Source organism: Pseudomonas sp. NPDC008258, from assembly GCF_042956345.1.
Lineage (GTDB): Bacteria > Pseudomonadota > Gammaproteobacteria > Pseudomonadales > Pseudomonadaceae > Aquipseudomonas.
Genome location: NZ_JBIBGE010000025.1, coordinates 1 through 54,642, shown reverse-complemented (window position 1 = coordinate 54,642; position 54,642 = coordinate 1). Strand labels below are relative to the sequence as shown.

The following is a 54,642-nucleotide window of genomic DNA, read 5'->3' as shown; positions in this document are numbered from 1 at the left end:
GTCACCCGCAATCATCAAGGCGCACAAGCGCCCGCTCTGCGATACAGTTGGCGCTTTTTTGTGCCCGGCTGTTTCGTTTTATGGCGGCTGTGCGTGGGGCGCCTCCGTGCGCGCCGGTTTCCTTGATTCCCGGTTGACCAACCCGCGTACAGTCGCCACCCATTCGTTTGGTCACGTTGTGTGGCGGCTCCAGTGAATCAAGGAGCGACACAATGACAAAAGGCTTACCTGATCCTCCCGTTCGCGCCACCACGGCGGCCTCCAGTTTTTCCACCTGTGAATGCAGCCACCCGCCATTGTTTGCCGTACGTTCGGGAGTGGACTACGAAGATGCGCTGGTGCATTTGTCCACGCTGCTGAAAGGCGCATTTGCGACCAACCTCAAGGCGCTGGAGCTGGCCAAAGGGACCTGCCGTGATCTGTTGTTGAGCAATGACCATGGGCTGGATTCGGCCAAGGCGGTGGTGGAGGCGTTGCTGGATGGGGTTGAGAGGCAGCTGCTGGCCGGGCAGAAGGCGGCGTCGAGTGTCTGACGAGACTCGGGTGTTGGTGAGACCGATCGATTGACCTCGAGGGCCTCTTCGCGGGCTCGCCCGCTCCCACAGGTACAGCGCAGACCTCAGGCCTGGTGCGGAGCCTGTGGGAGCGGGCAAGCCCGCGAAGCAGGCGACGCGGTGTATGGCGCCTGCAAGCCAGCCCCCACAGGGTTTGCGCCACCTTCAGGTCACCAGCCCAGCTACACCCCAATCCATCCACTACCAGATGACGCCCAGCCATTTCTCCCGCACACTGCGGGAAAATTCCCAAGCCCGTCTCCCGCCACCTTGCGGGGCACAGCCGGAGTAGAAAATGGCGCGACAACTAATAACAAACGCCCACGACCCGCTGCACGAATCCCGCCAGGCCCGCCTGAAACTGGCGAGTGAAGGCGAGCTGCCGCTGGGCATGCTGCGCGACGAGATCGACGCCTCGTGGCGCCGCAGCCTCGGGCATGGCCTGGACAGCCTGCAAGGCGAGCAAGTTGGCCTCGGCCTGGAACACGGCCATGATTTGCGTACCCTGCTGGAGCGCAACCGCCTGCTGGTCGATGCCGTTACCCCCGAACTCGACTATCTGGTCTCGCGTCAGGGCAAGGCTGGCATCATCATCCTCGGCGACGCCAAGGCCAACGTGCTGGCCATAGAGGGCCAGACCCACGTACTAAGCCGCGAGGGCCTGCGCGACCTGCAACCGGGTAGCTGCTGGAGCGAAACCCTGCGTGGCACCAACGCGATAGGTACAGCGGTGGTGGAAGGCCGCCCTACGCTGATCAACTGCGGCGAACATTACCTCGACCGCCTCAGCCCGTTTTCCTGCACCTCCGTGCCCCTGCGCGACCCGCGTGGCGAGGTGATCGGCGTGCTCGACATCACCCGCGAAGGGGTCATGGCGCAGCCTCAGGACAGCCTGACAACGCTGATGCTGGCCGCCGGCAACATCGAAAGCCGCCTGTTCGGCCTGTGCCACCCCGAGCAACTGGTGCTGGCCTTCCACAGCCGCCCGCAATACCTCAACAGTGCCTGGCACGGCCTGCTGGCGCTGAGCCTGGACGGTGAAGTGCTGGCCGCCAACGACAGTGCCTGCCAGTTGTTGCAGGTGCCACGCCATGAGCTGATCGGCCGGCGCAGCACTGACCTGCTCGGCGAACGCTCACCTGCGTTCATTGCACGCCTGTGGCAGGGCGGGGTGAGCAGCGTGCAGACGGCCAAGGGCGAGTTCTACTTCCGCGCCTTGCAGCTGCCACGGCATGGCCGGGTCAATGGCAGTGCGCCGGCAAGCAAACCGGCGCCTGGCAAGCAGTCGCCCGCACTCGAAGCATTGGCGGGTGGCGACCCACGCCTGGCGCGCAACCTGCGCATGGCCCGCCAAGGGCTGGGCAATGGCCTGCCGGTGCTGCTGCTGGGCGAGACCGGTACCGGCAAGGAAGTGGTCGCCCGGGCGTTGCACCAGGCCAGCCCGCGGGCCGACAAACCGTTTGTGGCCGTCAACTGCGCGGCCATCCCCGAAGGGCTGATCGAGTCCGAGCTGTTTGGCTACCGCGAGGGAGCGTTCACCGGCTCGCGCCGGGGCGGCATGGTCGGGCGCCTGATGCAGGCCCATGGCGGCACGCTGTTCCTGGATGAAATCGGCGACATGCCGCTGGCCCTGCAAGCGCGCCTGCTGCGGGTGTTGCAGGAGCGCCGTGTGGCGCCGCTGGGGGCGGGTGACGAGCAGGACATCGATGTGGCGCTGATCTGCGCCACTCACCGCGACCTCAAACGCCTTGTGCAAGAGCAGCACTTTCGCGAAGACCTTTACTACCGGGTCAACGGCGTGTCGCTGCGCCTGCCGGCGCTGCGCGAGCGGGACGACCTGGGCGCGATCATCCAGGGGCTGCTGGACAAGTCCGAAGCCCGTGGCGTAACCCTCGACCCGGCGCTGGCTGCCTTGCTCGAAGGCTTCGACTGGCCGGGTAACATCCGTCAGCTGGAAATGGTGGTGCGCACGGCGTTGGCCATGCGCGAGGACGGCGAGCAGGTGCTGACACTCGACCACCTGACCGATTGCCTGCTGGACGAGTTGGCCAGCGGCACGGCGCCTTCTGGCAGCCTCAAGGACAACGAGCTTGAGATGATCCGCGGCGCTTTGGCGCGCCACCAGGGCAATGTGTCGGCGGCAGCCGATGCGCTGGGGATCAGCCGGGCAACGCTGTACCGCAAGCTCAAACAGTTGCGCGGCTGAACCATGGGCCCATTGTTCGCGAGGCTGGTGGAGTCCAGCGACCCTGTCCTCATGCGCCAGGCATTGGCCTGGTTGTATGGTTTCGTGCGCCCGCACCGGCGTGCCATCGGCCTGTTGCTGGGCCTGTCGCTGGGTGCCTCGCTGCTGGCGCTGGCGCAGCCCTGGCTGGTCAAGACACTGATCGACGAGGGGCTGTTGGCCAAGGATTACCAGACCCTCTGGCACATGGCGGCGATCATGATTGGCGCGGGCCTGCTGGGTACCGTGCTGGCCGGGGTCAACCGCTACCTGCACACGCGCCTGTCGGGGCGCATCCTGTTTGCCCTACGCGATGACCTTTACCGGCACTTGCAGCAGTTATCGCCAACGTTCTACGGGCGACGGCGCATGGGCGACATCCTTTCGCGGCTGGATGGCGATGTGGCGGAGATCCAGCGCTTTGCCGTGGACTCGTTGTTCTCGGCCGTGTCGGCGGTGGTCGGGCTGGTGGGGGCGGTGGGCTTGATGCTGATGCTGTCGTGGCAGTTGTCGCTGCTGCTGGCGTTACTGGTGCCGATCGAAGTGCTGTGGCTGCGCTGGATGCGGCGCAAGGTGGAGCGCGAGGTGCGCAACTTGCGTGAGCGCTCGGCAGATGTGTCGTCGTTCCTGGTGGAGACCCTGCCGGCCATGAAGTTCATTCAGGCTGCCGGCCAGCAAGGCCGTGAGGCAGGGCGGCTGGACCAGCTGGGCCAGGGCTACATGCGCCAGCTGCTCAAGGTGCAGGTGACCGAATTCTTCACCCAGGCCATCCCCGGCACGCTGACCTCGTGGTGCCGCGCCTGCGCGTTTCTGGTTGGCGGCTGGTGGGTCATCCAGGGCACCTGGCAACTGGGTGCATTGATCGCGTTTTCCACCTACATGGGCATGGCGGTAGGGCCGGTGCAGAGCTTGCTAGGCCTGTATGTGGCGGTGCAGCGCATGGCCGTGAGCCTGGGCCGGGTAATGGAACTGAAGCAGGAGCCGGTGGCGGTGCGCCCGGCTGCCAATCCGCAGCCTATGCCGGAAGGGCCCGGCGAGTTGCAGCTTGAAGGGGTGGGTTTTGCCCATGAAGGCCGCCAGGGCGCGGTGCTGAACAACGTGCAGGTGCGCGTGCCGGGTGGCCTGAAGGTGGCCATCAGCGGTGCATCGGGGGTGGGCAAGTCGACCCTGATCGACCTGCTGCAGCGGTTCTACGACCCGGACGCCGGGCGCATTCTGCTGGATGGCACCGACCTGCGCGAGCTGGACCTGGCCGCGTTGCGCAGGCGCATCGCGGTAGTCAGCCAGGACATCGTGCTGTTCCGTGGCACGCTGGCGCAGAACCTTGCCTATGGTGTGCCCGAGGCCAGTCGTGAAGAACTGGAACGGGTAGTGCGCCTGGCACGCCTGGACAGCCTGGTCGAGAGCCTGCCGCTGGGCCTGGACGGCCTGCTGGGCGAGCGTGGCCAGCAGTTGTCCGGTGGGCAGAAGCAGCGTATCGCCATTGCCCGTGCGGTGCTGCAGGCTCCGGCGATCCTGGTGCTGGACGAGGCCACTTCGGCAGTGGACGAAGCCACCGAGCGTGAAGTGATCGCGGCCATCGACCAGTTGTTTGCCGGTCGCACGCGCATCCTGATCAGCCACCGGGCTGCCACCCTGGCCGATGCCGACCTGCACTTGCGGCTGCATGACGGCCAGTTGCAGGTGCTGGCGCAGGAGGTGATCAGGCATGGCCTCTGACGTGCGCGTTGGCATCATCGACAGTGGCTGCTCGCTGGAGCAGGCCAACGGTTTGCTTGGCGCCCGGCGCTTCTGGCTGGAAGACGGCCAACTGCGTGAAGGCGAAATGCTGCCCGACCGGCTCGGGCATGGCAGTGCGGTACTTGCCGGCGTGGAACGCGAAGCCGGTGCGGTACCGTTGCTGGTGGCCCAGGTGTTCAGTGACCAGGCCAGCACCAGTGCCTTGCAGGTGGCGGCCGCGCTGCTGTGGCTGGTGGAGGCCGGGGTCACGCTGGTCAACCTCAGCCTGGGGTTGCAGCAGGACCGCCCCGTGCTGCACCAGGCCTGTGCCGAAGCGCTGGCGGCTGGCGTGCTGTTGTGTGCATCCAGCCCGGCGCAGGGTGGGCCGGTGTACCCGGCTAGCTACCCTGGGGTGCTTCGACTGACCGGTGATGCGCGTTGCGCGCCTGGCGAGTGGTCCTGGCTTGGTACCCGGCAGGCGGACTTTGGCGGTTATGTAGGCGCGGGCGGCAGAGCAGGTGCCAGCCTGGGCTGTGCCGCGTTGAGCGGGAGGATTGCCGCTTTGCTGCGTGACGAGCCGGGTATGGATCGCCAGCAGATCCATGACTGGTTGCGCGCTCACGCAAGGTTCATCGGCCCTGAGCGGCGGGGGGCCAGCCATGGCTGAGCCGCGCATCGTGGTGCTGGGCGCCGGCCCTGCGGGTGCTGCCACGGCCATCGGCCTGCGGCGGCTGGGCTATACGGTGACGGTGGTGTCCGAGTGGCGCCGTTTCGCGGCGGTTGAGGGGGTTTCGCAGCGGGTGCTGGAGGGCTTGCGGCATGCGGGCCTTGGCGGGGCCTTGAGCCAGGCGGCCATGCCGGCTACCCGGCAGGTGCACTGGAATGGCCAGCACCTGCACATGAACCAGGAGTTTCTGCTCGACCGACAACGGTTTGACCGGGCGCTGCGTGACGACCTTCAGCGTGCAGGCGTGCACATGGTCGAGGGGCGCGTGCGTGAGGTGGTTCACGAGGGCTGTCATCGTGTTCGTCTGGACGATGGGCAGGTACTGGTCGCTGATTTCCTTGTCGAGGCCCGCGGCCGCCAGGCACCGCTGGCCGCAGACCGCCTGCGCGGGCCGGAGACAGTCAGCCTGCTGAATGTCTGGCAGGGGAGCCCCGGGGCGCCGGCCTCGGCAGTGGAGAGCCTGGAGGATGGTTGGGCGTGGATGGCGCGGCTTGAGGATGGCCGCTGTTACTGGCAGGTCACGCTGGACGCCGTTGGGCTACCGGGCAAGGCCGGGCTCGCAGACTACTGCGCGGCGCGGCGTGGCCTTAGCACGCTGGTGGCCGAACTGTTCGATGCCCAGGCGCTGATGCCGGCAGAGGTGCATGCACGCAGCAGTACTGCGATTCTGGCCGGGGAATGCGTTGGGCAGGACTGGATCCGGGTGGGTGATGCCGCGATGGCGGTTGACCCACTGTCGGGCAACGGCATTTTCCAGTCGCTGTCTTCGGCGTTGCAGGCGCCGGTGGTGATCAATACGTTGCTGCGCAGGCCTGATCGGGCTGCATTGGCGCGTCAGTTTCACCAGCAACGGGTCGAGCAGCTGTTTTTGCGTTTTGCCCGGATCGGGCGGGATTTCTACGCGCAGGAGCAGGGGCGCGCAGGGCAGCCGTTCTGGGGGCGACGGCAAGGCTGGCCGGATGCGCAGCCGTTGCATATGGCTGCGGATTGGAACGTGGTGCGGGTCGAGCGGCGGCCGGTATTGCGTGATGGGCTGGTGGACGAAGCCGAGGTGGTGGTGACGGCGGACCAGCCGTTGGGGGTGTGGCATTTGCAGGGGGTGGAGTTGGCGCCTGTGGTGCGGGAAATTCGCAGTGGCCGGCCGGTTGAGGCCGTGTTGTCTGGCTTGGCGGGTGAGCAGCAGATGATGGTGCGGCGCTGGTTGTTGGAGCAGGGGTTGGTTTGAGATTGCCGGGGCCGCGTTGCGGCCCATCGCGACGCAAGGCCGCTCCCACAGGTTCCGTGCAGGTCTGAAGGGTAGCGCTGTACTTGTGGGAGCGGCCTTGTGTCGCGATGGGCTGCAAAGCAGCCCCAAAATCTCGAATCAGAAGAAAGTCCCAACCACCAGTTGCAGATAGGTCCCGGCGTCCGTCCCACCCAATTGCGTCCCACCATTGGCCGCACTGCGCTCCGGCTTGTAGAACCCCACCACCGGGCTGATCAGCAGGTGGTCGTTGACCATCCATTCCACATACAGGTCCAGCTCACGCCCGCCGAGGTTGCCCTGGTCGGTGTCCAGGGTGTCGAAGTCGAAGTACAGCGCGCCAACGGTCAGGTTGTCCCGGGGCTTGCCCTTCAGGGCCACATGGTGCACCTGGCTGTTCTTGTTGAACGGCCCGGCATAGTTGGCGGCCACTTCACCCTGGAACCAGGTGCCGTAACCTCGGCTCAGGCCATAGAACAGGGGGTCGAAGCCTTCGGAGAATCGGCTGTAGCGGTAGGTGGCGGTGGGCGTCCAGGGCAGTTCGGAGAACGTCCAGTTGCCCTCCAGGTACCAGGCGTTCTCGCGCCCGCCGGTCTTGTCCTGGGTGACGTACTCGGCGGCCAGCTCCAGGTCTTTCACGCCGAGGTTGCCACGGCCGCGCAGGCTGGTGGTGTCCATGCCGTCGCGGTGCTCCAGGCCCATGATCTGCGCGTAGCGCTGGTCCACATCGAGACCGCGGATCCAGCTGAGGCCGACGGTGCCGTTGTCGCCGACATGCTCCAGGTTAGCCACCGCCATTGAGGTGTCGGCCTGGTAATGGTTGTCGGACTTCAGCCACATCAGGTCGCCGCGCCAGCCTTGCTTGCCGCCCAGGCGCAGCACGGCGGTGCGGTCGAAGGCCTTGCGGGCGGCCAGGTAGTAGGCGCCGCCGCGGTCGAAGTTGGCGCCCAGGTCGACCTTGCCCAGGTTGACCGGGTCGCCCTGGATCAGGAAACCGTCACCCAGTGTGACCACCTGGCGCCCGCCGGAAATGTCCACGCCGTCTTCGCCCAAGGCCGGGAACAGGTTGCTTGAGCGCCAGCCCAGGTACAGGTCTTCGATGGCGGTGCGGCGCTCGTCGCCCAGGGTCAGGCCAGCGGCATCGCCATCGCCCCAGGTGGCGGAGCTGAGCAGGTTGAAGGCGCCGTAGAGTGCACCGGCATCGGGTAGGGCCTGGCTGCCGCTCAGGCCGTACTTGATATAGCCCTCCTGCCAGGCGGTGCTGCCGGGTTGGCGGTTGCCGGCCTGGTTGTAGCTTTCGTCGCTGTGGAAGACGCCGAACAGGGCTTCTAGGTCGGCGTTCAGGGTGGTGCCGTTCTGGTTGTACAGCTCGTAGGCTTGGGTGGCGGGTGCGGTCAGCAACAGGGCCAATGTGCAGGCGAGTGTGTGCCTCATGGGTTTGCTCCATGGTTTTTATTGTTGTTTTTGTATTGCCTGACCTGGCCTCTTCGCGGGCTCGCCCGCTCCCACAGGGACACCACAGCATTCAGGTTTGTGGTGATCCTGTGGGAGCGGGCGAGCCCGCGAAGAGGCCAGATCAGGAGAATGATCAGAGCTTGATCAACACCGACTTGAGCTCGGTGTAATGCTCGATGGCCGCGGCCCCCATCTCACGCCCGACGCCAGACATCTTGTAGCCACCAAACGGCAGCGCCGGGTCCAGCGCGCTGTGGCAGTTGACCCACACCGAGCCCGACTTGATGCGTGGGATCATGCGGTGCACGGCGGCCAGGTCGTTGGACCAGATGCTTGCACCCAACCCATAGGGGTTGTCGTTGGCCATGCCGATCACCTCGTCCAGGTCGTCGAAGGGCATCGCCACCAGCACCGGGCCGAAGATTTCTTCCTGCACCAGGCGGTGGCGCTGGTCGACATCGACGATCACCGTCGGCTTGACGAAGTAACCTGGGCCAAAGCCTTCGCCACCGCAGGCGATGGTCGCCCCCAGTTCGCGGCCAAGCTCGATATAGCCGGTAACACGGTCCTGTTGCTTGGCCGAGATCAACGGCCCCATCTGCACGGCCGGGTCCAGCCCGCTACCCAGCTTCATGCCGTTGGCGATGCCGGCGATGTCGGCCACCACGTTGTCGAAGTGCTTGCGGTGCACATACAGGCGGGAGCCGGCGCAGCACACCTGGCCCTGGTTGAAGAAGATTGCCGTGGCCGCACCGGCAGCGGCTTCCTGCAGGTTGGCGTCCGGCATGACGATGGTCGGCGACTTGCCGCCCAGCTCCAGGGTGACGCGGGTCATGTTGTCCATGGCCGCCTTGCCGATCAGCTTGCCGACCTCGGTGGAGCCGGTGAAGGTCAGCTTGTCTACGCCGGGGTGACGGCTGAGCGCGGCGCCGGCATTCAGGCCGGTACCGGTGACCACGTTGAACACGCCGGCCGGGTAGCCGGCCTCATCAACCAGTTCAGCCAGCTTGAGCACGCTCAGCGGGGTTTCGTCAGCCGGCTTGAGCACCACGGTGCAGCCGGTGGCCAGCGCCGGGCCGAGCTTCCAGCAGGCCAGCAGCAGCGGGAAGTTCCAGGCGACGATGGCCCCGACCACGCCGACAGCTTCACGGCGCACGAAACCGTGGAACTGGTCGTTGGGCATCAACGGCATGGAGGCTTCGACGGTGCTACCCTCGATCTTGGTGGCCCAGCCAGCCATGTAGCGCAAGAAGTCGATGGCCAGTTGCACGTCCATCACCTGGGCCACGGCGGCGCTCTTGCCGTTGTTCAGGCATTCCAGCTCGGCCAGCTGGCGGGCGTCACGCTCCATCAGGTCGGCCAGGCGCCACAAAAGGTTCTGGCGTTCACGCGGGCGCAGGCGGCTCCACGGCGAATCGTCGAAGGCCTGGCGTGCTGCGCGCACCGCGCGGTCGACATCCTCGGCCTCGGCGGCAGGCACTTCACCCAGCACTTCGCCGGTGGCCGGGTTGCGGAATGACAGGGTGCGACCGCTGGCGGCGTCCTGCCAGTCGGCGCCGATGCGCATCTTCAGCTTGCGTTCGAGAAAGGCGCGGGTGGCGGGCAGGATGGGCAGGTCGGAAAGCATGGGGCTGTGCCTCTTGTCATTGGATGTGACGGGCATAAGCGCAATGGGCGTGCCAAGGTAGGAAAATGGCCGCAAAGTGTTGAAGGCGTTGGGTTTTGCCTGGGTGCAAGGTTGTGATTGCAGGCGTGCGCTGTTGCACATTGAGACGGTGTGAGACGGTGGTGGAACAGTGGCTGTTCCGGCCTCTTCGCGGGCGCGCCCGCTCCCACAGGTAATGCACAGATTTGAAGCCGGTGAGTTTCCTGTGGGAGCGGGCATGCCCGCGAAGGCCTGCGCAGCAGGCCCTGTCTCAACATGAAACACCCTGTCGCGAAATAGCACGGTGCAATTGGCCATCTTTGCTTCCAGCGAAGTCCGGGAAACCACCTAAAAGCCTGAAAGGCAACACTTTTACAACACCTGGCACAGTTCCTGTATCACAACCGTCACATGCACACCTGCTGTACCAAAGCGTGCGAAAAACGATAAGAACAACAACCGTGGAGGTCTGACCTTGAAGACGACTCGACTCCGGCGGCATGCGGGCAAACTGGCGCTGGTCGCCGCCGCGCTGCTGAGCACCCAGGCCATGGCGGCCGAGCAGGGCCCGAGCCTGTTGCAGAACAAGTGCATGGGGTGCCATATCCCCGAAGGCAACGATACCTACAGCCGTATCAGCCACCAGCGCAAAACGCCGGAAGGCTGGCTGATGAGCATCGCCCGCATGCAGGTGATGCACGGCCTGCAGATCAGCGACGACGACCGTCGCACGCTGGTCAAGTACCTGGCCGACAAGCAAGGCCTGGCGCCCAGCGAAACCGAGGGTGTGCGCTACGCCATGGAACGCCGCCTCAATACTGTCGAGCATTTCGACACCCAGCTCAGCGAAACCTGTGGCCGTTGCCACTCCGGCGCCCGCGTCGCCTTGCAGCGCCGCCCGGCCAAGGAATGGGAGCACCTGGTCAACTTCCACCTCGGCCAATGGCCGTCCCTCGAATACCAGGCCCAGGCGCGGGACCGCGACTGGCTGCCGATTGCCTTGCAGCAAGTGGTGCCGGAACTGGCCAAGCGCTACCCGCTGGAAAACGCGGCGTGGGCCGAATGGCAGAAAGCCAAACCCAAGGCCGACGCATTGCCTGGGCAATGGGCGTTCAGCGGCCACATGCTGGCCAAGGGCGATGTGCGCGGGGTGATGAGCGTCACAGCAGCGGAGGGCGACACCTTCAAGGTTGAGGTCAAGGGCGCCTATGCCGACGGCACGCCGTTCAACGGCAGCGGTACGGCGATCCTGTATAACGGCTACGAATGGCGCGGCAACGTCAAGGTGGGCGATGCCAACCTGCGCCAGGTGTTCGCGGCGCTCGATGGCGAAATGAAAGGCCGCATGTTCGAGGCTGAGCACGATGAGCGTGGCCTGGACTTCACTGCCGTCAAGGAAGGCAAGGCACGCCTGCTGGCGGTGCAACCGGCGTTCATCAAGGCGGGCGGCGAAAGCGAAATCACCCTGGTGGGCAGCAGCCTGGACGGCAAGCCCGACCTGGGCGCTGGCGTGGAAGTGACCGAGGTGCTGGAGCAAACCCCAACCCTGGTGCGGGTCAAGGCTCGCGCAGCTGCAGACGCCAAGCCTGGCCAGCGCGAAGTTGCGGTTGGCGCGCTCAAGGGCGTTAACCTGGCGGTATACGACAAGGTTGATGAAGTGAAGGTAGTGCCGGCGTTCTCCATTGCCCGCATTGGCGAGAACGGCGCTTCGGTACCGAAAGTGCAGGGCCGCTTCGAGGCTGAAGCCTGGGGTAAGGATGCCAGTGGCCAGCCCCTGCGCATCGGCTACCTGCCGGCTACCTGGAAGGTTGAGCCGTTCAACGAGCGTGCGGTCGAGGACGAAGACGTCAAGTTCGCCGGCAAGATGCAGGCCGATGGCGTGTTCGTGCCAGGCGGCGCCGGCCCCAACCCTGAGCGCAAGATGATGACCAACAACGCTGGCAACCTGAAGGTCATCGCCACGCTGGCCGACGGTGGCCAGACCGGCGAAGGGCACATGATCGTCACCGTTCAGCGCTGGAACAACCCGCCACTGCCGTAACGGCCGGGCGCAACGGTTTTCCAACGGATCGATTATCGGGAGGTCGCCATGGGCGCACTACTTAATCTTGTCGAGCGCAACCTGCACGAAGTGCAGGTCGACGCCGACCGCATGCTGTTTCATATCCCCAGCAGTTCGCTGTTCACCGCCGATGCGGTAACCGGCGGCATCATCGACACCCTGCGCCAGCAAGGTTGCTCGGCCGAGGAGCTGGTGCAGCGCCTTGGCCAGCAGTTTGCCGGCAACGATATCCAGGACACCCTGCACGAGCTGATCGCGCTGGAGCTGGTCAGCGACGGCTCGCCGCTGACCCCGGAAATCGCCCTCAAGCGGGTCGAGCGCACTGCCCTGAATACGGTGGTGCTCAACGTCAACACCGGTTGCAACCTCAGCTGCACCTATTGCTACAAGGAAGACCTGGACAAGCCGTCAGCCGGCAAGAAGATGAGCGCCGCCACTGCCGAAGCCTCGGTGGAAATGCTGCTCAAGGAATCGCCCGACGAAGAGCGCTACAGCGTGGTGTTCTTCGGTGGCGAGCCATTGTCCAACCGGCCGCTGATCGAGCACATGGTGGCCTACTGCGAGCGGCGGTTCGCCGAGGCGGGCAAGCAGGTGGAGTTCATCATGACCACCAATGCCACGCTGCTGACTGAAGAGATCATCGACTGGCTCAATGCCCACCGCTTTGGCCTGTCGATCAGCATCGACGGCCCCAAGACCGTGCACGACCGCAACCGCATCACCGTGGGCGGGCAGGGCACCTATGACGTGGTGCGGCGCAAGGCCGACATGCTGCTGTCGCGGTACAACAGCCGCCCGGTGGGCGCGCGGGTGACCTTGACCCGTGGCATTACCGATATCGAGACCATCTGGAACCACCTGTTCAACGAAATGGGCTTTGCCGAAGTGGGCTTTGCCCCGGTCACCTCCGGCGACATGGCCGACTTCAACCTCACCGGCGAAGAACTGGTCGAGGTCTTCGCCAACATGAAGGCGCTGGGCCGTCGTTACCTGGAAGCTGCGCTGGAACACCGCAACATCGGCTTCTCCAACCTGCACCAGCTGATCACCGACATTCACGAGGGCCACAAGAAGGCCCTGCCATGCGGTGCCGGGCTGAAAATGCTGGCGGTGGACCACAAGGGCGAGTTGAACCTGTGCCACCGTTTCACCGGCTCCAACCTGCCGACCTTCGGCAATGTGCACCAGGGCGTGAAGCAGGTAGAGCTCAACGACTTCCTGTCGCAGCGCCTGGACCGCAGCAACACCGGCTGCGAGAGCTGCCGCATCCGCAACCTGTGCTCTGGCGGCTGCTACCACGAAAGCTACGCCCGCTACGGCGACCCGCAGCACCCGACCTATCACTATTGCGAACTGATGCGCGACTGGGTCGACTTCGGCATCGAGGTCTACAGCCGCATCATGGCCGCCAACCCGGCCTTCATCGACCGCTACATCACCCCGCGGAAGGCGCACTGACATGAAGCACTTGAAGCCCCTGAACAACAAGGCGCGCATCCTCGAACAAGCCGCCGCCGAAGACCGCGTGGAGGAAGTCATGGCCATGAGTGCGGTGGCCGGTTGTACGGCCACCACAGACCCGGGCTGGGAAGTGGATGCCTTTGGCGGTGTGAGTTCGCTGTGCCAGCCGATGGAAGCCGACCTGTATGGCTGCTCCGACCCTTGCTGGTGGCCGGCCCAGGTGCCGGACATGATGAGCACCTATCAGGACTGGAACGCCCAGGCGACCAACTCGGCGGACGACTGGCGCAACCTCGGCACTGTGTTCCCGAAAGACAAGTGACCGGCCCAACAAGAATGACAAGGGGAAACCGCATGAAAGCTGGACGCTGCGCGCAACTCGCGCTCACCATCGCCGCCACGGCTTGCGCCGGGCTGGCGCAGGCCGACGACACCGGGCCGGCATTGAAGGCTGGGCACGAATACATGATCGTGACCAACTACCCGAACAACCTGCATGTGGTCGACGTGGCCAGTGACACGGTCTACAAAAGCTGCAAGATGCCCGACAGGTTCGGCCCCGGCACCGCGATGATGGCGCCGGACAACCGCACGGCCTACGTGCTGAACAACCATTACGGCGATATCTACGGCATCGACCTGGACACCTGCAAGAATACCTTCCGGGCCAACCTGTCGAGCGTGGCAGGTGAAGTGGGCCGGTCGATGTACTCGTTCGCCATCAGCCCGGACGGCAAGGAAGTGTACGCCACGGTCAACCCGACCCAGATGCTGAACGACCACTACGTGGTCAAGCCGCCGCGGCTGGAAGTGTTCAGCACCACCGATGGCCTGCAGGCCAAGCCAGTGCGTACGTTCCCGATGCCGCGCCAGGTGTACCTGATGCGCACTGCCGACGATGGCACGCTGTATTTCGCCGGGCCGGACATCTACAAAATGGACGTGAAAACCGGCAAATACACAGTAGCCTTGCCGCTGCGCAACTGGAACCGCAAGGGCTACAGCGCCCCGGATGTGCTGTATTTCTGGCCGCACCAGAACCCGCGCCACGAGTTCTCGATGTTGTACACCATCGCCAAATTCAAGGATGAGAAGCAGGACCCGAACGAGGCCGAGCTGCTGTACGGCTACCTGAGCGTCGACCTGAAAACTGGCAAGACCCACACCCAGGAATTTGCCGACCTGACCGAGCTGTACTTCACCGGCCTGCGCTCGCCCAAGGACCCGAACCAGATCTACGGCGTGCTCAACCGCCTGGCCAAGTACGACATCAAGCAGCGCAAGCTGATCAAGGCGGCTAACCTTGAGCACACTTACTACTGCGTCACCTTCGACAAGAAAGGCGACAAGCTGTACCTGGGCGGCACTTTCAATGACCTGGCGGTGTTCAACCCGGATACGCTGGAGAAGGTGAAGAACATCAAGCTGCCGGGTGGTGACATGTCTACCACTACGCCGCAGGTGTTTATCCGTTAAACCGGTGTTGCCTTCTTCGCGGGCTTGCCCGCTCCCACAGGGATTTGCGCGCTATTCAAGTCCTGTGAAGTTTCTTGTGGGAGCGGGCAAGCCCGCGAAGAGGCCGGCCCAGACAACACAAAAACAACAAGAGAACGCCCATGCCCCAGCCAAGCTACTCCAAGGGCGACCAGGCCAAAGCCCTGCTCAGCCAATGCATCGGCGATGCCTTCGACACCACCGTCGCCCGCTTCCCCGACCGCGAAGCCCTGGTGGTCCGCCACCAGGCCCTGCGCTACACCTGGCAGCAGTTGGCCGAGGCCGTCGACCAGCACGCCCGCGCGCTGATGGCCCTGGGCGTGCAACCCGGCGACCGGCTGGGTATCTGGGCGCCCAACTGCGCCGAATGGTGCATTACCCAGTTTGCCAGTGCCAAGGTCGGCGCGATCCTGGTCAACATCAACCCGGCCTACCGCTCCAGCGAACTGGACTACGCCCTCGGCCAGTCCGGCTGCCGTTGGGTGATCTGCGCCGACGCGTTCAAAACCTCCGATTACCACGCCATGCTGCTGGGCCTGATCCCGGGCCTTGCCAGCGGCCAACCGGGCGCGCTGACCTGCGAGCGGTTCCCCGAACTGCGCGGCGTGGTCAGCCTGGCTGCTGCGCCACCGCCGGGCTTTCTGGCCTGGCACGCGTTGCAGGCCCGCGCCCAGGCTGTCAGCCGTGAGGCCCTGGCCGAGCGCCAGGCACAACTGCGCTGCGACGACCCGATCAACATCCAGTACACCTCGGGCACAACCGGTTTCCCCAAGGGCGCTACCCTCAGCCACAGCAACATCCTCAACAACGGTTACATGGTCGGCGAAAGCCTGGGCCTGACCGAGCATGACCGGCTGGTGGTACCGGTGCCGCTGTACCACTGCTTCGGCATGGTCATGGCCAACCTTGGCTGCATGACCCACGGCAGCACGCTGATCTACCCCAACGATGCCTTCGACCCGCTGGCCACGTTGCGTGCTGTGGCGGAAGAAAAGGCCACGGCGCTGTACGGTGTGCCGACCATGTTCATCGCCGAACTGGACCACCCGCAGCGGGGCGAATTCGACCTGTCCAGCCTGCGCACCGGGATCATGGCCGGTGCCACGTGCCCGATCGAAGTGATGCGCCGGGTGATTGGTGAGATGCACATGGCCGAGGTGCAGATTGCCTATGGCATGACCGAAACCAGCCCGGTGTCGCTGCAAACCGGGCCTGACGATGACCTGGAGCGCCGGGTGACCAGCGTCGGCCGCACCCAGCCACGTCTGGAAAACAAGGTGGTCGACGCCGACGGCAACACCGTGCCGCGTGGCGAGATAGGTGAGCTGTGCACCCGCGGCTACAGCGTGATGCTCGGCTACTGGAACAACCCCAAGGCTACGGCCGAAAGCATCGATGGCGAAGGCTGGATGCACACCGGCGACCTTGCCGTGATGGACGAGCAGGGGTACGTACGCATCGTCGGGCGTAGTAAAGACATGATCATTCGCGGCGGCGAGAACATCTACCCGCGTGAACTGGAAGAGTTTTTCTTCACCCACCCGGCAGTAGCGGATGTGCAGGTGATTGGCGTGCCGTGCAGCAAGTACGGCGAAGAGATCGTGGCCTGGGTGCGGCTGCATCCCGGGCATACTGCCAGTGAGGATGAGTTGCGCGAGTGGGCGAGGGCGCGGATTGCGCACTTCAAGGTGCCCCGGTACTTCCGCTTTGTCGACGAGTTCCCGATGACGGTGACGGGCAAGGTGCAGAAGTTCAGGATGCGTGAAATCAGTGTCGAGGAGTTGTCTGTTGGGTAAAGCATGGACGCTCCATTCCGACCTCCGGGGCGGAGTTAAACAGTTAAATACTAGCAATTTTGCTAGTTTGTGTGGGGTGCAGGTCGGAATAGACTAACAGCTCATTTCAGAGTCGATCGTAGGACGGACAGTGTGAAAAAATTAACCTATGCGCCGTACGGTTATACCGGTTCACACGCGACGATGCTCGGCTTTAATGGCCAATGGGGGGACCCCCTGGCACACCTGTACCCCCTGGGCAGCGGGTATCGCATGTACAGCCCGTCAATTCAGCGCTTCCTTAGCGCGGATTCGCATAGCCCGTTCGGCCACGGGGGATTAAACGCCTATGCTTACTGTGAGGGTGATCCGGTTAACTACACCGACCCAACTGGCGCGATGCGAAGGTTCCCAAGGCAGCCGGCCTCGGTTCGCCCTACAAGACGCTCGCCGTCGCCAACGCGGGTACAACCGCTTGAAGGGGGCTCACAGGCGCAGGCGGCAGGAGTTACAGCGAACAGGGTGCCACCCTCTTCAGCGGAGCTGTCACCTGAGGCAAGATCCATTTATACAAGTGCGTCAACGCCGTATTTAGAAACTCCTTACGAAAGGCTCGCTCAACGCAATCCTGCCGCCTACTCTGAGGCGGTAGGTCATGCGAAAGCTGTACACAACCACTCTAGGGCGCAGTTAGAGTCCAAGATAAAAGCGACTGCAGCGGAGCTTAACAATCCTGGCATGGACAGTGGGGTAGTCGATACCCTTGTTCGGGAAACTGGTGAACTTGTCGATGCTGAGAGAACGGCTCTCAAAGTATTTTCATACCTTCTTGTTTATGAACCCAGGGACGCTGCCAGGAATGTTCGGAGTACTTAGCGCCACGGTTGCAAACGCTCATGAATTTAGTAGTTATCGTGCGTAGTCATCACGGATGAATAATTCTGGCTTGCCACAATGTTGAAAACAAAACTTTATGAAAATTGGCCAGGCGGCGATGACGCAGAGTAAAAGCGACGAGGTAGGGGATTGACCTCAAAGCTGCAGAAGGTCCGGACTGTTGAAGTTTTCCAACCGTCGATCGCCCTCGTCACATCTCAGCGCTTGCACTTGGTCGCACAGCAAGGCCTTCTGCAAACTCCGCTCACCCGCCGCCCAGGCCTGCTCCAGCCCCGGCAGCACCCGCCGCGGCAGCACACTGAACATCGGCTGCCAATACCCACCCTGGCGCACCATGGCCGCACTGTCATTGGCCACCGCCAACCGCAGCAAATCTTCGATCAACACCCGGTCAACCAGCGGTGCATCGCAAGCCAGCACCACCACCCAGTCATGCCGTGCCACCTTGAGCCCGGCAATCACGCCCGCCAATGGCCCGGGGAAGTCCGCTTGCGCATCGCCCACCAGCTGGTCTGCATACGCCCGGTATGCCTCCTGATTGCGGTTGCAGGAAATGACCAGGTCATCGCTGAGCGCCCGCACCACCCGCTGTACATGTGCCACCAGCGGCTCGCCCTGCCAGTCGATCAAGCCCTTGTCGCGGCCGCCCATGCGCTGGCCTCGGCCACCGGCAAGGATGAGGATGGAGCAGGGGAGTAATGGTTCAGGCATGAAAAAGGGCTCCGGGCAGTCATTGCCGGGAACCCTCCCATTTCACGCCGGGGTTGTCCAGTCAGCTTTCGCTGATCGCACCGTGTGCGCTGGCGTTACGCGCCTGGCGTCGTCCAGACAGCCGCATCACCACCACGAAGAATACGGGTACGAACACCACTGCCAACGTGGCGCTGAGCATGCCGCCGATCACCCCGGTGCCGATGGCCTGCTGGCTGGCCGAGCTGGCGCCGCTGGCGATGGCCAGGGGGACCACGCCAAGGATGAACGCCAGCGAGGTCATAACGATGGGCCGCAGGCGCAGGCGGGCGGCCTGCACGGCGGCGTCGGCGGCGTCCACGCCCTGGTCAACCAGATGCTTGGCGAACTCGATGATCAGGATGGCGTTTTTCGCCGACAGGCCGATCAGGGTAATAAGCCCCACCTTGAAGAACACGTCGTTGGGCATGCCGCGCAGGGTCACGGCCAGCACCGCACCCAGCACGCCAAGTGGTACTACTAATAGCACGGCGGTGGGGATCGACCAGCTTTCGTACAGCGCCGCCAGGCACAGGAACACCACCAGCAGCGACAGTGCCATCAGCAGGGGGGCCTGGCTGCCGGACAAGCGCTCCTGCAGCGACAGGCCGGTCCATTCCAGGCCGGTGCCGGGCGGTAGCTGGGCCACCAGTCGCTCGACCTCGGCCATGGCTTCGCCCGAGCTGTGGCCGGCGGCCGGCTCACCGGAAATCGATACCGCCGGGTAGCCGTTGTAGCGGGTCAACTGGACCGGGCCGCTCACCCACTTGGCCTGGACGAATGCGCCCAGTGGCACCATCTTGCCGCTGTTGTTGCGTACGTGGATTTTCAGCAGGTCTTCGACCTGGCTGCGCTGGTCGCCTTCGGCTTGCACCACCACGCGCTGCATGCGGCCCTGGTTGGGGAAGTCGTTGACGTAGCTGGAGCCTACTGCAACATCGAGTACCGAGCCGATATCGGCGAACGACACACCCAAGGCATTGGCCTGGCGGCGGTCGATCTCCAGTTGCACTTGCGGGCTTTCGGCCAGCGATGCTTCGCGCACGTTGGTCAGTACCTTGCTTTTGCCAGCGTTGGCCAGCAGCGTGTCACGGGCGGCCATCAGCTCGGCGTGGCCCATGCCGCCGCGGTCCTGCAGGCGGAACTCGAAGCCGGTCGACTCGCCCAGGCCATCGATAGGCGGTGGCAACACCGAAAACGCTACTGCGTCCTTTAGCTGCGAGAAGGCCGCGCTGGCGCGGTCGGCAATCGACTGGGCGCTGTCGTCGGCACCACGCTCGGACCAGTCCTTGAGGGTGGTGAAGGTCAATGCCGCGTTTTGCCCGCTGCCGGAGAAGCTGAAGCCGAGGATCACGGTCGTGTTGCCTACGCCGGGTTCTTCGGCGTTGTGCGCCTCGATTTGCGCAGCCACCTGTTCCGTGCGCATGCGGCTGGCGCCTGGCGGCAGCTGGATGTCGGTGATGGTGTAACCCTGGTCTTCGGTGGGCAAGAATGCCGTGGGCAACTGGCTGAAGCCATAGCCCAGCACCGCCAGCAGTACCGCGTACACCAGCAGGTAACGGCCGCTGCGCTTGAGCGCCTGCACCACCCAGCGCTGGTAGCCGTTGCTCATGCTTTCGAAGCGGCGGTTGAACCAGCCGAAGAAGCCTTTGCGTGCATGGTGCTCGCCCTTGGCCACCGGCTTGAGCAGGGTGGCGCACAGCGCCGGGGTAAGGCTGAGGGCCAGGAACGCCGAGAACAGGATCGACACCGCCATCGACAGCGAGAACTGCTGGTAGATCACCCCCACCGAGCCTTGCATGAACGCCATGGGCAGGAACACTGCCACCAGCACCAGGGTGATGCCGATGATCGCACCGCTGATCTGGCCCATGGCCTTACGCGTTGCTTCTTTGGGCGGCAGGCCCTCTTCGGCCATGATGCGCTCGACGTTTTCCACCACCACGATGGCGTCGTCGACCAGAATACCGATGGCCAGCACCATGCCGAACAGGGTCAGCACGTTGACCGAGAAACCCATGGCCAGCATCACCGCGAAGGTGCCCATCAGCGCCACCGGTACTACCAGGGTGGGGATCAGGGTGTAGCGCAGGTTCTGCAGGAACAGGAACATCACCGCAAACACCAGCAGCATGGCTTCGAACAGGGTGGTAATAACCTGCTCGATCGACACCTTGACGAACGGCGAAGTGTCATAGGGGATGTCGTACTTGACCCCTTCCGGGAAGTAACGCGCCAGCTCCTGCATTTTTGCCCGCACCAGGGTGGCGGTTTCCATGGCATTGGCACCCGGCGAGAGCTGCACGCTGAACGCAGTGGCCGGCTTGCCGTTCAGGCGCGTGCCGTACTGGTATTCCTGGGCGCCGATTTCGACCCGGGCGACATCCCCGACGGTTACCGTGGAGCCGTCCAGATTGGCACGCAGGACAATGGCGGCGAACTCCTCGGGGGTGCTCAGCTGGCCCTTGACCACCACGTTGGCGGTGATTTCCTGGGTGCTGCGGCTGGGCAGGTCGCCGATGCTGCCAGGCGCGACCTGGGCGTTCTGCGCGGCGATGGCCTCGGCCACGTCGTTGGGCGTGAGGTTGAAGCCGATCAGCCTGGCCGGGTCGATCCAGATGCGCATGGCGCGCTCCGAACCGTACAGCTGGGCCTTGCCGACGCCCTTGATACGGCGGATTTCGTCCATCACGTTGCGCGCAAGAATGTCCGACAGTGCGGTTTCGTCGAGCTTGCCGTCTTCGGAGGTGAGGGTGCCCAGCAGCAGGAAACCGGTGGACACCTTTTCTACCTGCAAGCCCTGCTGGGTGACCGGGCGCGGCAGGCGCGACTCAACCACCTTCAGGCGGTTCTGCACGTCGACCTGGGCCAGGTCCGGGTTGGTACCCGGGGCGAAGGTGGCGGTGATGGTGGCGCTGCCCAGGCTGCTCTGCGACTCGAAGTACAGCAGGTTGTCGGCGCCGTTGAGTTCCTGCTCGATCAGGCTCACCACGCTTTCGTCCATGGTCGCCGCCGAGGCGCCCGGGTACACGGCGTAGATTTCCACCTGCGGCGGGGCCACGTTGGGGTACTGGGCCACCGGCAACTGCGGGATGGCCAGTGCCCCGGCCAGCAGGATGAACAGTGCGACCACCCAGGCGAACACCGGGCGGTCGATGAAGAATTGCGGCATGAATCAGGCCCTCACTGGCCGTTGTGCTGTGCGATGGGTGCTGTGCCTGATGCGTTGTCGACCTTCACCTGGTCACCGGCCTTGACATGTTGCAGGCCCTCGACCACCACCTGTTCGCCTGGGGCCAGGCCTTCGCTGACGACCCAGCGGTCGCCCTGGGCGCTGCCCAGTACCACCTGGCGGTCGCTGACGCGGGCTTGCTGGTCGACCACCAACACCTTCGGCACACCGGCACTGTCGCGCAGGATGGCCCGCTGCGGCACGCTCAGGCCCTTGGGCTGCACGGCCTGTTCCAGGCGTACGCGCACGTAGCTGCCGGGCAGCAGGTCGAGGTCCGGGTTGGGGAACTCGCTGCGCAGGGTGATCTGGTTGGTGCTGGGGTCGACGCTGATGTCGGAGAACAGCAGCTTGCCCGGCAGCGGGTAGGCGCTGCCATCGTCCTGGATCAGCGTGGCGCGGGCCTGGCCGTCGCCCACCTGCTGCAACTCGCCAGCGCGCAAGGCGCGGCGCAGGGTGTTGAGCTCGCGGGTGGACTGGGTAACGTCGGCGTGGATCGGGTCCAGTTGCTGGATGGTCGCCAGCGGGGTGCTTTCGTTTTGCCCGACCAGTGCGCCTTCGGTGACCAGGGCGCGGCCGATGCGGCCGGAAATCGGCGCGGTGACGGTGGCGTAGCCGAGGTTCAGGCGGGTGCGCTCCAGGGCAGCCTTGGCGGCGGCCACTTCGGCGTCGGCTTGCAGGAAGCTGGCTTTGGCGTTGTCGTATTCCTGGCGGCTGACGGCTTTGTCGTCGACCAGTTCACGGTAGCGTTGCTCTTGCAGGCGCGCCTGGTACAGGGTGGCCTCGGCTTTGGACAGGGTGGCGCGGGCGCTGTCGTGGTCGGCCTTGAACGGCGCCGGGTCGATCAGGAACAGCACATCACCTTGCCTGACGTCGCTGCCCTCGCGGTAGACGCGCTTGAGCACCACGCCTGCGACACGCGCACGGACTTCGGCGGTACGCGGGGCCAGGATGCGGCCACTGAGTTCGCTGCTGATGGCCAGGGGCTGCAATTGCAGGGTTTCTACCCGCACTTGCGGGGTGGGGGCCTGTTCGTCTTGTTTGGCGCTGTCGCCGCAGCCTGCAAGGGACAGGCTCAAGAACGCCAGAAGCGCCACTGGGCGCAGACGAGGGGGGAGGAGAGTAGGCATGCGGATCTTCCGATGATGACCGTGCATATGGTACGGCAGGTGTTGGTCGAGCGGCTGTTAACACCTGTAGGACGAGTGTGAAAAAGTGTGAAGAATGATCCTGTCGAGTGGCTGGGTTCTATATTCTGCGTAGGCCTGTGCCGGCCCTTTCGCGGGCAAGCCCGCTCCCACAGGGACCGCACGGCATCTGAAACCTGTGCTGTACCTGTGGGAGCGGGCTTGCCCGCGAAAGGGTCGGTACAGGTTCACTCCAACCCAGACTCCCAAGCGCCTATGCCGAATATTTTCCTGGTCGAAGACGACAGTGCCCTGTCCGAGCTGATCGCCAGCTACCTGCAACGCAACGACTTTCATGTCCAGGTGATCGCCCGGGGCGACCATGTGCTGGACGAATACCGTCGGCAAAAGCCCGACCTGGTCATCCTTGACCTGATGCTGCCGGGTATCGATGGCCTGCAACTGTGCCGGCTGTTGCGCCAGGAGTCACAAACCCTGCCCATCCTCATGCTGACTGCCCGCGACGACAGCCATGACCAGGTATTGGGCCTGGAAATGGGCGCTGATGACTACGTGACCAAACCTTGCGAACCCCGTGTGTTGCTGGCCCGCGTGCGTACCTTGCTGCGCCGCAGCAGTGTCAACGAGCCGCGCCTGGACAACGACCTGATCCTGATCGGCGGCCTGCGCATCGACCTGGCCGAGCGCACGGTAAGCTGGCGCGGTGAAGAGGTGGAGCTGTCCAGTGGCGAGTACAACTTGCTGGTGGTGCTGGCACGCAATGCCGGCGAGGTGATGAACCGTGACCGTATCCTGCAACAACTGCGCGGCATCGAGTTCAATGGCACCGATCGCTCCGTGGATGTGGCCATCTCCAAGCTGCGGCGCAAGTTCGACGATAACGCTGGCGAAGCGCGCAAGATCAAGACCGTGTGGGGCAAGGGTTACCTGTTCAGCCGCGTAGAGTGGGAGTGCTGACCGGCCATGCTCAAGATCCTGGTGCGGCTGTACCTGGTCATCATCGTTGCCTATGCCGGTGCGTTGCTGTTCATCCCTGACACCATCGTCGGGCTGTTCCGCGACCGCTTCATGGCCTACAACCTGGACCAGGCCAAGGGTGTACAGGCGCTGATCGTGCGCCAGTTCCGCCAGGCCCCGCCCGAGCAGTGGCCAGCGGTGGCGCAGGAACTGGCCAGTGATTTCGCGCCGCTGGAGCTGCAACTGCTGCGCATGGACCAGGCCGAGCTGGGCGCCGAAGAGCAGGCGCGGCTGGAGCACGGCCTGTACGCGGTGCGCATTGCCGAGTGGGGCTACTACGAAACAGTGCTGGCACCGTTGGACAAGCAATGGCTGGTGCGCCTGCACTCACCGCCAGACCCGCTGGACATCAACGTGCTGTCGTGGGGGGTAACCGTGCTGATCGGCGCGGCCATGCTGGGCTGCCTGCTGCTGTGGGTATGGCCGCACTGGCGCGACCTGGAACGGCTGAAGGAAACCGCCCGGCGCCTGGGCCTGGGGCAGATGGCCGAGCGCACGCACATTTCGCCGCATTCCAACATCGGTGAGCTGGCGGGGGTGTTCGACACCATGGCCAGCGACCTGGAGCGACACGTCAACCAGCAACGCGAGTTGCTGAATGCGGTGTCGCACGAGTTGCGCACGCCACTGACGCGGCTGGATTTTGGCCTGGTGCTGCTGTTCGACGAGGTGCCGCCTGCCAGCCGCAAGCGCCTGCTGGAACTGGTGGGGCACGTGCGTGAGCTGGATGAACTGGTGCTGGAACTGTTGTCCTATAGCCGCCTGTACAACGCCGACCAGGCCCGCGAGCGGGTCGAGGTGTCGTTGCTGGAGTTGGTCGACAGCGTGCTCGGCGGTTTCGCCGAAGAGCTCGATGGCCGCGGCATCCGTTGGGAAGTGCAGGCCGAAGGCAACCTGCCCCGGTTTGTGCTGGACCCTCGGCTGACGGCGCGGGCGGTGCAGAACCTGGTGCGCAATGCCATGCGCTATTGCGATGAAAGCCTGTTGCTGCGCTTGCGTCTGGAGGGCGATGGCGCCTGCCTGCTGACGGTGGAGGATGACGGCATTGGCATACCCGTGGAGGAGCGGGAGCGGATTTTCCAGCCGTTCTATCGGCTGGATCGCAGCCGCGACCGCAACACGGGTGGGTTTGGCCTGGGGCTGGCCATCAGCCGGCGAGCGATCGAGGGGCAGGGTGGGACCTTGACCGTGGCGCAGTCGGCATTGGGTGGGGCGCAGTTCCGCATTCGTTTGCCGGCGGGGTGATGGGCTGCCTGCTAACCCTGTTCCGCCAACTGTGACGTCCACAGCACAAACCGGTCCTTGCCGGTGTGCTTGGCTTCATACAGCGCCTGGTCGGCCTTGACCAACGCCATGGTCAAGGTGTCGCCCGCGCTCACCTGTGCCAGGCCGATGCTGATGGTGACCGGGTGTGCGCCGGCATCATCACGCACTCTGCGTACCAACGCCTCCACCAATTGTTCGGCACCTTGCTGGTCCTGCCCTTCAAGAAAAATGGCGAACTCCTCGCCGCCCAGCCGGGCAAATTCGGAATCGACCATGGCTGCCTTGATATGCAGTGCCACGCGCTTGAGCACTTCGTCACCAATGTCGTGGCCGAAACGGTCGTTGACCTTCTTGAAGTTGTCTATGTCGACCATCGCCAGGTACTGCCCCGGGGTTGCCAGTTTCAGTTGTTGCTCCGCCTTGGCCATGAACGAGCGGCGGTTAGGGATTTCGGTCAGCGCGTCGACATAAGCCTGCTCCAGTAGCACTTTGGACAGGTAGAAATTGTGCAGCTTGGCTTTGCGGATCTGCAGGTAGCTGTAGCTGACCAGGCCGCTGAGGAACACGGCATAGCTGATCAGCATGGCGCCTTCGAGTGCATCGGGTTCGATGCGGGTGTGGTAGAAGGGGTTGAGTACTACCCAGGTGATGACCATGGCGCAGAAGAACGACCAGCGCCGCGTCGGCAGCACCGACAAGGCATACAGCACGGTAGAGACGCCGAGCACCAGCCACACCGGGCGCAGGGCCACCGGTATGCCTTCGATCACCAGGCGCATGCTTAAGGTGATGACGGCAATGAACAACAGGTTGAGCACGTCGAAGTGATGGCTGCGCCGGGTGAAGCGCAGCACCACGGTCAGGCAACCGAGCAGGGCGATGAACACGTAGGACCGCCAGGTGAACCCCTGGTCGCCGAGGAAACTGACGATCAGGTCGAAGACCAGCCAGATCAGGATGCTGACGCAGAACACCAGCTGGCAGAACGGGCGCATGGACTCGAATTCGTGCTGCCGGAACTCGGCGCGCAAGGCGGCGGGGGCGACCTGCTTGCGGATGTGTGCTTCGATGGTCTTGAGCATCGGTGGGCTCCTGAGACTACTGCTTGTCCAGGCCCGGCCTCTTCGCGGGCACGCCCGCTCCCACAGGGACCGCGCAGTATTCGAATGCTGTGGGGAACCTGTGGGAGCGGGCGTGCCCGCGAAGAGGCCAGGCCTGGTGACTCAATTCTGTGGCAAAACACCCTTGGCCCAGGGCCGGTAGCGCAAGGCAAAGACGGCCTCGGCATGGCACCCGCCACCCACTTTCGGCTCGGCAGGCTCTGCCCGGAATGCCTGCCCCGGTGCGCTCACCTGGCGGAACGCCTCACGCACCACACCCACCCGGCACGGCAAGGCCTGCTCATAGCCCTGACGCACCAACGCAGGCAAGCGCCCGGTCCCGGCGCCATCCTGCCACCACACCTTCAAGCCCAGACCCGCCAGTTGATCCAGCCAGGCAGCATTGACCCGCGGCGACAGCTTGCCTGCGCTAAACGCACTGATGTGCAAAGGCTTGTCCAACTGGCGGTTGAAGGCCTGCAACTGGCGGTACAGCGCATCGCGGCGCTCGCTTTCACGAAAGTGCTGGTCGTCCAGTTCCATGGGCAGGTACCAACCGTCCACCGGCAACTGCCAGGTCTGGCGCAGGTGCTGGTACTGGCTTAGCGAACGCCCCAGTTGGGCTTTCCAGTAGCTGCTCAGGCCTTCGCCGTCCAGTTCGTCGAGGCGCTGGTAATAGGCCGGGTCCATGTATAACCCCACGACCAATTGCAGCCCTTGGGCACGTGCGGCCCGCAGGCTGTTGGCCAACCAGCCCTGGGCACCGCCAAAGTCACTGTCGCCATAGGCACTCCATTGCACGATCAAGGTCTTGCCACCCTGCGCCACGGTGGCGTGCCACAGCTGTTGCCACTGGGCCGGGGTAACACCGGCGTCGCGGTTGAGCGGTTGGTAGAACAGGCGCTGGTCGGCCGTGGCGGGCAGGCACAGGGCAAGCAGGCAGAGGGCGAGGATCGTACGCATCAGAAGGTCATCTCCGCACCGACCAGCACGCCATTGGCGCGCTGGTAAAGGTTGCCACCCAGCGACTGCTGGTACTCGGCACGCACTTTCAGCGAGCCGCGGTAGGCGTTGTAGCGGTCGCCATCGAACCACCATTGCCAGCGCACACCCACCCCGGCGCGGGCGTCCTGGCGCCAGTCGTTACTCGGGTCCTGGCTGGAAAACTCGACAAAGCCGTAGGGCATCAGGGTTTGCGGTGAGCTGCCCGGCAGTTTCCAGGCATGCCCTTGCTGGTAGCGCGACAGCCAGGCGTGGTCGCCGGCGCGGGTCCACCAGGCCGCGTCAAGGTAGAGGAAGCGCTCGTTCCAGTCGTCTTCATCCACCCGCCAGTCGTTGCGCCAGTCGCCTTGGTCGAGGAACGAGGCGGTGGCGCGTAGCAGCAGGTCATTGCTCGACTCGGCGTGGTGGCGCAGGTCGCCCCAGTTGCCGCCAACCTTGGCCGGGCTGAGCAACTGGCCCAGGCTCAGGCCACGGTAGTGTTCTTCGTCGATCTGCCGCTGGTGGTAAAGCTCTGCGTACAAGTTGAGGTTGGCCTGGCCGAGCGGCTTGTAGCGCAGGCCAACGCCAGTACCCATGCTTTGCGCATAGTCGGTGCGGCTCTGGCCACCGAACAGCACCCGCCCATAGACCGACAGGGTGCTGCCGTTGCGGCTCGGCTCTTCGCCCAGGGCGTGGTCCCACATGGCCAGTTGCACGTTCTGCGATTGGGCGCGGCGCGAGCTGCCGCTGCGCTCGCCGTTGTCGAGGAACTTGTCGTTGGTTGAGGTGCCGGCGGGTGACCAGGTGCTGGCCAGGGTGATGGTGTCACGCCGTGACAGGGCTTCGTGAGCCCTGCGCTGGCGGTATTTGCGGGCTTCCAGGCTGCCGTACTCATCGTCACCGTCAACCAGGTTATGTTCCACATCGAGAATACGCCGCAGTTCGCGGCGTGCCGCGGCGCTGTCCTCGGCTTCGTCGTAACGCAAGGCCAGGGTTTCGCCAAGGCGGTAGTCCTCGGGGAAGTCGTGGGTCGCCCGCTCCAGGTAAGGGATCGACTGGCGTCGCTGGGCCTTGTCCGTGGAGCCGGCCAGGCGCATGCCGTAATCAGCGCGGTAGCGTGGCTGATCGGGGGCCAGGCGCACCGCTTCGGCAAGCCAGGCCATGCTCTGCGCGCTGTCGCCGGCCAGTTGCGCGGTGCTGGCGGCCGCGTAGTAGTGGTCGGCGCGTGGGGTGCTGGCCAAGGCCTGGCGTTGGAAGCCTAAGGCGGTCGGGTAATCGCCCTGGCGCTGGGCGATGGCGGCGCCCAGCGCCCAGTCATCGGCGCTGTGGTGCGCGGCGGCGTCCCAGTAGCGTCGAGCGGCTTCTGCATCGCCGGCATTCAGCGCGCCACGGGCGGCAGTGAGGCGGGCGTTGTCGGTCCAGGCGCTGTCCGGCACGCTGCGCCAGATGGGCAGGGCAGCCTCGGAGTCGCCCGCCGCTTCAAGGGCATAGGCCAATGGCAGGCGATCTGCGCTGCCGCCCAAGCGCTCGGCGGCCTGGTAGTAGACCACCGCTTCGCCGGGCTGGTCAGGCATGGCGCAGCGGCCCAGTGCGCGGTACTGGCCGGGTTCGCTCGGGGTGGCTGGTATTGCCTGGCGCACGGCATCGCACTGGCCGGCTTCGGCCAGGCGGCCGAGCAGCTGGGCGCGGGTGTTGGCATCCACTCGCGGTATCAGGCCAAGCATGCGGCGGCTGTCCAGCGGCCCGTCAGTACGCGCATACAGATTGCCCAGGCGTTGCAGCAGCGATGGGCTGAGGCGGCCCTGTCGGCGGTCGTAGGCTTGCTCCAGCAGTTGCCGGGCCTGCCCGGTCTGGCCTTGTTCCACCAGCAGGAATGTGGCTTGCTCCAGCGCTGCCAGGTCGCCAGTTTGCCGGTAGAGCTTTTCCAATTCGCTGGCCGTGCGCGGTTGTGGCGGTTGCGGTGGGGCGCCATACAGCCGTTGCCTGAGCACGGCGTAGGCACGAGGATTGGTGCTGGAGGTACAGCCTTTGAACTGCTCGCGGGCCTGGTCCGGGTCTTGACGTGACAGCCAGTCTACGGTTTCCAGGCAGGGGCGCTGCAAATCGTTGCTCAAGCGGCGCACCAGCGCTGCATCGTCACCTTCGCGGGCCAGCTCCCACAGTTGCTGGCGCTGGTCGGGTTGATTCAGTTGCTCGGGCGGCAGCGACTGCAACCAGCGCTGGGCTGCCTGGTTATGGCCCACGGCAATGGCGCGGTTGGCCATGGCCAGGCGCGCCTGGTTCGCCGCTTGAGGGGAGGGCGCGCTGGGCAGCAGCTTGCTCAGACCCTTTTCATCCACCTGCTGGACATAGGCATTGGCCAGGCGTTGCCAGTCCTGGGCGGGCAACTGGCCCTTTTCGGCAAGCGGTTGCAGTTGCTCGATGGTTTCCTTCCAGTTGCGCAACTGTTCGGCGAAGTTGGCCCGGGCCAGGCGCAGCACCTGGCCATCATCGCGGGGCGGCAGCTGGTTGAGCCACGCCAGTGCTTTGCCGGCCCCCCCGAACTTGGCCAGGCTCAGGCTGTAGGCCTGCCACAGGCGCACCCGGTGCATGGCATCACTGGTAGCCAGCCATTGCTCCACCTGGCTGGCTGGCGGTGGGTCCTGCTCGATCCAGGTCAGGCGAAGCTCAAGCAGCGCGTCGGCGTATTCGGGGCTGCCGCCCAGCTGTTCGGCCAGCGCTTGGGCGTCCTTGTAGCGACGTTGGTGGGCCAGGGCCTCTACCAGCAGCGCACGGGCTTCGTCGTTGTTCGGCACCCTGCCCAGTACGTGGCGGGTAAGGCGCTCGACCTCGGCCCAGTTGTCCTTCTTCGCTTCACGGTAGCTGCGGTCCATGAACGGGAAGCTGGTAAACCGCTGGAAGTCGGTCATCGGCGCCGAGGCTGTGGCGGGCAGGGCGGTGGCGCACAGCAACAGGCCAGTGAAGGTGAGGGAAACGCGCGGCTTCATGCCACCTCCCGGGTCAGGTCTAGGGCGGCCTGCTGTTCGCTGGCCTGTTCATCGAGGGCCTGCTGTAGCACCTGCTCGGTGATGATGCCGCGGGCGATCAGGTGCTCGCCCAGGCTTTGGCGTTCGGGGTCGAAGTCGATCAGGGCCTGGTTGAACAAGGTGACCGGAACCATGCCGCGTACCTGCAGCAGGGCACCGAGCATCACCTGGTGGTGGCTGACTTGCTCCAGCAGCGCTTCGTCATCCTGATGGCGTTCGAGGATGGCCAGCATGTCGCGGGTTTCCGGCTTCTGCCAGGGGCTGGGGTAGTGCAAGCGCAGGCCCAGGGTTACCCTGCCTTGTGGTGCCAGACGGACGCTGACCGGGCGTTTCAGGTGGCGGCTGATCACCCCCAGCGACACTTGGCTGACCGGGCTTTCGCTGGCCAGGATCAGCGTGTCGCCGTCTTCGGCTACCGGCAGCACGCCATAGTGCGTCGCCAGTTTGCGTGGCAGTCTGGCGATCAGTTGCGGGTCAAGCTTGAACGGGTTCAGCGGTGCCCAGGGCATGTCCAGTTGCTCGGCCAGGGTCGCCACCAGTTGTTCGCTGTTCAGCCAGCCACGCAGTAGCAGCTCGCGGCCCAGGCGCCGGCGTACCGGGCTGGTGATTGCCTGTTGCAGCTGCTCGTCGGTGATCAACCCTTTGGCCACCAGGCGCTGGCCCAACGGCGTGCGGGCCGGGGTGGCGATGGCGGGGAACTCGTGGGTGGTCTTGTCCCAGGCCACGCGCCGCGAGTCGCCCATTTCCATGACCTGGCGCAGGGCACGCAGGTTGGCGAAGAAGTTGACGAAGTTGCTCCACATCATGCGCGGCGCCGACAGCAGGCCTTCGCCAATGCCGTAGAAGCGGGTAACGAACCAGCCGCGCTGGAACAGGCGGTTGAACAGCATCAGGCCGTTGAGCCACAGCAGGGTGGACAGCAGCCAGCTGTCGCTGAGGATCGACATGAAGCGCCAGGCGTCTGGTGCAATCACCGTGACCAGCCACATGGCCAGCAACACCAGCAGCAACAGGTTGACCAGAAAACTCAGCAGGTAGGCGAACAGCCCACGGCGGTCGCGCCAGAGGAAGTAGTTGAGCGCACCCTTGCGGCTCCAGCCGAGGTTGCTGGTGCCCTGGAACACAATGCCCACGATCCACCGCGACTTTTGCCGGATGGCATGCTGCCAGTCCCGCGGGAAGTGCTCGCGCACGCAGATCACCTGGGAGAACTCCCGGCTCATGCCCGGGCGCCACGCCTGCTGCAGGGTCAGCGCCGGGTCGGTGATGGAATAGCGGGCAAAAATGCACTTCATGCCCTTTTGCTTCAGGCGAAAGCCGATGTCGTAGTCTTCGGTGAGGCTCTGCACGTCGAAGGCAATGCCGTCACCGTCCTCCAGCAGTGCGCTGATGGCGCGGCGGCTGAAACAGGTGCCCACGCCGGCGCTGGGCACCTGGCCGGTAAGCGCTTCGCGAACGATCACGTCCTTGCCGTGGTTTTCGGCGAACTCGTCGACATAGTGGCCGGCGGTAAAGCCCTTCCATTCCGGTGCGTAGGGGTACACCGGGATCTGGATCATGTCCTTGTTCGGCAGCAGGTAGTTGAACAGGCGCAGCTCCATGGGCGAGATGACGTCTTCGGCGTCGTGCAGAATGAAACCGGCGAACTCGATACCGGCGTCTTGCTGGAAGCGCAGCAGCGCGTCGATGATGTTGTTCAGGCAATCGGCTTTGCTGGTAGGGCCGGGGCGGGCGCACACCACCTTGTGCACGTTGGGGTAGTGCAGGCACACCGCGTCGACGTCGGCCTGGGTTTGCGGGTCGTTGGGGTAGGTGCCGACGAAAATCTGGTAGTTCTCGTAGTCGATGGTGGAGGCCGCCAGGCGCGCCATTTCACCGACCACGCCCACTTCGTTCCAGGCCGGGACCATGATGGCCAGGGGTTTTTCCGGGACTTCGTACAGGCGTTTCTCGTCGGCCTTTTCAAACTTGTCGTAGATGCGAAAACGCCGGATCAGCTTGCGGCCCCAGTAGCACAGGTCGATGAACAGGTCGTCCAGGCCCAGCAGGAACATCAGCGAGGCGAGGGTGATGGCCAGGATCTTCAGGCCGAACAGCACATAGGTGAGAAAATCGATGAATGCCAGGCTCATACGGCAGTCACCGTGGGGGCGGTGTGGGCCATCGTCTTTATCCTCGCTCGGTTCCCTCGACGAAGTTGTACGAGATGTCGCCGTTTGTACGGGATAGATACAAGCAGCCGAACGTGCTGTTGTCCAAATTTCGGGCTTTTTCTTGTGGGCCACATCTTGTAGTTTTACAGGTCGTTTACCCAGGGAGCTGAACATGCAAGGCAAGGCCCGCAAGATCGTCCAGGCCATTCTTTACGAGGCCATCGCCGTCGCCTGCGTGGCGCCGGTGCTAGAGCTGGCGTTCGGCGCTGGCATGGCACAGTCGGCCGCGTTGTCGGTCATGATGTCGGGCATCGCAATGAGCTGGAACATGGGTTACAACTGGGTGTTCGAGCGCTGGGAAGCGCGCCAGCAGCAGCGTGAGCGCACCTTCTTGCGGCGCCTGCTGCATGCCCTGGGCTTCGAGGGTGGGCTGGTGGTGATCTTGCTGCCACTGGTGGCGTACTGGCTGGATGTGAGCCTGTGGGCGGCACTGCTGACCAACCTGGCGTTGTTCGTATTCTTCTTCGTGTACGCCTTTGTCTTCCAGTGGGGGTTCGACAAAGTGTTCGATGTACCGCTTTCGGCGCAGCAGGCCAAGTGTTGACTTTGTGCCGCACTAACGGCTAAGTTCCTACCCCATGAAAACATTCCCGCATGTGAACGCCATTATTATTACCGCCATTATCAGCTTGGCGGGCTAGCGCGTACGTGCACCGAACCCGCCCTGGAGGCGGGTTTTTACTCTCTGACTCCTGGGCAACGTGAAAACAGCCAAGGAGTCATCGATGACCAGCTTCAGCGTCCCTCGTGCCAGCGTTACCCCCCAGCAACTGCTGTCGGAGCAGGTGCGGCGCATTCTTGCCGCGCCGGTGTACGACCTGGCCATCGAAACACCGCTGCAAGCTGCGCCGGCACTGTCTGCCAGCCTGGGTAACCAGGTGCTGCTCAAGCGTGAAGACCTGCAGCCCACTTTCTCGTTCAAGATCCGCGGCGCCTACACCCGGCTGTCACGGCTGAGCACCGCGCAACGCGAGCGTGGGGTGATCACTGCCTCGGCAGGCAACCATGCCCAGGGCGTGGCCCTGGCGGCGTCCCACCTGGGCCTGAAGGCCACTATCGTCATGCCGACTACCACGCCATCGCTGAAGGTGGAGGGGGTGCGCTCGCGGGGCGGGCATGTGGTGTTGCACGGCGAGAGCTTCCCGCATGCTCTGGCCCATGCGCTGAAGCTGGCCGACAGCGAAGGGGCCACCTTCGTGCCGCCATTCGATGACCCGGACGTGATCGCCGGGCAGGGCACGGTGGCGATGGAGATCCTGCGCCAGCACCCAGGTGCACTGGATGCCATCTTCGTGCCGGTCGGTGGTGGCGGGCTGATCGCCGGCATCGCCGCTTATGTGAAGTACCTGCGCCCTGAGGTGAAGGTGATCGGCGTGGAACCGGAGGATTCCAACTGCCTGCAGGCTGCCATGGCCGCTGGCGAGCGGGTGATCCTGCCGCAGGTCGGCACCTTTGCCGATGGCGTGGCGGTGGCGCAGATCGGCGCACATTGCTTCGAGTTGTGCCGGCATTTCGTTGACGAAGTGGTGACGGTGAGCAGCGATGAACTGTGTGCGGCGATCAAGGACATCTATGATGATACCCGTTCGATCACCGAGCCTTCCGGTGCACTGGCGGTGGCCGGTATCAAGAAGTACGTGGCACGGGATGGCGTGCAGGGGCAAACCCTGGTGGCCATCGATTCCGGGGCGAACGTCAATTTTGACCGGCTGCGCCATGTGGCCGAGCGGGCCGAGCTGGGCGAGCAGCGTGAGGCAATCATTGCCGTGACCATCCCGGAGCAGCCGGGCAGCTTCCGTGCGTTTTGCCAGGCGCTGGGCAAGCGGCAGATCACCGAGTTCAACTACCGCTATTACCCAGGCAAGGAAGCGCGTTTGTTCGTGGGCGTTCAGACGCACCCGCTGCACGACCCGCGAGACCAGCTGCTGGCCAACCTGCGCGAGCAGGGTTACAGCGTGCTTGACCTGACCGAAAACGAACTGGCCAAGCTGCATGTGCGCCATACCGTGGGTGGCCATGCCGCGCCGGGTGCGGATGAGCGGGTCATGCGCTTCGAGTTCCCCGAGCGGCCCGGGGCGTTATTGGGCTTTCTGGAGCGGCTGGGCAAGCGCTGGAACATCAGCCTGTTCCATTACCGCAACCATGGCGCGGCAGAGGCCCGGGTGTTCGCGGCGCTGGAGGTGCCGGGGGACGAGCTGGCGGGGTTGCCGCTGGCGCTGGACGAGATGGGGTATCGATATTGGGATGAGACTGATAACCCGGCTTACAAGCTGTTTCTGGGTTGACCTGAAAGTCTGGGGTGGCCTGTACTGGCCTCATCGCCGGCAAGCCAGCTCCCACAAGTGACCGCATGATCTCAGTCTTTGTGCAATACCTGTGGGAGCTGGCTTGCCGGCGATGGGCCGCATAGCGGCCCCGGTTTCAGCGCTCACGCATGAAAAAGCCGGCAACGAACTTGCGGAAGGTTTCCAGGCTCTTGAAGTCGGCATAGCGCTTGAAATTCTCGGCATCCGGCTCGGGCCCGATCGGCTGTTCAAGCAGCGACACCGACAGCACCCGGTCCTGGTCCGAGGTCAGCACCAGTTCATCCATGACTTGCCCGCCGATTACCGGCCGGCGCATCTGTACCTTCACGCCTTTGCTGGCCATCCAGTCGATCAACGATACCAGCGCCTTGAGCGGTTCGCGCTCTTCATCGCGATACACCGGGAACAGGTGTGCGCGGGACAGCACGGGTACGCTGGCCACATGGATCAGCTCGTAGTAATGGCTGCCGGCGCTGGTTGGCGAGTAGATCATCAGCGCCAGCAATGGCCCGGTGGTGCGGTTGCCGCCCCAGTACAGGTGGTGCCCCTGGAAGTCGAAGCCGTCTTCACTGCGGTTGTTGAACAGCTTGCGCCCTTTGATCTGGTCGACGCAGTCCAGCATCAGCCCATGGCGGCGATGGTTGCCGAACACCGTGGCCTCGCGCAGGCGGGACTTGAGCATCATCATGTGCTTCATGTCCAGGCGGGTTTCCAGGTAGTTGCTGGCGGGTACCCGTTCCAGCAGCGGGTAGCGGTTGGCCACGCTGCGCAGTTCGGCAAACTGGGTGGTCAGGTCCTTTTTCAGGTGAGTGGCGTAAAGGTTCAGGCCGCTGGTTTCGATCCAGGTCAACAGCAGGGACAGCAGGCGTTGTTGTTCGCGCCGGTCATTGCCATCGCCGCCGGTACCGCTGGCGGCACTGCGGAAGTCGCTGATCAGGCGTAGCGGTGTATCTGGCGGCAGCCAGGCAGCGGGCGGTGCCGGGTCGTTTTCGCGTTCGGCCGCTTCCCGCTCGTCTCTGGTAAACGGGCAACCGGGTGCGTGCTCGGCCGTGCCCGGGTTGTTCTTGATAAACAGCGTGCCGGTATTGCCGTTGAGCGTGACGTTGAGCACTGGCAAGGCATCGCTACGGCAGTCGCAGGCCAGCCACTGGTTGGCGTTGCGCACCTTCATCAGCAGCTGGTTGGCCTGTAACAGGCGTGGGCCGGCGAGGCTGCCGGTGGCAAAGCCGACCAGCAGCTCTTCCTCGGCGGGGGTCAGGCTGCGCACCTGGGCGGCGGTTTTGTCGATGATTCGCATGAAGCAGCTCCAAGCTACAAGCCCCAAGCTTCAAGCAAACTCGCGCCGCTTTCAACATGCCGCTCAGTTACCGGCGAACATCTTCGCGGCACGGGCGCGAATTTCGTCGGGGGTGAGGTCTTCCTTGTGGGTCGAGACGAACCAGATATTGCCGAACGGGTCTTTCAGGGTACCGCTGCGGTCGCCGTAGAACTGGTCGGTCAACGGGTGCAACTGGGTGCCGCCAGCCGCCAGGGCCTGGGCATAAACCTTGTCGCAGTCCTCGACATACAAGTGCAGGCCCACGCCTGCGCCGCTGAGCTTCTGGCTGGCGGTGAGCCCGCCCTCCATGTCGCAGGGGTCGCCCAGCATCAACGATGAATCACCGATTTTCAGCTCGGCATGGCCAACGCGGCCCCCTGGGGCATCGAGGCGGAACATTTCGACCGCACCAAAGGCCTGCTTGTAGAACTCGATGGCCTTGGCGGCATCGTTGATGGCCAGGTAGGGGGTAATGCTGTGCTGGCCTTCGGGGATGGGTTTGACTGCCATGTTCGACGCTCCTTTGCAGTGGGCGCCGGAGGGCGCCCTGTTGCTTAGAGTCGTTTGCGCGGATGGAAAATCGACAATGGCGCTAGAACGATTGTCTATAAACGCGGCCGTCAGAAGATGTAGTCAGTGGTAAGGAAGCTCGACTGGCGGTTGCGGATGATTTCGCTGATCAGTTCCTTGTTGGCCTCCTGGAAGCGGGTGGCGACCAGCGTGCGGATGGAAAACACACGCAAGGCGTCATGTACCGACAGGGTGCCTTCGGCGCTGTTCTTGCGGCCGTTGAACGGGTAGGTATCGGGGCCGCGCTGGCATTGCGCGTTGATGTTGATGCGCCCGACCTGGTTGGCGAAGGTGTCGACCAGGCTGCCGATGGTCGCCGGGTCGTTGCCGAACAGGCTCAGTTGCTGGCCGTAATCGGAGCCCAGCACGTAGTCGATGACGGTTTGCAGGTCGCGGTAGGGCACTACCGGTACCAGCGGGCCGAACTGCTCCTCGTGGTAGACGCGCATTTCGTGGCTGACCGGGTACAGCAAAGCCGGGTAGAAGAACGAGCCGCGGCTTTGCCCGCCGCCTTCGTTGAGCACGCGGGCACCCTTGGCGGTGGCATCGGCGACCAGGCCGTCGAGGTAGTCGACCTTGCCGGGCTCTGGCAGCGGTGTCAGCGCTACGCCGGGCTCCCACGGCATGCCGGGCTTGAGCGCGGCCAGTTTGCGCTGGAACTTGTCGAGGAAACTATCGACCACGTCTTCGTGCACGAACAGGATCTTCAGCGCCGTGCAGCGCTGGCCGTTGAACGACAGCGCACCGGTAACCGCCTCTTCAACGGCGTTGTCGAGGTCGACCTGTGGCAGCACGATACCCGGGTTCTTGGCATCCAGCCCCAGTGCGGCGCGCAGCCGGTGCGGGCGCGGGTGCAGCTTTTTCAGGTCGCTGGCTGCCTTGTGGGTGCCGATGAAGGCGAATATATCGATGTTGCCGCTGGCCATCAGCGCGCTCACCGTTTCCCGGCCGCGGCCGTAGATGACGTTGATTACCCCTGGCGGGAAGCTGTCACGGAACGCTTCCAGCAATGGGCGGATCAGCAGCACGCCGAACTTGGCCGGCTTGAACACCACCGTGTTGCCCATGATCAGTGCGGGGATCAGGGTGGTGAAGGTTTCGTTAAGGGGGTAGTTGTAGGGGCCCATGCACAGGGCCACGCCCAGCGGTGCACGGCGAATCTGGCCCAGCGTGCCTTGTTCGAGCTCGAAGCGGCTGGAGCGCCGGTCGAGGTCCTTGAGGGCGTTGATGGTGTCGACGATGTAGTCGCAGGTGCGGTCGAATTCCTTTTCAGAATCCTTGAGGTTCTTGCCGATTTCCCACATCAGCAGTTTGACCACGGCCTGGCGCTGTTCGCGCATGCGTGCCAGGAAGGTTTCGACGTGCTGGATACGTTCGGCGACGCGCATGTTCGGCCAGGCGCCACGGCCCTTGTCGTAGGCCTGCACGGCAGCGTCCAGCGCGGTAAGGGCGGTGTCTGCATCGAGCAGCGGGGCGCTGCCCAGTATCACCTGGTGTTCTTCGTTGCCTTCCTTGAGCCACACAGGGCTGCGTACCGTTGCCAGAGGCCCGTCCCAGCGCCTGAGTTCGCCATTCACCAGGTAGTCGCGTTGTTCCAGGGGGGCTCCCAGGCGCCAGGTTTCAGGGATGTTTTCGGCGCTGGGGAAGAGTGAATCGAGCAGACGGTCCATGGGTACTGCACCTCACATGACAGGGCGGGTTTCAAGCAGGGTGAATCGCTTCAGCTGCGAGCATGCACCGGCTGCCGGAAAAACACCAGTCTGGCCCAACCTGCCACCCAATGCCCGTCGACGTGCAAGCATTTCCCACTCTGCACTTATGCAATGAAGGCATGAAAACAAATTGAGTGATAGCGAATGGGTAGTCACGGAAGTGCTGGTTGGGCACGGTTATAGCAAAGTGCTTGTTGAATATGCATTTCATGCAGGAAATTTGACGCCATGAAACTTGATCTAAAGTTAGCTGGAAGCCGCTTGCCAAAGCCTTTGCAGGCATCTTAAATTGTTACTGAATGTGATAAGAAAGTTTCAGGGCGCACTATAAAAATCAAAGCGTTAAGTGGTTTTGCTGAATTTTTCTCTTTTCCGATTGACCATAGAGCACTTCAAAAGGACGTCGAAGAAGAAATGAAAGAGACCCTGACGGCTACAGCGCGTAAATTCCTGTCGCCCTCCCTGCGCTATGAAATGAGGCTGCTGGCCAGCAAGGTGCGTGAAGTGCTGGCGCGCGCCTGTTTCTGGCGTTGGGAAGTTGCCCGGTTCAGGCTGCAGCAGGAGAGCCCTTACGAAATCCTCTACATCGGCCGCAAGCAGCAACGGGAAATGGCCAAGCTGCTGATCGGCGGCAAGGGGCAGGGCAGTGCTGCCATCGTGGAAGGCGCAAGTGCCACAACGGCGGCCAACCACGTAGTGGTCATTAGCGAAATGCCAACGTCGGGGGCGCTCTCGGTGCCGCATTACCTGAGCGCCGTGGTACCGCTAGGGCGCCCGCTGGAAGACATCACGGCCCGCTACGACAGCGAATTGCGGCGCAGTATTCGCAAGAATCGCCCGCTTTACCAGATGCGTCAGACCCTCTCGGACGACGAGATCGCCATGGCTGATCGTGAGCTGCTGCGCCCCTATGCCACGGCACGGCAGGGTATTCATGCTGCGCAGTTTCCCACGGATGAAGTGTTCCGCATTGCCAAGAGTGTTGGCCGGCTCGACCTGATTACCTTGGGCGATGAAGTGATCGGCTGCCACTTGGGATGTGAAGTGGTACGCGGCGGCAAGCGTTACTGGAGTACCTTGCGTTTTGGCTATTGCGAAGCGGTGTTTTCCGATGCCAAGAAGTTGCGCGAGGTGAACTCCATCACGACGTTCATGGCCCTTGAGTGGGCGCTGGAACATGGCTTCGATTATTACGACATTGGTTTGTGCCTGGCGCGCCCGGATGACGGGCTGCTGAAATGGAAGCGTCGGCGCGGTGGTGACATCGATTCGCTGGGTAATCATGCCTACTTGTTTGTGCGCTTGCCCAAGGCCGGTACCGCGAAGTTCTTGTGGGACACGCCCATGTTCGCAGTTGAAGGCGACAAGCTTACGCTGCACCTGGGCTTGCCCGAGGGGCCGAGTGAAGAGGAGTTTGCCAGCCGCTACCACGAAATGGTGTTTGGCGGCCTGCACAAGATTTACCTCTATGGTGGCAACGGGGCGGGCGAACCGTTCGTGGAGGCGTTGCGCAGCAGGTATGCCAACTTGCAATCCCCCCCCGCCATGGAGCGGGTAATGTCCAGCTGAGTGTTTGCCAGGGATGCGTTGAGAGGGCGCCTGGCGCCTGGTTCATGACTTTGTTACCCAAGGGAGGACGCTTCATGGGAAGCGACATCTCGCAGTTCAGTGCATCGCCCGCCGCCAAGCAGCACACCTGGACGCTGGCCGCTTACCGCTACATGGCACGCAAGCGGTTGGGCAAGAACACGGCCATCGACCTCAAGAGCATTGCCAGCAAGAGCTGGGACATTGCCCCAGGCGAAACCACAGTGTCGCCACCCGCCATTTACCTGCCCGGCCAACTGGAACGGGTGACGGGCTGGGAGGGCAAGCGTTTCTACCCCTACGTGCACCCCGCCCGTACCATGGAGGGCGGCATCAGCACGCTGCAAGGGCCGACCCGTGGGTACCTGATCAAGAATGTATGGCTGGTCGATGGTGCGCTGTACAAAGGCAAGGCCAGCCATTGGCTGTCGCTCAAGCCCAGTACCTTTCCTGCCATCATCGTGGACAACGAAATCGATCGCGCGGCCATTTATTGCACGCAAAACGGCAATTCCTGGTTCGGCACCTGGCTGATGGAAGATTGCCCCACCTACGCGCTGGCCTGTAACGAAGGCATACCGGTGACCACTGCGCCGTCGGCCAGGTACCCGTTGTTTACCCAGGCGCCCGCCTATGAAGACTGGCTGGACATGAAGCCGCTGCGCCTGCGCAGTGCGTTTTTCCGGGAACTGGTACTGTTCGACGACCAAAGCAACAACCGCAGCCGGCACGCCCGCTATCGGGCCATGGGCGACAAGCTGCTGTCGCATGTACCGCATGCCCCGCACCCTGGGGTGTTCCTGCTGCGTGGCGGTGATGGCGACTTGCGCTTGCTGCGTAACGAGCTTGAGCTTGCCGAGCATCTGCGGGTTACCCGTGGCTTTCGCGTGGTCAACCCGCTCAAGTCGGATGTGCCGAGTATTGTTGCAGCCTGCGCGGGGGCGAACGTGGTGATTGGCGTGGAGGGTAGCCAGCTGGTGCATGGGGTGAATGTGCTGCAGCCTGGCGGTAGCCTGCTGACCTTGCAGCCGCCTAACCGGTTTGTCAGCTACTACAAATACCTGACGGATCGCGACCACCAGCAGTTCGGCTTTGTGGTCGGGATACCGGAGGGCGATGGTTTCCGGATCGATATCGATGAAGTGGAGCGCACGCTCGATCTGTTTGCGCGATAAGTGTGTAGTATCGGGGCATGTCAGCAACGAGTGGACTAGGGGATGACCGAGGTTTCGCGGTTCTGGCGTGACCCGGCATTGCCCTTTGTCGAGGCCAGGCGCGTAGGGGACGGGCGACAGGTGTGTTATGCCGCACATTCCCACGAGAGCTTTTCGATTGGTGTGATCACGGGTGGGCGCAGCACCTACCTGACCGGTGACACGCGCATCGAAGCAAGGGCCGGCACCACGGTGCTGATGAACCCGGGGGTGGTGCATACCTGCAACCCCATTGACGGTGAACCTTGGTCGTACCTGATGCTGTTCGTCGACCTGCCTTGGTTACAGGCGCAAGGTTTTCACCTGCCGACGCACACCTGGAGTACATCGCCTGCGTTGTACCAACGGCTGCTACGAACCTTTGCTGACGTGTTCGATGCGAGCGTGCCAGACCGGGAAGGCCGCCTGGCAGCCCTGTTCCGTTCATTGCCGGGCTTTCTTGGTGCCGACGCTTGTGTGAATGACCAGGGCAACCCGCGGCTGGAGGCTGCAGCAGCGTTCATGCGCGCCCATCGCAGCGACCCGCTGAGCCTTGAAGACATCTGCGCGGCTTGTGGCCTGTCACGTTCCTATCTGATTCGTGCGTTTCGCCAACGCTTCGGCCTGACGCCGCATGGCTACCTGCTCGACCAGCGCGTGCAACTGGCCAGGGCGCAGTTGCGCCAGGGGCGCGCAATTGCCGAGGTGGCGCAGGAGGCCGGGTTTGCCGACCAGGCGCACCTGCAGCGGGCCTTCAAACAGCACCTGGCGGCGACCCCGGGGCATTACCGCAATGCCGATGTGGTCAGATAACCAGGTAAACCGCACTGCCCACCAGTAGTAGCGCCAGCCCCCGATTGAGCAGGCGCATGTGCCGGGGGTTGCCCAGATACTGGCGAATCACGCTTCCGGCCCAGGCCCAACTGGCAACCGACAGGAAACAGATCGGTCCGTAGATCCAGGTGAACAACCACAGCAAGTGCTGCTCACTGCCGGTGTAGGCGCCAACCCCGGCCACGGCGGCCAGCCAGGCCTTCGGGTTGAGCCATTGCATGGCGGCGCCGTGCCAGGCTGTAGGGGCGTGATCAGGATGTGCACTGCCCAGGTGGCCGTTGTCACTGGCCAGCTTCCACGCCATGTACAGCAGAAATGCCACGCCACCCCAGTGCAGCAGCAGGCCCAGCAACGGCCAGCGCAGCAGCAGTTGATGCAGGCCCAGGCCGACCAGTACCAGCAACAGGCAGAAGCCCAGCGTGGCGCCGGCCACGTGGGCCAGGCTGGCGCGTAGACCATGGGTGGCACCGCTGCTCAGGGCAACGATGTTGACCGGGCCGGGTGAGATCGAGGCCGCCAGTGCGAAGGCGGCCATGGACAGGGACAGGCTCATGAGAGGATCCATTGGGCTGAAGATGGCCTGATCTTCTTGTATTGGTTGGCCAGGGTATTGAAGAAAAATACCCATGTTGGAACCCATGCCCTGATGGGAGCCTGCTCGTTACAGGTTTTGTAATAGTTTTGCGCTATCAGGGAAACCTGCTGTGCTTGTAGCATCATCTTCCCAATTTGTTGACAAGGTCTATATGAGCGCCTTCGCGGAGCCCCCCAGTCTTCGGCCCTTTCGGCCATCCTTCCCCCGTCCTTGTGACGCTTTCCTCGTGAGTACCCGCTAATGGAATGGCTAGCTGATCCCACGGCCTGGCTAGGCCTGTTGACGCTTATCGTCCTCGAGCTGGTGCTGGGTATCGACAACCTGGTGTTCATCGCCATCCTTGCCGACAAGTTGCCGCCGCATCAGCGCGACCGTGCGCGGGTGATTGGCCTGAGCCTGGCATTGATCATGCGCCTGGGCCTGTTGGCCAGTATCTCGTGGATGGTCACCCTGACCGCGCCGCTGTTCGAGGTGTTCGACAAGAGCTTCTCCGGCCGTGACCTGATCATGCTGTTTGGTGGTGTGTTCCTGCTGTTCAAGGCCACCATGGAGCTGCATGAGCGCCTTGAGGGCCACGTAACCCAGGCCAGCGGAGCCGTGCGCCATGCGGCGTTCTGGCCGATCGTTGCGCAGATCGTGGTACTCGACGCGGTGTTTTCGCTGGACGCGGTCATTACCGCAGTAGGCATGGTCGAGCACCTGTCGGTAATGATGATCGCCGTGATCTTCTCGATCGGTATCATGATCGTTGCCAGCAAACCGCTGACCCGCTTCGTCAACGCCCATCCCACGGTGATCATGCTGTGCCTGGGCTTCCTGATGATGATCGGTTTCAGCCTGACCGCCGAAGGCCTGGGCTTCCATATCCCGAAAGGCTACCTGTACGCGGCTATCGGCTTCTCGATTCTGATCGAGCTGTTCAACCAGTTGGCCCGTGCCCGGCGCAAACGCAGTTTGCAGCAGCACCGGCCGTTGCGTGAGCGCACCGCCCATGCCGTGCTGCGCCTGCTGGGTGGTCGCCGTGTCGAGGCTGACGAGGTGGGCGAGGAAATCGCCGACCTGGTCGAAGGTGGTGAGGAACAGGTGCTGTTCGACCGCCGTGAGCGGGTAATGATCAGTGGCGTGCTGAACCTGGCCGAGCGGCCTATCCGCACGGTGATGACCGCCCGTGCCGAGGTGGACATGATCGACCTGGCGCAGCCGGCCGAGGCCATTACCCAGGCGCTGGCCAACTCGCCGTACTCGCGCCTGCCGTTGATTCGCGCCGGCCGTGTGGATGAGCCATTGGGCTTCGTGCACAAGAAGGAGTTGCTCAAGGAACTGCTGTCGGGCAGCCAGCCGGACCTGGAAGGCATGGCCCGGGTGCCGTTGAACCTGTTGGAGAGCTTCAGCATCCTGAACGCCCTGGAGCAGATGCGTGGTCAGTCGACCCACATCGCGTTCGTGGTCAACGAGTTCGGTGACTTCACCGGCCTGCTGACCATGACCGACATCCTTGAGTCGATTGCCGGTGAATTGCCCGATGCCAGCGAGGTTGAAGGCCCCGGTATTGTCCAGGAGGGCGAAGGCTTTGTGGTGAGCGGTGCCCTGAACCTGAGCCAGGTCCAGGCACGTACAGGCTTCAGTGCCCGTGCCACCGAGGATTACCAGACCCTCGCAGGTTTGGTGATGAGCCTGCTCGACCGCCTGCCGATGGTGGGCGACCGCCTGGCCTGGAATGGCTGGACGCTCACCGTGGAGGCGGTTGAAGAGCGGCGGGTGCGCCAGGTAAGGCTTACACCGAGCGGCGACGCTGACGCAGCAGGTGCTTGAAACCCTCGAGCACCAGTACCAGCACCGCGGCCCAGATCGGCAGGTAGGTAAGCCACTGATCCGGGCCGATGGTTTCGCCCAGCAGCAGCGCCACGCCCACCAGCAGCACGGGCTCGACGTAGCTGAGCAGGCCAAACAGGCTGAACGGCAGCAGGCGGCTGGCGAGCACGTAGGCGATCAGGGCCGAGGCGCTGATCGCGCCAAGGATCGGGATCAGTGCGTAAAGTGCGGGATGTGCTTGCAGGTCGGCGCTGGACAGCGGGCCCTGGGTGACGAAGTACAGCGCCCAAGGGAGTAGCAGGCACATGTCGCACCACAAGCCGCCCAGGTGGTCGGTGCGGCAGCGCCGGCGCAGCACGAAGTAGATCGGGTAACCGATCGTCACCAGCAGGGTTTCCCAGGCAAAGCTGCCGTTTTGATACAGCTCGTGGCCAACGCCCAGCGCGGCACAGGCCACGGCTACCTTTTGCAGGCGCGACAGGCGCTCGCCATACACCAGCCGCCCGGTCAGGACCATGGCCAGCGGCAGCAGGAAGTAACCCATCGACACTTCCAGGCTGCGCCCGTGCAGTGGCGCCCAGAGGAACAGCCACAATTGCACGCCCATCAGCCACGATGTACCGACCATGCCCAGCAACAGCACTGGCGTGCGTTTTACCCGGCCCAACAGTTCGCCTACCCGTTTCCAGTCCTTCGACACCAGCATGAACAAGGTGAGGCAGGGCAGCGTCAGCAGGGTGCGCCAGCCAAAGATTTCTTCGCCATCGAGTGGTGTGAGCAGCGAGGTATAGAAGTACATCACAGCGAACAAGCAGGACGCCATGACCGATGAAACAATGCCTTTTGACACGAGTGCCTCGAATAAGGGGGAGTTGTGCGGGGGATCAGCCGCGCATGATCTCAGGGGCTGCGCCTTGCGGCAACTGCGCCGCGCCCGGGCGCCTGGCCAGTGCCTCGATGAACTGGGCGGCCGGCATGGGCCTGGCGAACAGGTAGCCCTGCTGGAAGTCCACGCCATGGAGGGCCAGGTAGTCGCGCTGAGTGTCGGTTTCCACGCCCTCGGCAACGATACCCAGGCCCAGTTTGCCTGACAGCTCGATGATGCTTTCCAGAATATGTACCGACAGCGCATCGGCGCCGATCATGGCGACGAAGCTTTGGTCGATCTTCAGGTAGTCGACATTGAACTGGCGCAGGTAGTTGAGGCTCGACTGGCCGGTGCCGAAGTCGTCCAGGGCGATCATCACGCCCATGGCATGCAGTTTTTCGAACAGTTCCAGGGTGACAGGCGTGGGCTCGATCAGCTTGCGCTCGGTCAGCTCCAGGGTCAGTACCACCCGGCCGGGCGGGAAATGCTGCAGGAAGGTACGGCAGTCGTCCAGCAGGCGCAGGTCGCGACAGTGGTCGGCAGTGATGTTGATGCCGATATGGAAGCCGTCTTCCATCAGCCCGGCATAGGGCGCCAGGCTCTGCGCGGTGTGCATCATCAGCGCCCGGGTCATGGCGACGATCTGCCCGCTGTGTTCGGCATAGGGGATGAACAGGTCGGGGCGGACCAGGCCTTCGCGTGGGTGGTTCCAGCGCATCAGCACTTCGGCACCGGCCCAGCGATAATCGCCCTGGCGTACCACTGGCTGGAAGTACGGCAGGAACTCGTCGGCCTCCAGGGCCCTGCGCAGCTCGGCGCGGGGCGAGTTGGCGCGACGAAGCTGCCAGCGGCACACCAGTGCAGCCACGGCACCCAGCACCAGCAGCAGGCTGAGCAGGGCAGGGTAATGACTGCGCAGCAGCTGGCCTTGCTTGTCGGCGCCGTAGCCGCCCTGCACGCTGAACGGGTAACGCGTCGAGCCCAGCAACACGTTGGCGCTGGCGGCGGCAGGTGGCGCACCCTTGTGAACGACACCGTCCTTGCCCATCCAGGCGTCGCCAACACGTATCTGCAAGTCTTCGTCCGGGCCGATCAGGCGCAGTGCCGTGAGCAGGTGGTCGCCATCGACCGTGGTGATTGCGCCGCGGTTGCCGTCGCTGGCGCGGTACACCAGTAGCGGGTGCCCCGGGGTGACCGAGTTACCGTTCATCAGCCACAGCTTGCCGTCGGTATAGTCGCTGGCGTTGACCGGTTCGTCGAATGCGCCGAACAGCGACGTGCAATACAGCGTGTTGTGCGTGAACAGGTTGGTGGAGCGTACGAAGGCATTGCGGGTAACCTGGGCACGCAGCATAAGCTGGGCCTGGTCGCAAGGGCTGCCAGCCAGCGGCAGGAGTGCAGTGGCGGCATTGGACAGGCTGTCGAGGATGCGTTCGATGTGATCCACCGTCTGACGGGTGGTGGCCTGGCTGCTGGCCTGCATTTCGCGCTCGACCTGCCAGCTCATCACGGCCAGGCCGCACACCACCGGCAGCACGCCGACGACCCAGGGCAGCAGGTTGCGCCAGCCCAGGCTGGCGCGGCGTTTCACGGAAAGGGGCATGCTGACCTGATGTGTGTGGAGGGTAACGAGAGGATAGCCGCTTGTCGGAACGCACGGCCAACTAAAACGCGACAAACGAATTTACGCAATGTAGAATCCGTTTACGAATACAACAATAAGATCCTTCAATACCGAAGGATCAAGCCCGCCGAGAATGGGTCCATATGACATACCATGGGTTCAAGCTGATCATAGGTGACTTCCTCGCCCGCAGCGTGCGGGGCATCCCGTGCTCACCGCCGTTTCTGTTCCACATCCCACGCAATCAATAATTTTTCGCTGCAGATGAGGACACGAACATGGCTGATATCTTCGACAATCCAATGGGCCTGATGGGCTTCGAGTTCATCGAACTGGCTTCGCCCACCCCTGGCGTACTTGAGCCGGTATTCCAGATACTGGGTTTCACCAAGGTGGCTACCCACCGCTCCAAGGACGTGCACCTGTATCGCCAAGGTGGCATCAACCTGATCCTGAACAACGAACCCAAAAGCATCGCTTCTTACTTTGCTGCCGAACACGGCCCGTCGGTATGCGGCATGGCGTTCCGCGTGCGCAATGCCCATGAGGCCTATGCCCGTGCCCTGGAACTGGGCGCCCAGCCGGTGGAGATCGAAACCGGCCCGATGGAACTGCGCCTGCCGGCAATCAAAGGCATCGGTGGTGCGCCGCTGTACCTGATCGACCGTTTTGAAGAAGGCAGCTCGATCTACGATATCGACTTCAATTTCATCGAAGGCGTGGACCGCAACCCGGTGGGTGCCGGCCTGAAGATCATCGACCACCTCACCCACAACGTGTACCGCGGGCGCATGGCCTATTGGGCCGGCTTCTACGAGAAGCTGTTCAACTTCCGTGAAATCCGCTACTTCGACATCAAGGGCGAATACACCGGCCTGACGTCCAAGGCCATGACCGCTCCTGATGGCATGATCCGTATCCCGCTCAACGAAGAGTCGTCCAAGGGCGCCGGGCAGATCGAAGAGTTCCTGATGCAGTTCAACGGCGAAGGTATCCAGCACGTGGCCTTCCTCACCGACGACCTGCTCAAGACCTGGGACGCCCTGAAGGGCTTCGGCATGCGCTTCATGACTGCGCCGCCGCAAACCTATTACGAAATGCTCGAAGAGCGTCTGCCTGGTCATGGCGAACCGGTCGACCAACTGCAAGCACGCGGCATCCTGCTGGACGGTGCCTCGCAGCCCGAAGACAAGCGCCTGCTGCTGCAGATTTTCTCGGAGACCCTGCTCGGCCCGGTGTTCTTCGAGTTCATCCAGCGCAAGGGTGACGATGGCTTTGGCGAAGGCAACTTCAAGGCGCTGTTCGAATCGATCGAACGTGACCAGGTGCGCCGTGGTGTGCTGAGCACCGACTGATCCGGCTTGAGGTGCGCCGCCATCACGCATGCCTGGCGGCCGCCTCACGCCTGTGGGTTCGCGACCTGTACAAGCCCAGATACACGATTGAGCCGGTCACGATCCCAACCAGCATCAGTGAGGGAAAGATCTGCATCATTGACTGGTATATTTCCTGGGCGGTGAAACCTTCGGCGTAACCGCCTTTTACCCTGTATCCATACCTGGTCGACAGCGCGCTTGCAGGAAACTCGGACTGTGAAGGGCGCTGTGCGTCACGGCTGTCGCCTTTGCTCCAGATGTAGCGCTCGTCGAACTCCAGCAGCAGTGTCAGCCCATCCTGAAAAGCATCCAGCTCGCTGCGTAGCTGGACGGCATAGGCCGTTACGATCACCCCGCCATTATTACCCTGCAAGTAATAGTTGACCAGCAGCTTGCGGCGTTTGTCGGGTTGCCCGTAGGACAGTTCGACTTGCTGGCCGGACGCGGCAAAGGACGATAAGTGTTCCAGAGAATCTGAAGTACTGCTGCAGTAGGCTTCATTGCCTTCTACCAAGGTCAGCGACCTGATCATGGAGCGGCTTACCACCTGCTCCTGTAACTGGCTTTTGACGCTGGCGCAGTGCTTGCCGGCAAGCGGCATGGCTCGCTGGGCGGCTTCATGCAGGCGGTTCAGCGCCTGGTCAATGCTGAATACCGCTTCCTGAACGGAGATAGCGGCGTTTTCCGCAAGTTTCGTTTCCAGCTGAACAATCATCACCAGCAAACCGGAAATTACAGGCACCAGACCCACTGTGGCGAGCAACAGCAGCTCCCGCAGGCGGCGCCCGGCGTGCATGATCTTCAACATAGGGCAATCGCTCTCCGGGCCGAAGCTGTTCGTGGTGAACAACCGAGCCCTGAGCCTATGCATTCAATGGCCGGCCGGCTGTAGTCCACGTACAGCCTGCGCGAGAGGAAAACCAAAAAGCGTGTGTAAGCCTTTACCTGTTGTTGAGTTTTTCCAGTACTTTTTCTGCAAGTTGGGCAGTGGAGGCAGGATTCTGCCCGGTGATCAGCCGGTCATCCTCGACCACGTAAGCTGCCCAGGGATCATCGTGCTTGGTGTACTCACCACCCCGGCCAACAAGCTCATTCTCTGTCAGGAAAGGCACCACGTTGTCCAGATCGACCAGTTTTTCCTCGATATTGGAAAAGCCGGTTACCTTGCGGCCTTTCAATAGCAGGCTGTTGTCGCTGAGCTTGATGTTCAGCAGGCCAACCACCCCATGGCAGACAGCCGCGACAATGCCGCCTTTTTCGTAGACCCTGCGTGCCAGCTCCTGCAGCGCCTGGTTATCGGGAAAGTCGTACATCACCCCATGCCCACCGGTGTAATAGATGACGCTGTAATCGTCGGCGTTCACCTGGCCAGGGCTCAAGGTGGTGCCCAGGCGGGTCATGAAGCGCTTGTCGTCATACCATTGCCAGTCAAGGTCGGGCGCCATCTGCAGGCTGTGTGGGTCGATGGGCACATAGCCGCCCTCCGGGCTGGCATAGTCCACCGTGTAGCCGGCCTTTTCGACTTTATCGACAAAATGTACCGCTTCGCCCAGCCACAGCCCTGTGGCCCGTTTCAGGGTTGGATACTTGGCTGTATTGGTCAGCACCACCAGCATGTTCTTGCTCATGACCACGCTCCCGTCGGCAACCTGAGTGGGCCATTGCTCCCTGGCCCGGGGAAAACCTACTCAGCATAGCTGGCACCTGCAAGTACGCCATCGTGTGCTGTGCGTGCTGTGCTAAGTTGAACAAAGCCCAAGGAGCAACCCTGCCACCTTGGTTAACCTTGAGCCTTGCTGGAGTTACGAGATTGGTCGCAAATGGTAAGCCGCACGAGCCTGTGCCCAAGGCCGAACTGCAGCCGCACGTTTTGACGCCGCAAGACTTGATGGGCGAACGGATTGCCCGGTTCGACTGGGGGCGTACGTCGCTTGGGCCGCTGCCACGCTGGTCGGCACCGTTACGCATTGCCGTCGACCTGATGCATTTGTCACCGTTCCCCTGTGCGGTGGTGTGGGGGCCGGACCTTAGTGTGGTGCACAACGATCGTTACCGGGCGCTGCGGGCCGTGGTACCGGATGCGCTGGGCCAGGCGTTCGATGGGCTATGGCATGATATCTGGCCAGCGGTGGGGCCCTGGGCATTCAAGGCACTCGAAGGGCACTCGAATTTTGTCGAGGATCCGCCCCTGCGTATCGCCTGCGGCGAAGGCACCGAGCCGCTGTGGTGCGCTTTCGGTTATGCCCCCCTGCACGATGAGCTTGGCAATGTAGCGGGGTTCCTGCACACGGTAATCGAGACCACGGCCAGCGTTGAGGCGCACCATCATTGGCGCGAGCAGGCACAAGGCTTTGAACGGCAGATAGAGCAGCAGGTAAACGAGCGCGAGCAGTTCTGGGAGTTGTCGCGTGACGCGATGATGACCGTTACTCCAGAACTCAAGATGCATGCCGCCAATCCCGCCTGGTACCGCATTCTGGGCTGGACTGAAGCGCAAGTGCGCAATGTGCCGGTACTGGAACTGGTGCATCCTGCAGACCGGGCCGAAGTGCAGGTAGCTGTCTCCGGCTTCTTGCAATACAAGAACACCGAGCAGATCGAGACCCGCTTGCGTCACGCTGACGGCCATTACCACTGGTTTCGCTGGAGTGCCCGCTTCAATGGCAGCTTGCTGACCGCAGTTGGTCGGGATATCACGGGGCTCCGTGAAGAGGCTGCGCGTCAGTCTGAGGCGATGATGCGCAACAGTGAGCGCATGGAGGTGGTTGGTCAGCTGGCCGGTGGCGTGGGCCATGAGATGAACAACCTGCTGTCGGGCATCGGTGGCAGCCTCGAACTACTGCAGCGGCGGCTTCGGGAAGGGCGCCTGGAGCGGGTTGACGCCTATGTCGAGGTGGCACGGGATTCGGTGCTGCGTGCCATGGAGCTGACACATCGCTTGCTGGCGTTCTCTCGCAATCAACCCCTGGCACCCAAACCGCTGGAATTCAATCGGCACCTGCGGCAAACCGAGCCTCTGCTGCTGAGGACGCTGGGCGCAGAGATGCGTTTGCACTGGCAGCTGGATGTGGCTCCGTGGGCGGTCAGTCTTGACGCTCACCAGCTTGAAAATGCCTTGATCAACCTGTTCACCAATGCCCGGGAAGCCTGCCTGGAACGCGGCAATGTCACCGTCCGCAGCGTCAATGAGCGGTTGACGGCCAGGTTTGCAGATGAGTGCGGCCTGCCGCCTGGCGACTACGTTGCCTTGCATGTCGAGGATGATGGCCATGGTATGTCTACCGAAGTGATTGCCAGGGCTTTTGAGCCGTTTTTCACCACCAAACCCATCGGGCGTGGTTCCGGGCTGGGTTTAGCGATGGTGTATGGTTTTGTCAGGCAATCGGGGGGGGATGCGTGGATCGAGTCCACCCCAAACCGCGGTACCAAGGTTTCCATGCTTTTTCCTCGGTGCCATGAACCAGTGGAGGAGGAGCCCGAACCTGTTCAGCCAGCGCAGCTCATGGCCTGCGGGCAACGCCTGTTGTTGGTGGATGACGAGCTTAATTTGCGTGCGGTGATGCATGAGTACCTGACCGAACGCGGTTTCGATGTTGTCGATGTGAGCGACGCCAATACCGCGCTCGCGCGGTTCCGTCATGATGGCCCCTTCGACCTGGTGATTACCGACATCGGCTTGCCAGGCGGTTTCAGTGGCCGGCAAGTGGCCAAGGCCATGCGGATGCAACTGCCGACGCAGAAGATCCTGTTCATCACGGGCTATGCAGATCAGCCCATTGAAGCGCAGATGCTTGAACAGCCGGGCACTGCATTGATGAACAAGCCGTTTTCGTTGGCCGGGCTCGCCGATCAGGCGCTGCGCATGCTCGAAGCGTAATTGGCATCAGGGCTCGCCGAGAATCTGTACTACCTGCGCGCGGAGCGTTTCCAGCTCGAACGGTTTGCAGATCAAGTGCATGCCCGCCGCCAGAAACCCCTCGCGGGCCATGGCGGTTTCGGCGTATCCGGTAATGAACAGCACCGGTAAGTCCGGTTGCAGGCTACGTGCAATTTCGGCCAGCTGCCGGCCGTTCATGCCCGGTAGGCCGATGTCGCTCACCAGCAAGTCCACCGGTTGGGCAGAGCGCAACACCTTCAGTCCCTCGTTGGCGTTGGCTGCGCTGCAACAGGGGAAGCCCGCCTCGCTCAAAGCCTGGCACAGCAATTGGCGAACATGCGGGTCATCCTCGACCACCAAAACATGATGCCCCCGGTTGTCTCGAATGCCCGGTTGCGCTGAATTTGCCTGGCGGGGCTGCCCGACGTGGCGCGGCAGGTACAGATCCACCCGGGTGCCTTGGCCGATCCGGCTTTGCAACGTGACATGGCCGCGAGACTGCTTGCTGAAACCGTACACCATCGAAAGGCCCAGGCCGATACCCTGGCCAGTCGGTTTGGTGCTGAAGAATGGTTCGAAGGCGTGTTCCAGGGTGCTTTGCGCCATGCCCTGGCCGTTGTCGATGACGCTCAGGCACAGGTAGTCACCGGCACTCAGGGCAACGTCGGCGAACTGCCCGGTGGCAACATGCCGGTTGCAGGCTTCGACACGCAACTGGCCGCCGCTGGGCATGGCTTCGCAGGCATTGAGCAGCAAGTTGTCGAGGGCCTCTTTGAGTTGCTGGTCATCGGCCTCCACTGGCCATAAACCCTTGTTGACCTGCACCTGCAGCTTTACGGCTGCACTCAGGCCGGGCCTTAGCCGGTCTGCTTCCAGCAGGTCATGCAAATCGACCCGCTGGCTGTGCAGCGATTGCCGGGAGGAGAACGCCAGCAGGCGGTGGGTAAGCCGGGCAGCGCGCGACACCGATTGGCGGCCCATGCCCACGACCTTGTCCAGGCCATCGTTGCGCCCCTGTTGCAGGCGCCGTTCGATCAGTTCGAAACTGCCGCCAATGCTGGTGAGCAGGTTGTTGAAGTCGTGGGCTATACCGCCTGCCAACTGGCCAATGGCGTCCATCTTGCGTGCCTGGTAGCGATCGAACTCGGTCTGCGCCTGTTGTTCGGCCTGGGTGTCCAGGCGCTGTTGCAATGCCTGCAACTGGTCGCGAGCGAGGTACTGCCTGCGGCGGTTGCGCAAGGCAGATTGGGTGAGGTTGAGCAGTTGGGCATTGTCGAAGGGGGCGACCAGCATCAGCAGGTTACCCACCGGGTGGTTGCCGGTACCCATGTTCGACCGTGCAGCTTGGGTGACCAGCACGATAGGCAGGTCCGACCAGTTCGGTTGCTGGTCGATAAAGGCTTGCAGCAGCGCGCTTGGGCCGTGGTCGAACACCTGCTCGGCAATGATCGCCAGGCCCGCGCCTTCGCTCAGGCAGGCTTGCAGGTTGGCCAGGTCGGCGGCGCACAGGCAATTGATGCCGACGGAGGCAAGCAGGCGTGAGGTGTCCGCAGCCATCGCTGGGGGTGCCAGGATCAAGGCACGTTCGTCCAGTGCCAATGCATTGGCCAAAACGAATCTCCTTCAGGGTGGTCCGATAACCACTGGACCTCGCCCACTGGCTGAGGGTTCAACAATTTTCAGGTGATGGCTACAGGCCTTGTTGCAGGATGGGGTCGTCCGGGTTCTGGCGCTCCAGTTCGGCCAGCAGTACCTGCACGTTCTGCAACTGCCCGGTTTCTTTCCAGTACTGGATCAGCAGCACCCGCACGCGGCGGTTCGCTGGCTGGCGGTTGAGCACGGTTTCCAGCTGCTTCTGCGCGGCATCGACTTGCTCCAGTTCGTGCAGGGTGGCTGCCAGCGTATAGCGATAGTCGGCGTTATCCGGGTCGAGCTCGACGGCGCGGGACAAGGCCAGCAAGGCGTATTCCTGCTGCTCGTGGCGGTTCAGCCACAGCCCCAGTTCGTATTGCAAAAAGGCTGAGTCAGGGCTTAGCGCCAAAGCTTTGCCCAGTACCTGGCGCGAGGCATCGTGGTGGCCTTGACGTTCCAGCAGGCGCACCTGGGTGGCCAAGGCGTCGAGGTTGCCGGGTGCAACCGCCAGCGCCCGTTGCAGGGCTGTGGCAGCCTGGGCGTAGTCGTTTTCGTGCAGATACAGGCGCGCCAGATGCACCTGGGCGTCGGCGTCATCAGGTTGCTGCTCAAGGGCTTGCTGGTATTGCTCAAGCGCCGCCTGCAGCGGGCCGAAATACAGGCCAATGTCGTCGGGGGCGAGGCCCAGCAGGGCATCTACTGCAGCAAAGCGGACGCTTTGCTCGTCATCGTCCAGCAGCGGGCCGAGCACCAGGCTGCGTTGCGCCGCCGGCAGCAGGCGGCGAATACCCGCAATGGCTGCACGGCGCACCAGAGGGTCTGCGTGCTCCAGGTCCTGGCGGGCGAGTTTCAGGGCCTGCGGCGAGGGGTAATTGGGCAGCTCGGCATAAAGGGCTGCGCGGCGGATAGGGGGCAGGTCGCTACGTTGCAGTTGCTGGTAGAGCACGCGCGCCGCCCCGGGTCGGCCTTCATGAGCCTGGCGCAGGGCCTTGACATAGCTGTGCGCAGGCAAGGTCGGCGGGGCAGGCTTGTCGTCGCGCCACAGGTAGCCGAACAGGGCCGATACCAGGATCAACAGCATCAGGGCGATCAGGTAGCGGTTGCGTCTGGGCATCGGACGGTCCGTGGCGGCGGGAAGGGCAGAGCTTGGGCCAGCCGGGGGGTAAATGCAACCGAGTGAGGGGTGCCTGGTGCCTGTCTCGGGTGTTGTGCCGGCTCGTAAACCGAGCGCCGCCCGCGCGGCGCTGAATCTCGCAGGCGCTGGAGATTCAAAGACATAAAAAAGGTTCTTCACGGATTGCCGGGAAAGTCATTCTTGATCTTCATGAAAAAGAACTCGCTGTCCCGGTAGCCGTAAGCCATCCGCTTGATCA

General features: G+C 63.3%; 40 protein-coding genes and 1 pseudogene. 22 read left to right on the top strand and 19 right to left on the bottom strand.

Annotated features, from left to right (window positions below; translation table 11 throughout):
- The 6 genes and pseudogenes from ACFY9W_RS19885 to ACFY9W_RS19860 all read left to right on the top strand — a co-directional run.
- A pseudogene (locus ACFY9W_RS19885) lies at positions 1-196 on the top strand (hypothetical protein); the annotation flags it as partial.
- 100 nt (positions 197-296) lie between these two features.
- Positions 297-533 carry a hypothetical protein gene (locus tag ACFY9W_RS19880; protein ID WP_391133626.1) on the top strand — a complete coding sequence of 79 codons (237 nt, stop codon included), beginning with the start codon at positions 297-299 and terminating at the stop codon, positions 531-533.
- Positions 534-849: 316 nt separating this feature from the next.
- A complete protein-coding gene (locus tag ACFY9W_RS19875) occupies positions 850-2,760 on the top strand; it encodes a sigma 54-interacting transcriptional regulator (protein ID WP_391133493.1) in 1,911 nt (636 codons plus the stop codon).
- A 3-nt stretch (positions 2,761-2,763) separates the two neighbouring features.
- The gene (locus tag ACFY9W_RS19870; protein ID WP_391133490.1) at positions 2,764-4,497 is read left to right on the top strand and encodes an ABC transporter transmembrane domain-containing protein; all 1,734 of its coding nucleotides are present in this window, start codon (positions 2,764-2,766) and stop codon (positions 4,495-4,497) included.
- Positions 4,487-5,164 carry a peptidase S8 and S53 subtilisin kexin sedolisin gene (locus ACFY9W_RS19865; RefSeq protein ID WP_391133487.1) on the top strand — a complete coding sequence of 226 codons (678 nt, stop codon included), beginning with the start codon at positions 4,487-4,489 and terminating at the stop codon, positions 5,162-5,164. Before ACFY9W_RS19870 ends, ACFY9W_RS19865 begins: the two co-directional genes overlap by 11 nt.
- The gene (locus tag ACFY9W_RS19860; RefSeq protein ID WP_391133484.1) at positions 5,157-6,449 is read left to right on the top strand and encodes a tryptophan 7-halogenase; all 1,293 of its coding nucleotides are present in this window, start codon (positions 5,157-5,159) and stop codon (positions 6,447-6,449) included. Before ACFY9W_RS19865 ends, ACFY9W_RS19860 begins: the two co-directional genes overlap by 8 nt.
- Before the next feature lie 138 nt (positions 6,450-6,587).
- Here ACFY9W_RS19860 and ACFY9W_RS19855 read toward each other — a convergent pair whose 3' ends face one another.
- Together ACFY9W_RS19855 and ACFY9W_RS19850 are read right to left on the bottom strand one after the other, a co-directional pair.
- Entirely contained in the window at positions 6,588-7,901 is a 1,314-nt protein-coding gene (locus ACFY9W_RS19855; RefSeq protein WP_391133481.1) for a hypothetical protein, read from the bottom strand.
- Positions 7,902-8,055: 154 nt separating this feature from the next.
- Complete coding sequence (locus ACFY9W_RS19850; protein WP_391133478.1) at positions 8,056-9,549, bottom strand: aldehyde dehydrogenase family protein; 1,494 nt, start codon at positions 9,547-9,549, stop codon at positions 8,056-8,058.
- A 493-nt stretch (positions 9,550-10,042) separates the two neighbouring features.
- Here ACFY9W_RS19850 and peaA point away from each other — a divergent pair, with 493 nt between their 5' ends.
- The 6 genes from peaA to ACFY9W_RS19820 all read left to right on the top strand — a co-directional run bounded on the left by peaA (position 10,043) and on the right by ACFY9W_RS19820 (position 17,235).
- Positions 10,043-11,608, top strand: a complete 1,566-nt coding sequence (gene peaA, locus ACFY9W_RS19845; protein ID WP_391133475.1) for a quinohemoprotein amine dehydrogenase subunit alpha — start codon at positions 10,043-10,045, stop codon at positions 11,606-11,608.
- 48 nt (positions 11,609-11,656) lie between these two features.
- Positions 11,657-13,087 carry a quinohemoprotein amine dehydrogenase maturation protein gene (gene peaB / locus ACFY9W_RS19840; RefSeq protein WP_391133472.1) on the top strand — a complete coding sequence of 477 codons (1,431 nt, stop codon included), beginning with the start codon at positions 11,657-11,659 and terminating at the stop codon, positions 13,085-13,087.
- Between the two features lies 1 nt (position 13,088).
- Positions 13,089-13,412: a quinohemoprotein amine dehydrogenase subunit gamma gene (qhpC, locus tag ACFY9W_RS19835; RefSeq protein WP_012272119.1), complete on the top strand. Its 324-nt coding sequence runs from the start codon at positions 13,089-13,091 to the stop codon at positions 13,410-13,412.
- Positions 13,413-13,444: 32 nt separating this feature from the next.
- Entirely contained in the window at positions 13,445-14,566 is a 1,122-nt protein-coding gene (peaD, locus tag ACFY9W_RS19830) for a quinohemoprotein amine dehydrogenase subunit beta (RefSeq protein ID WP_391133468.1), read from the top strand.
- Positions 14,567-14,706: 140 nt separating this feature from the next.
- Positions 14,707-16,380: a fatty acid CoA ligase family protein gene (locus tag ACFY9W_RS19825; RefSeq protein ID WP_391133465.1), complete on the top strand. Its 1,674-nt coding sequence runs from the start codon at positions 14,707-14,709 to the stop codon at positions 16,378-16,380.
- Between the two features lie 69 nt (positions 16,381-16,449).
- The gene (locus tag ACFY9W_RS19820; protein WP_391133462.1) at positions 16,450-17,235 is read left to right on the top strand and encodes an RHS repeat-associated core domain-containing protein; all 786 of its coding nucleotides are present in this window, start codon (positions 16,450-16,452) and stop codon (positions 17,233-17,235) included.
- Positions 17,236-17,391: 156 nt separating this feature from the next.
- Here the strand turns inward: ACFY9W_RS19820 and mobA are convergent, their stop codons facing one another.
- The 3 genes from mobA to ACFY9W_RS19805 all read right to left on the bottom strand — a co-directional run bounded on the left by mobA (position 17,392) and on the right by ACFY9W_RS19805 (position 22,344).
- The gene (mobA, locus tag ACFY9W_RS19815; protein ID WP_391133459.1) at positions 17,392-17,967 is read right to left on the bottom strand and encodes a molybdenum cofactor guanylyltransferase MobA; all 576 of its coding nucleotides are present in this window, start codon (positions 17,965-17,967) and stop codon (positions 17,392-17,394) included.
- A 61-nt stretch (positions 17,968-18,028) separates the two neighbouring features.
- Positions 18,029-21,157 carry a multidrug efflux RND transporter permease subunit gene (locus ACFY9W_RS19810; RefSeq protein ID WP_391133456.1) on the bottom strand — a complete coding sequence of 1,043 codons (3,129 nt, stop codon included), beginning with the start codon at positions 21,155-21,157 and terminating at the stop codon, positions 18,029-18,031.
- 11 nt (positions 21,158-21,168) lie between these two features.
- On the bottom strand, positions 21,169-22,344 hold the full coding sequence (locus tag ACFY9W_RS19805; RefSeq protein ID WP_391133453.1) for an efflux RND transporter periplasmic adaptor subunit: 1,176 nt from the start codon (positions 22,342-22,344) through the stop codon (positions 21,169-21,171).
- A 273-nt stretch (positions 22,345-22,617) separates the two neighbouring features.
- Here ACFY9W_RS19805 and ACFY9W_RS19800 point away from each other — a divergent pair, with 273 nt between their 5' ends.
- On the top strand, positions 22,618-23,319 hold the full coding sequence (locus tag ACFY9W_RS19800; protein ID WP_391133450.1) for a response regulator: 702 nt from the start codon (positions 22,618-22,620) through the stop codon (positions 23,317-23,319).
- A gap of 6 nt (positions 23,320-23,325) precedes the next feature.
- Positions 23,326-24,624, top strand: coding sequence for an ATP-binding protein (locus ACFY9W_RS19795; protein ID WP_391133447.1), 1,299 nt, complete (start codon positions 23,326-23,328; stop codon positions 24,622-24,624).
- 11 nt (positions 24,625-24,635) lie between these two features.
- Here ACFY9W_RS19795 and ACFY9W_RS19790 read toward each other — a convergent pair whose 3' ends face one another.
- The 4 genes from ACFY9W_RS19790 to nrfB form a co-directional block, all read right to left on the bottom strand.
- Positions 24,636-25,727, bottom strand: coding sequence for a diguanylate cyclase domain-containing protein (locus ACFY9W_RS19790; RefSeq protein WP_391133444.1), 1,092 nt, complete (start codon positions 25,725-25,727; stop codon positions 24,636-24,638).
- A 141-nt stretch (positions 25,728-25,868) separates the two neighbouring features.
- Complete coding sequence (locus tag ACFY9W_RS19785) at positions 25,869-26,708, bottom strand: DUF4434 family protein (protein ID WP_391133441.1); 840 nt, start codon at positions 26,706-26,708, stop codon at positions 25,869-25,871.
- Entirely contained in the window at positions 26,708-29,713 is a 3,006-nt protein-coding gene (locus ACFY9W_RS19780; RefSeq protein WP_391133438.1) for a phage receptor, read from the bottom strand. Before ACFY9W_RS19780 ends, ACFY9W_RS19785 begins: the two co-directional genes overlap by 1 nt.
- Complete coding sequence (gene nrfB / locus ACFY9W_RS19775; protein WP_391133435.1) at positions 29,710-31,884, bottom strand: cyclic di-3',5'-guanylate-activated glycosyltransferase NrfB; 2,175 nt, start codon at positions 31,882-31,884, stop codon at positions 29,710-29,712. The genes ACFY9W_RS19780 and nrfB overlap by 4 nt, the downstream gene beginning before the upstream one ends.
- A 193-nt stretch (positions 31,885-32,077) precedes the next feature.
- Here nrfB and ACFY9W_RS19770 point away from each other — a divergent pair, with 193 nt between their 5' ends.
- Entirely contained in the window at positions 32,078-32,509 is a 432-nt protein-coding gene (locus ACFY9W_RS19770; RefSeq protein ID WP_391133432.1) for a PACE efflux transporter, read from the top strand.
- 181 nt (positions 32,510-32,690) lie between these two features.
- On the top strand, positions 32,691-34,250 hold the full coding sequence (gene ilvA, locus ACFY9W_RS19765; RefSeq protein WP_391133429.1) for a threonine ammonia-lyase, biosynthetic: 1,560 nt from the start codon (positions 32,691-32,693) through the stop codon (positions 34,248-34,250).
- A gap of 136 nt (positions 34,251-34,386) precedes the next feature.
- Here ilvA and ACFY9W_RS19760 read toward each other — a convergent pair whose 3' ends face one another.
- The 3 genes from ACFY9W_RS19760 to ACFY9W_RS19750 form a co-directional block, all read right to left on the bottom strand.
- Positions 34,387-35,568 (bottom strand): hypothetical protein, encoded by a 1,182-nt coding sequence (locus ACFY9W_RS19760; protein ID WP_391133426.1) that lies wholly within the window; start codon positions 35,566-35,568, stop codon positions 34,387-34,389.
- A gap of 63 nt (positions 35,569-35,631) precedes the next feature.
- Entirely contained in the window at positions 35,632-36,099 is a 468-nt protein-coding gene (locus tag ACFY9W_RS19755) for a VOC family protein (RefSeq protein ID WP_391133423.1), read from the bottom strand.
- Positions 36,100-36,209: 110 nt separating this feature from the next.
- Positions 36,210-37,829, bottom strand: a complete 1,620-nt coding sequence (locus tag ACFY9W_RS19750) for an aldehyde dehydrogenase family protein (protein WP_391133421.1) — start codon at positions 37,827-37,829, stop codon at positions 36,210-36,212.
- Positions 37,830-38,285: 456 nt separating this feature from the next.
- On the opposite strand from ACFY9W_RS19750, the gene ACFY9W_RS19745 reads away from it, so the two are divergent.
- The 3 genes from ACFY9W_RS19745 (at position 38,286) to ACFY9W_RS19735 (ending at position 41,464) form a co-directional block, all read left to right on the top strand.
- Positions 38,286-39,440, top strand: a complete 1,155-nt coding sequence (locus ACFY9W_RS19745) for a hypothetical protein (protein ID WP_391133418.1) — start codon at positions 38,286-38,288, stop codon at positions 39,438-39,440.
- A 74-nt stretch (positions 39,441-39,514) separates the two neighbouring features.
- Positions 39,515-40,633, top strand: a complete 1,119-nt coding sequence (locus ACFY9W_RS19740; protein WP_391133415.1) for a glycosyltransferase 61 family protein — start codon at positions 39,515-39,517, stop codon at positions 40,631-40,633.
- A gap of 42 nt (positions 40,634-40,675) precedes the next feature.
- On the top strand, positions 40,676-41,464 hold the full coding sequence (locus ACFY9W_RS19735) for a helix-turn-helix domain-containing protein (RefSeq protein WP_391133412.1): 789 nt from the start codon (positions 40,676-40,678) through the stop codon (positions 41,462-41,464).
- On the opposite strand, the gene ACFY9W_RS19730 is transcribed toward ACFY9W_RS19735, so the two are convergent.
- Positions 41,457-42,038 (bottom strand): LysE family transporter, encoded by a 582-nt coding sequence (locus ACFY9W_RS19730; RefSeq protein WP_391133409.1) that lies wholly within the window; start codon positions 42,036-42,038, stop codon positions 41,457-41,459. The two genes, ACFY9W_RS19735 and ACFY9W_RS19730, sit on opposite strands and share 8 nt — an antisense overlap.
- Positions 42,039-42,320: 282 nt before the next feature.
- Here ACFY9W_RS19730 and ACFY9W_RS19725 point away from each other — a divergent pair, with 282 nt between their 5' ends.
- Positions 42,321-43,892, top strand: coding sequence for a transporter associated domain-containing protein (locus ACFY9W_RS19725; RefSeq protein WP_391133406.1), 1,572 nt, complete (start codon positions 42,321-42,323; stop codon positions 43,890-43,892).
- On the opposite strand, the gene rarD is transcribed toward ACFY9W_RS19725, so the two are convergent.
- Complete coding sequence (gene rarD, locus ACFY9W_RS19720; protein ID WP_391133403.1) at positions 43,855-44,742, bottom strand: EamA family transporter RarD; 888 nt, start codon at positions 44,740-44,742, stop codon at positions 43,855-43,857. The two genes, ACFY9W_RS19725 and rarD, sit on opposite strands and share 38 nt — an antisense overlap.
- Positions 44,743-44,776: 34 nt before the next feature.
- Positions 44,777-46,363: an EAL domain-containing protein gene (locus ACFY9W_RS19715; protein WP_391133400.1), complete on the bottom strand. Its 1,587-nt coding sequence runs from the start codon at positions 46,361-46,363 to the stop codon at positions 44,777-44,779.
- 299 nt (positions 46,364-46,662) lie between these two features.
- Between ACFY9W_RS19715 and hppD the strand changes: the two genes are divergently transcribed.
- Entirely contained in the window at positions 46,663-47,739 is a 1,077-nt protein-coding gene (gene hppD / locus ACFY9W_RS19710) for a 4-hydroxyphenylpyruvate dioxygenase (protein ID WP_346643578.1), read from the top strand.
- Between the two features lie 22 nt (positions 47,740-47,761).
- Here hppD and ACFY9W_RS19705 read toward each other — a convergent pair whose 3' ends face one another.
- Together ACFY9W_RS19705 and ACFY9W_RS19700 are read right to left on the bottom strand one after the other, a co-directional pair.
- Positions 47,762-48,568, bottom strand: coding sequence for a CSS-motif domain-containing protein (locus ACFY9W_RS19705; RefSeq protein ID WP_391133397.1), 807 nt, complete (start codon positions 48,566-48,568; stop codon positions 47,762-47,764).
- 133 nt (positions 48,569-48,701) lie between these two features.
- Positions 48,702-49,388, bottom strand: a complete 687-nt coding sequence (locus ACFY9W_RS19700; protein WP_391133394.1) for a DJ-1/PfpI family protein — start codon at positions 49,386-49,388, stop codon at positions 48,702-48,704.
- A gap of 182 nt (positions 49,389-49,570) precedes the next feature.
- Here ACFY9W_RS19700 and ACFY9W_RS19695 point away from each other — a divergent pair, with 182 nt between their 5' ends.
- Entirely contained in the window at positions 49,571-51,637 is a 2,067-nt protein-coding gene (locus ACFY9W_RS19695) for an ATP-binding protein (RefSeq protein WP_391133391.1), read from the top strand.
- 6 nt (positions 51,638-51,643) lie between these two features.
- On the opposite strand, the gene ACFY9W_RS19690 is transcribed toward ACFY9W_RS19695, so the two are convergent.
- Together ACFY9W_RS19690 and ACFY9W_RS19685 are read right to left on the bottom strand one after the other, a co-directional pair.
- Positions 51,644-53,248, bottom strand: coding sequence for a response regulator (locus ACFY9W_RS19690; RefSeq protein WP_391133388.1), 1,605 nt, complete (start codon positions 53,246-53,248; stop codon positions 51,644-51,646).
- Between the two features lie 79 nt (positions 53,249-53,327).
- The gene (locus ACFY9W_RS19685; protein WP_391133386.1) at positions 53,328-54,383 is read right to left on the bottom strand and encodes a tetratricopeptide repeat protein; all 1,056 of its coding nucleotides are present in this window, start codon (positions 54,381-54,383) and stop codon (positions 53,328-53,330) included.
- Between the last annotated feature and the right edge of the window lie 259 nt (positions 54,384-54,642).

Coding starts and splice junctions, on each gene's coding strand:
- ACFY9W_RS19850 (WP_391133478.1), bottom strand. CDS start 9,549: ATGCTTTCCGACCTGCCCATCCTGCCCGCCACCCGCGCCTTTCTCGAA.
- ACFY9W_RS19875 (WP_391133493.1), top strand. CDS start 850: ATGGCGCGACAACTAATAACAAACGCCCACGACCCGCTGCACGAATCC.
- ACFY9W_RS19810 (WP_391133456.1), bottom strand. CDS start 21,157: ATGCCGCAATTCTTCATCGACCGCCCGGTGTTCGCCTGGGTGGTCGCA.
- ACFY9W_RS19730 (WP_391133409.1), bottom strand. CDS start 42,038: ATGAGCCTGTCCCTGTCCATGGCCGCCTTCGCACTGGCGGCCTCGATC.
- nrfB (WP_391133435.1), bottom strand. CDS start 31,884: ATGAGCCTGGCATTCATCGATTTTCTCACCTATGTGCTGTTCGGCCTG.
- ACFY9W_RS19750 (WP_391133421.1), bottom strand. CDS start 37,829: ATGGACCGTCTGCTCGATTCACTCTTCCCCAGCGCCGAAAACATCCCT.
- ACFY9W_RS19725 (WP_391133406.1), top strand. CDS start 42,321: ATGGAATGGCTAGCTGATCCCACGGCCTGGCTAGGCCTGTTGACGCTT.
- mobA (WP_391133459.1), bottom strand. CDS start 17,967: ATGCCTGAACCATTACTCCCCTGCTCCATCCTCATCCTTGCCGGTGGC.
- ACFY9W_RS19860 (WP_391133484.1), top strand. CDS start 5,157: ATGGCTGAGCCGCGCATCGTGGTGCTGGGCGCCGGCCCTGCGGGTGCT.
- ACFY9W_RS19685 (WP_391133386.1), bottom strand. CDS start 54,383: ATGCCCAGACGCAACCGCTACCTGATCGCCCTGATGCTGTTGATCCTG.
- ACFY9W_RS19785 (WP_391133441.1), bottom strand. CDS start 26,708: ATGCGTACGATCCTCGCCCTCTGCCTGCTTGCCCTGTGCCTGCCCGCC.
- ACFY9W_RS19740 (WP_391133415.1), top strand. CDS start 39,515: ATGGGAAGCGACATCTCGCAGTTCAGTGCATCGCCCGCCGCCAAGCAG.
- ilvA (WP_391133429.1), top strand. CDS start 32,691: ATGACCAGCTTCAGCGTCCCTCGTGCCAGCGTTACCCCCCAGCAACTG.
- ACFY9W_RS19790 (WP_391133444.1), bottom strand. CDS start 25,727: ATGCTCAAGACCATCGAAGCACACATCCGCAAGCAGGTCGCCCCCGCC.
- peaB (WP_391133472.1), top strand. CDS start 11,657: ATGGGCGCACTACTTAATCTTGTCGAGCGCAACCTGCACGAAGTGCAG.
- peaD (WP_391133468.1), top strand. CDS start 13,445: ATGAAAGCTGGACGCTGCGCGCAACTCGCGCTCACCATCGCCGCCACG.
- ACFY9W_RS19800 (WP_391133450.1), top strand. CDS start 22,618: ATGCCGAATATTTTCCTGGTCGAAGACGACAGTGCCCTGTCCGAGCTG.
- ACFY9W_RS19865 (WP_391133487.1), top strand. CDS start 4,487: ATGGCCTCTGACGTGCGCGTTGGCATCATCGACAGTGGCTGCTCGCTG.
- ACFY9W_RS19735 (WP_391133412.1), top strand. CDS start 40,676: ATGACCGAGGTTTCGCGGTTCTGGCGTGACCCGGCATTGCCCTTTGTC.
- ACFY9W_RS19755 (WP_391133423.1), bottom strand. CDS start 36,099: ATGGCAGTCAAACCCATCCCCGAAGGCCAGCACAGCATTACCCCCTAC.
- ACFY9W_RS19715 (WP_391133400.1), bottom strand. CDS start 46,363: ATGCCCCTTTCCGTGAAACGCCGCGCCAGCCTGGGCTGGCGCAACCTG.
- hppD (WP_346643578.1), top strand. CDS start 46,663: ATGGCTGATATCTTCGACAATCCAATGGGCCTGATGGGCTTCGAGTTC.
- ACFY9W_RS19705 (WP_391133397.1), bottom strand. CDS start 48,568: ATGTTGAAGATCATGCACGCCGGGCGCCGCCTGCGGGAGCTGCTGTTG.
- ACFY9W_RS19795 (WP_391133447.1), top strand. CDS start 23,326: ATGCTCAAGATCCTGGTGCGGCTGTACCTGGTCATCATCGTTGCCTAT.
- ACFY9W_RS19870 (WP_391133490.1), top strand. CDS start 2,764: ATGGGCCCATTGTTCGCGAGGCTGGTGGAGTCCAGCGACCCTGTCCTC.
- ACFY9W_RS19855 (WP_391133481.1), bottom strand. CDS start 7,901: ATGAGGCACACACTCGCCTGCACATTGGCCCTGTTGCTGACCGCACCC.
- qhpC (WP_012272119.1), top strand. CDS start 13,089: ATGAAGCACTTGAAGCCCCTGAACAACAAGGCGCGCATCCTCGAACAA.
- ACFY9W_RS19770 (WP_391133432.1), top strand. CDS start 32,078: ATGCAAGGCAAGGCCCGCAAGATCGTCCAGGCCATTCTTTACGAGGCC.
- ACFY9W_RS19805 (WP_391133453.1), bottom strand. CDS start 22,344: ATGCCTACTCTCCTCCCCCCTCGTCTGCGCCCAGTGGCGCTTCTGGCG.
- ACFY9W_RS19745 (WP_391133418.1), top strand. CDS start 38,286: ATGAAAGAGACCCTGACGGCTACAGCGCGTAAATTCCTGTCGCCCTCC.
- ACFY9W_RS19825 (WP_391133465.1), top strand. CDS start 14,707: ATGCCCCAGCCAAGCTACTCCAAGGGCGACCAGGCCAAAGCCCTGCTC.
- ACFY9W_RS19760 (WP_391133426.1), bottom strand. CDS start 35,568: ATGCGAATCATCGACAAAACCGCCGCCCAGGTGCGCAGCCTGACCCCC.
- ACFY9W_RS19780 (WP_391133438.1), bottom strand. CDS start 29,713: ATGAAGCCGCGCGTTTCCCTCACCTTCACTGGCCTGTTGCTGTGCGCC.
- ACFY9W_RS19700 (WP_391133394.1), bottom strand. CDS start 49,388: ATGAGCAAGAACATGCTGGTGGTGCTGACCAATACAGCCAAGTATCCA.